The organism is Mesorhizobium sp. B2-6-4 (assembly GCF_006441495.1).
GTDB lineage: Bacteria > Pseudomonadota > Alphaproteobacteria > Rhizobiales > Rhizobiaceae > Mesorhizobium.
Genome location: NZ_VFUE01000006.1, coordinates 224,228 through 278,406, shown reverse-complemented (window position 1 = coordinate 278,406; position 54,179 = coordinate 224,228). Strand labels below are relative to the sequence as shown.

Sequence of the window (54,179 nt, the reverse complement as noted above, 5' to 3'; positions counted from 1 at the left end):
GCCATGGTCAAGCACAGGCATGCCGATGTCGGCGTTGCCGTCTCGATCCCCGGCGGCCTGATCACGCCGATCATTCGCAAGGCGGATGAAAAGACGCTGTCGGTGATCTCCAACGAGATGAAGGACCTGGCCAGCCGCGCGCGCAGTCGCAAGCTGAAGCCGGAAGAGTATCAAGGCGGCACCACGGCGGTGTCGAACCTTGGCATGTTCGGCATCAAGGATTTCGCCGCCGTCATCAACCCGCCGCATGCGACGATCCTGGCGGTGGGCGCCGGCGAGGAGCGGGCGGTGGTCAAGAACGGAGAGATCAGAATCGCCACCGTGATGTCGGTAACGCTGTCGACCGACCATCGCGCCGTCGACGGAGCGCTCGGTGCCGAACTGCTGGTCGCCTTCAAGAAGCTGATCGAGAACCCGATGGGCATGCTGGTGTAGGAAGAACAAGGCGGTGCGGAAATTCTTCACCGGCCTCTTCGCCGGCGGCTTGGAGGCGCAGGAATTCGCCGTCGTCACCAACGCCGAGGAAGAATACTCCCTCGCAAGGGCGGGTTGAGCAAGATGAAGACGGTTCTTTGCTACGGCGACTCGCTGACCTGGGGCTACAATGCCGAGGGTGGCCGTCATGCGCTCGAGGATCGCTGGCCAAGCGTGCTGCAGACCGGACTAGGTGACGGCGTGCATGTCATTGCCGAGGGGCTGAATGGCCGCACAACGGCGTTCGACGATCACCTGGCAGGCGCCGACCGCAATGGCGCAAGAACGCTGCCGACGGTGCTGACCACGCATGCGCCGATCGACGTCATCGTCATCATGCTCGGCGCCAACGACATGAAGCCCTGGATCCACGGCAATCCCGTTGCGGCCAAACAAGGCATCCAGCGCCTGATCGACATCGTGCGCGGCCACGACTATCCGTTCGACTGGCCGCCGCCGCAGATCCTCATTGTCTCGCCGCCTCTCGTCAGTCGCACCGAAGATGCCGAGTTCAAGGCGATGTTTGCCGGCGGCGACGATGCCTCCAAAGAGCTTGCGCCGCAATATTCCGCGCTTGCCGATGAGGCTGGCTGCGGCTTCTTCGATGCCGGCACTGTGGCCAAGACCACGCCGCTCGACGGCGTCCATCTCGATGCCGAAAATACGCGAAACATCGGCGAGGCGTTGACGCCGCTCGTGCGCGTCATGCTGGAATTGTGATTGAAGGAGAAAACCGTGGCTGAGAACTACGACGTCATCATCATCGGCTCCGGTCCCGGCGGCTATGTCACGGCAGTGCGTTCCGCGCAGCTCGGTTTCAAGACGGCGATCGTCGAGCGCGAGCATCTCGGCGGCATCTGCCTGAACTGGGGCTGCATTCCGACCAAGGCGTTGCTGCGTTCGGCTGAGATCATGCACTATTCGGATCATCTGAAGGACTATGGACTGAAGCTCGACGGCAAGGTCAGCGTCGACACGTCGGCCGTCGTCGACCGCTCGCGCAAGGTTTCGCTGCGGCTCAATGGCGGCGTCGCCTTCCTGATGAAGAAGAACAAGGTCGACGTCATCTGGGGCGAGGCCAAGCTGACAAAACCGGGCGAGATCGTCGTCTCCAAGACGGCCAAGAAGCCGATGGAGCCGCAGCCGCCGGTGCCGAAAGGCGTCAAGGGCGAGGGCACCTACACCGCCAAGCACATCATACTGGCGACCGGCGCCCGGCCGCGGGCGCTGCCGGGCATCGAGCCGGACGGCAAGCTGATCTGGACCTATTTCGAGGCCATGGTGCCCAAGGAAATGCCGAAGTCGCTGCTGGTGATGGGTTCGGGCGCCATCGGCATCGAATTCGCCTCGTTCTACCGCACCATGGGCGCAGACGTGACCGTCGTCGAACTGCTGCCGGCCGTGATGCCGGTCGAGGACGCCGAGGTGTCGAAATTCGCCCAGAAGCAGTTCGAGAAGCAGGGCATGAAGATCATCCTCCAAGCCAAGGTAACCAAGGTCGAGAAAGGCGCCAACTCGATCACCGCGCATGTCGAGATGAAGGACGGCAAGGTGGAGAAGATCACGGCCGACCGCATGATCTCGGCCGTCGGTGTGCAAGGCAACATCGAGGGCCTCGGCCTGGAGACCCTTGGCGTAACAACGGAGCGCGGCTGCGTCGTCGTCGACGGCTACGGCAAGACCAATGTGTCCGGCATCTACGCCATCGGCGATGTCGCCGGCCCGCCGATGCTCGCCCACAAGGCCGAGCATGAAGGCGTCGTCTGCGTCGAGAAGATCGCCAATTTCCCCGGCGTGCACGCCACCGACAAGCTGAAGATCCCTGGCTGCACCTATTGCAATCCGCAGGTCGCTTCGGTCGGCCTGACGGAAGCGAAAGCCAAGGCCGAGGGCAAGGATGTCAGGGTCGGCCGCTTCCAGTTCGCCGCCAATGGCAAGGCCATCGCGCTCGGCGAGGACCAGGGCTTCATCAAGACCATCTTCGACAAGAACACCGGCCAACTGCTTGGCGCCCACATGGTGGGCGCCGAAGTGACCGAACTGATCCAGGGTTTTGTCGTTGCGATGAACCTCGAGACGACCGAGGAAGAACTGATGCACACGATCTTCCCGCACCCGACGCTGTCGGAGATGATGAAGGAAAGCGTGCTCGACGCCTATGGCCGTGCGTTGAACGCATGATAGATTGGCCGCACGAGACTCAGACGCGAAAGCCGCAGGAGCTCGACGGCAAGTTAGTTCGTTTCCGGATGCGTTTTTTCTCAAGCAAGGAGAGGGCATATGGACGTGAATGGCGTGGGCTGGATCGCAGCCATCATCATCGGCGGCCTGGCGGGCTGGTTTGCCGAAATGGTCATGAAGAGCAATACCGGCGTCTTGATGAACATCATCTTAGGTATTGCCGGCGCAGTGGTGCTGAACGCGATCCTGCGAGCCTTGAACATCGGCGTATTTGGCGTCGGCTGGACCGCCTACCTGATCACCGGTTTCATCGGCGCCTGCCTGCTGATCTGGGCCGGGCGTCTGGTGCGCCGTTAGTCGGTATCGTTTCCGCCATGCGAAAACGGTTGTGGCGGCATGTACCGCCGCAGCCTTTTTCTTTGTGCTGAAAAGTCCTAGATGACGTGTAAGTGACGATCGCCGGCGGCGATCGCAAAGAAAACCAGGGTTCCGATGGTCACCGTCCTCGACACGATCGCCAATGCGCCGCGGCTGCGGCATCCGGAGAAGGCGCACAAGCCCGACCAGGACGTGCTGCGCAAGCCTGACTGGATCCGCGTCAAGGCGCCTGTGTCGAAAGGCTATGCCGAAACCCGCGAGATCGTGAAATCGCACAAGCTGGTGACGGTCTGCGAGGAGGCCGGCTGCCCGAACATCGGCGAGTGCTGGGACAAGAAGCACGCCACCTTCATGATCATGGGCGAGATCTGCACACGTGCCTGCGCCTTCTGCAACGTTGCCACCGGCATCCCGACCGCGCTCGACCCGGACGAGCCGGCACGGGTCGCCCACGCGGTCAAGCAGATGGGCCTCAGCCACGTCGTCATCACCTCTGTCGATCGCGACGATCTCGCCGATGGCGGCGCGCAGCATTTCGCCGAGGTCATCCGTGCGATCCGGGCGGCGACGCCTTCAACCACGATCGAGATCCTGACGCCCGACTTCCTGCGCAAGGACGGCGCACTGGAGGTCGTGGTTGCGGCAAAGCCCGATGTCTTCAACCACAATCTCGAAACGGTGCCGTCGAACTACCTGACGGTCCGGCCAGGCGCCCGCTATTTCCATTCGATCAGGCTTTTGCAGCGGGTCAAGGAGCTCGACCCTTCGATCTTTACCAAGTCCGGCATCATGGTTGGACTGGGCGAGGAGCGGAACGAAATCCTGCAGCTTATGGACGATCTGCGTTCGGCCAATGTCGACTTCATGACCATAGGCCAGTATCTGCAGCCATCGAAAAAGCACCACCCGGTGATCCGCTTCGTCACCCCGGAGGAGTTCAAGTCCTTCGAGACGATCGGCCGGACCAAGGGCTTCCTGCTGGTGGCGTCGAGCCCGCTGACCCGCTCCTCGCACCACGCCGGCGACGATTTCGCCAAGCTGCGCGCCGCGCGCCAAGCGCAGCTCGAGAAATCGCTCTGATGCATGTCGCCCAAAGTGACTTCGGGTTTGGGGAGAACGGCATGCACGAAAACAAAGACTCTAAGGTGCGTCGCATGAGTCTGTGTCGACGCGACGCGCTTTAGAGCCGGGTTCATGCCGAAATTCGAAGCCACCCGCCGCGTTTCCCACACGCCGGAACAGATGTTCGCCCTGGTCGCCGACATCGAAGCTTATCCGCAATTCCTGCCGCTTTGCGAGGCACTGACGGTGCGCTCGCGCAAGGAGCGTGACGGGCGCACGATCCTCGTCGCCGATATGAGCATCGGCTACAAGGCGATCCGCGAGACCTTCACGACGCAGGTGCTGCTGAAGCCCGACGAGCGTGCGATCAACGTCAAATACATCGACGGTCCGTTCAAATATCTGACCAATGTCTGGCGATTCGACCCTGCCGACGGCGGCTGCGCGGTCTGCTTCTTCATCGACTACGAGTTCAAGAGCCGCATTCTGGGCGCCCTGATGGGCACGATGTTCGACCGTGCCTTCCGTATGTTTTCCGAGGCCTTCGAGAAGCGTGCTGATGTCATCTACGGTGCAAAACCGGCGTGAGCATGCCCAAGCGCGTGCAATCCCAGCTTGAGTGCATGGCTGACGGTCTCCTGGCGAATGAAATCACGGCCTTCATCGGCGAACAGCACGCGCTCGGCCGTCACCGGCCGGCCGCTTAGGCCAATCCCGAACCAGACCAGGCCGACTGGCTTTTCCGGCGAGCCACCGCCCGGTCCGGCAACGCCGGTAACGGCGAGGCTGAGCCCGGCACGGGAGCGCGCCAGCGCGCCGGTTGCCATTTCGATCGCTGTCTCGCGTGAAACCGCGCCATGAGCCTCCAGCGTGGCGGCGGAAACCCCGAGCATGTCCATCTTGGCTTCATTGGAATAGGTGATGAAGCCGCGATCGACCACGGCGGAAGAGCCGGCGATATCGGTCAGCGCGGCGATGATCATGCCGCCGGTGCAGCTTTCCGCCGTCGCAAGCATGATGCCGCGCTTCTGGCAGGCTTGCAGCAATGCATTTGCCAGTTCGCTGTTGCTCATTCCGGCACCTCGCCGGGAAACACCACGCTCGCCGTGGCGATCGCCGCAATGCCTTCCTCGCGGCCGACGAAACCGAGCTTCTCGTTGGTTGTCGCCTTGATGGAGATGCGGTCGGCAGAGATGGCCAGCATCTGCGACAGGGCAGCCGTCATCGCCTCGCGATGTGGGCCGACGCGTGGTGCCTCGCAGATCAGCGTGATGTCGGCATTGGCGATGCGGCCGCCGCGCGCGCGCACCAGCTTTGCCGCATGTTCTACGAATATCCGGGAGGCAGTACCCTTCCACTGCGGGTCGGAGGGTGGGAAATGCGTGCCGATGTCGCCGGCGCCGCAGGTCGCCAGCAGCGCATCGGTAAGGGCATGGAGCCCGACATCGGCATCGGAATGGCCGGACAGTTTCTTGTCATGCGGAATGGCGATGCCGCATAGCGTGACGTGGTCGCCGGGCTCGAACGCGTGGACGTCGTAGCCATTGCCGGTTCTAATATCGGGAAAGCGCATGCGCTCGCTGGAAAGTCGTTGGTCGGCCATGGCGATGTCCCGTGCCCAGGTGAGTTTGACGTTGTCCGGTGAGCCGGGAACGAGTTTGACCGGCATCTGCATCCACTCGGCGATCGCGGCGTCGTCGGTAAAGTCGGTTTTGCCGCTGTTATAGGCTTCCTCATGCATGGCCATAATCGCCAGGAATGGGAAACCCTGCGGCGTTTGCGCCGCGTGAAGCCCGCTCCGGGAAACCGTTTCGGCGACCATCCCGGCGGCGGATTCGCGTTTCAGCGTATCGGCGACGGGCAGCGCCGGGAGCGCGCCCTCGCGCTCGCCGATGGCTGCGATCGTGCGGTCGATCAGGTCCGCGTCGACGAAGGGGCGCGCCGCGTCGTGGATGAGAACCTTGTCCGGTGCGTGGCTTCTCAACGCCTGCAGTCCGAGTCGAACCGAGTCTTGCCTGGTGGGGCCACCCGCAATTGCCGTGACGCGATTGGAGTGTGCGCCGACGGCATGTCGAAAAAGTTCGTGATCCTCGGCGTGTATTGCCACGACGAGCGGGCCGATACGCGGATGCGCCAGGAAAATATCGATGACGTGGGCGATGACGGCGCGACCGCCGATCTGCTGATATTGCTTCGGGCCATCGGCCTGTCCGGCACGCGCGCCGCGGCCGGCCGCAACAATAACCACCGCGACCTTGCCGTTCGCCTCCAAAGCCCGGTTTTCGTTTCCGTCAGTCATGCCGATTGGCTTAGCGCACGATCCCCAAAAGTGTAATCGGTTTTCGGAGAGATTGTAGGCCGAACAGGAAGCCCTAAAACGTCCATTGCGTGTTCGTGCAAGGCGCGGCGCTTTGCTCGGGACTGCAGCCGAGCTCGGCATTTCCCAATTGCGCCGTAATGTGGCGTCATTCCGCGTTGCACATTGCGGCCGATATGGCTAGAGAATGTGCAGCAAATGAACATGCTTGGTTTTTGTGCATGCTTGACCTGACCAAATTGGCCGCACCTCTCGATGTCGGCGGCGTGAGTATCCGCAATCGCGTGTTCCTCGCGCCGATGTCGGGAATTACCGACGAGCCGTTCCGGCGACGCGCCCATGCGCACGGCGCCGGCATGGTCGTGTCCGAAATGGTGGCAAGCGGCGAGCTCGCCAAAGGCAGGGCCGGCTGCGACCTGCGCATACGTCATTCGGGCCTGCCCGTCCATATGGTGCAGCTTGCCGGCCGCGAGGCGGCACATATGGCCGAAGGCGCGCGCATCGCCGCCGGCGAGGGCGCCGACATCATCGACATCAATATGGGTTGCCCCGCCAAGAAGGTGACCGGCGGCTATGCCGGTTCGGCACTGATGCAGGACCTCGATCATGCACTGTCGCTGGTACACGCCGTGGTCGGCGCGGTCGGTGTGCCGGTGACGCTGAAGATGCGGCTCGGCTGGGACGAAACGGCGCTCAACGCGCCGGACCTGGCGCGCCGTGCCGAGCAGGCGGGCGTCAAGATGGTGACGGTGCACGGCCGCACGCGCTGCCAGTTCTATCAGGGCAATGCTGATTGGCGCGCAATAGCCCGCGTCAAGGCTGCCGTGTCGATCCCGGTTGTCGCCAATGGCGATGTGTCTTCGCCTGCGCAAGCAGCCGCTGTTCTGGAGCAATCCGGCGCCGATGCCGTGATGGTGGGCCGCGCCCACTACGGCGCGCCCTGGGTCGCCGGAACCATCGCGGCCGCGGCGGCAGGCGAGCTTGCCCGGCTACCGGAAAGCGCTGCGGAACTGACCGACTACATCATTGCCCATTACGAGGACATGCTTGCGCTCTACGGCGTCGAGAGCGGCCTGCGCCAGGCGCGCAAGCACCTCGGCTGGTATCTGGACCGCCATGCCGGCGCCGTTGCCGGCGAAAGGCGCAAGGCCATTCTCACGTCTTTCGATCCCACGCGGACGATTACCTTGCTTCGCGAGGTGTTTTCGGCCGCCGAGCAAGCACCCTTGCGGAGCGCCGCATGAACGCCTCCGTCAGCCAGGGCCCGGAAATGGCGGATGCTGCCCAGATCGTGCTCAACACCATCCGCCGTCCGGTCATCATGATCAGTTCGGAGGGGTTCATCACCTTCGCCAACGCCGATGCGGAGGACTTCTTCCGCTCGAGCGCGACGATGCTCGCCCGCAACACGCTGTCAAAGCTCATTCCCTTCGGCAGCCCGTTGCTGACACTGGTCGACCAGGTGCGCGAGCGCCGGGCCCCCGTCAACGAGTACCGGGTCGACGTGTCGTCTCCGCGTCTCGGCATCGAGAAGGTGGTCGATCTCTATGTCGCCCCGGTGCCGGAGTTTCCAGGCTCCGTCGTGGTGATGTTCCAGGAACGGTCGATGGCCGACAAGATCGACCGGCAGATGACGCACCGCGGCGCGGCGCGCTCGGTGACCGGTCTGGCGGCGATGCTGGCTCACGAGATCAAGAACCCGCTCTCCGGCATCAGGGGCGCTGCCCAGCTGCTTGAACTGTCCGCTTCCGACGAGGATCGCGCGCTGACGCGGCTGATAACCGACGAGACCGATCGCATCGTGTCGCTGGTCGATCGCATGGAGGTGTTTTCCGACGAGCGGCCGATTGACCGCTACCCCGTTAACATCCATGTCGTACTCGACCATGTGAAGGCGATCGCGAAGAACGGTTTTGCTAGGAAAATCAAGATATTGGAGGATTATGATCCTTCATTGCCTCCGGTTTTCGCCAAACGCGACCAGCTCATCCAGGTGTTCCTCAACCTGGTCAAGAACGCCGCCGAGGCGATCGGCGGCGATCCCCAAGGTGAAATCGTCCTGTCGACGGCCTTCCGGCCGGGCATTCGCGTTTCGGTTCCAGGCACTCAGGATCGCGTGTCGCTGCCGCTCGAGTTCTGCGTGCGCGACAACGGTTCCGGTGTTTCGGAGGACATCCTGCCGATCCTGTTCGATCCCTTCATCACCACCAAGCCGAACGGCTCGGGACTGGGCCTCGCGCTGGTGGCCAAGATCGTCGGTGAGCATGGCGGCATCATCGAATGCGAATCGACGCCGCGCGCGACAATGTTCCGCATCCTGATGCCGGCCTGGAAGGAAACGGCGCTCGGTGCCGATGAAGACGCTGAAGGAGACCGCAAATGACCGTTCGCGGCAATATTCTCGTCGCCGACGACGATGCGGCGATCCGTACGGTCCTCAACCAGGCCCTTTCGCGTGTTGGCCATGAGGTGCGCGTGACCTCCAATGCCTCGACGCTGTGGCGCTGGGTGGCGGCGGGCGAGGGAGATCTCGTCATCACCGACGTGGTGATGCCGGACGAGAACGCATTCGACATGCTGCCGCGCATCAAGAAAGCACGGCCGGAGCTGCCCGTCATCGTCATGAGCGCCCAGAATACGTTCATGACGGCGATCCGTGCCTCCGAGACCGGCGCCTACGAATATCTGCCGAAGCCGTTCGACCTCACCGAGCTCCTCAACATCGTCAACCGGGCGCTGTCGGAGCCTCGGCGCCCCAAGATCGACGCGCGGCCGGAAGAGCAGCCCGAGACCATGCCGCTGGTCGGCCGCTCGGCCGCCATGCAGGACATCTATCGCATGCTGGCGCGCATGATGCAGACCGACCTGACGGTGATGATTTCGGGCGAATCGGGCACCGGCAAGGAGCTGGTGGCGCGTGCGCTGCACGAATATGGACGCCGCCGTGGCGGCCCTTTCGTTGCCATCAACATGGCGGCTATCCCGCGCGACCTGATCGAATCGGAACTGTTCGGCCATGAGAAGGGCGCCTTCACCGGTGCGCAGAACCGCTCAACCGGCCGCTTCGAACAGGCCGAAGGTGGTACGCTGTTCCTTGACGAGATCGGCGACATGCCGATGGAAGCGCAGACGCGCCTGCTGCGCGTCCTCCAGCAAGGCGAATACACGACGGTCGGCGGCCGCACGCCGATCAAGACCGACGTGCGCATCGTCGCCGCCACCAACAAGGATTTGCGCACGCTGATCAACCAGGGGCTCTTCCGCGAGGATCTTTTCTATCGCCTCAATGTCGTGCCCCTCAGGCTGCCGGCACTGCGCGAGCGCTCCGAGGACGTGCCGGACCTCGTCCGGCACTTCTTCAAGCTCGGCGAGATGGAGGGTCTCCAGACCAAGCGTATCTCGTCGGGCGGCATCGAATTGATGAAGCGCTATCCCTGGCCGGGCAATGTGCGCGAACTGGAAAACCTGGTCCGCAGGCTCGCCGCGCTCTATTCACAGGACGAGATTTCCGCCGAGATCATCGAGGCGGAACTCAAGACCGGCGAGCGTCCCGTGGTGCCGGGCGGCGGCAACCTCATTCCCGACGACCTGTCCATCGGCCAGGCGGTCGAGCATTTCCTGCAGCGCTATTTCACCTCGTTTGCCGGCGAATTGCCGCCTGCCGGGCTGTACCAGCGCATTCTCTCGGAGGTCGAATATCCGCTGGTGCTGGCCTCGATGACCGCGACGCGCGGCAACCAGATCAAAGCCGCGGAACTGCTGGGGCTCAACCGCAACACGCTGCGCAAGAAGATTCGCGAACTCGGCGTCAACGTCTACAAATCGTCGCGCCAAGCCTGAGCCGGGATAGAGCCGAAGCGCTTTTCCGGGGGACTGTCCGCGAAAGATTTCCGTCCAGGCCACACTTGTTGCATAATCGCCACAATGCGTTGCATAGATCCGACGCAATCACTGGCTCTAGACGGCGACATGGCTTCGCAGGCTCCGACACCGAACGAACCGCTTTTCAACGACCCCGGCACGCGTGACGGGCGCCGGCTGCTGGCGCTGCCCGGCGTGGTGGCGGTCGTCGGTGCGCTGGTCATGGCGGCCATTTCGTTCGCGATCCTGGTCGGCGCGACGCCGATTGCGCCCGATGCCAGGACAACCTGGGCGCTGATCGCGCTCAACGCCATCTTCGTCCTGTTGCTGATCGCACTGATCGGCCGGGAGGTGCATCGCATCGTCATGGCGCGCCGGCATGGCAAGGCAGCCTCGCGGCTGCATGTGCGCATCGTGGCCATGTTCGCGCTCGTCGCCGCCATCCCCGCCATCATGGTGGCCATCATCGCATCGATCACGCTCGATATCGGCCTCGACCGCTGGTTCGAGATTCGCACCAAGACGATCGTCAATTCGTCGCTTTCCATCGCCGATGCCTATGTGCAGGAAAACGCGCGCAACCTGCAGGGCACGACGCTGTCGATGGCCTATGACCTCGACGCGTCGCGCACGCTTTACGGCCTCGACCGAACTGGCTTCCTCGATCTGATGAGCAAGGAGGCGGTGGGCCGCTCGCTGGCGCATGCCGCGCTGATCAAGCCCGACGGCTCCTTCGTGATGAGCGCCAAGACCGATGCCGACTTCGCCATGCCGGAACCGCCGGAGGGAGCGGTCGCCAGCGCCACCGACGGCAAGCCGGTTCTGATCGAGCCGCGCACGCGCAACATCATGGGCGCCATCGTCAAGCTGCGTGAGATCGAGGGGCTCTACCTCTACACGATCCGGCTGGTCGATCCCGAGGTGATAAAGGCGCGCCAGATCGTCAGATCGAACACCGACGAATATCGCAATCTCGAAGACAACAGGCGCACTTCGCAGGTGGCTTTCGCGTTGCCTTATCTGTCGTTGACTTTGATTATCATCCTGTCGGCAATCTGGACCGGCATTGCCGTGGCCGACCGGCTGGTGCGGCCGATTCGTCAGCTCATCGGCGCTGCCGACGAGGTCGCGACCGGCAATCTCGACGTCGCCGTGCCGGTGCGCCCGTCCGACGGCGACGTTGCCTCGCTCGGCAATACTTTCAACAAGATGCTGCAGGAATTGAAATCGCAGCGCAACGAGATCCTGTCGGCCAAGGATCTGATCGACGAGCGACGGCGCTTTTCGGAAGCGGTGCTGGCCGGTGTCACCGCCGGCGTCATCGGCGTCGATCCTTATGGCATCGTCACCATCGTGAACCGCTCGGCCGAGTCCATGCTGGCCATTTCGGCCAGTGCGGCGCTCGGGCAGAACCTTTCCGCCATTCTGCCGCATGTCGGCCGCGTCTTCGAGATCGGCCGCCAATCGGGCAAGCCCGTCTATCGCGAGCAGGTGACGTTTTTCCGCGCCGGCACGGAGCGGACTTTCAACGTGCAGATCACCATCGAGGCCGGCGATAACGGCACGGAGGAGAAATCCTACGTCGTGACGGTCGACGACATCACCGATCTGGTCCAGGCGCAGCGCTCCTCTGCCTGGGCCGATGTGGCGCGCCGCATCGCCCATGAGATCAAGAACCCGCTGACGCCGATCCAGCTTTCAGCCGAGCGCATCAAGCGCCGCTACGGCAAGGTCATCACCGAGGACCGCGAGGTGTTCGACCAGTGCACCGACACGATCATCCGGCAGGTCGAGGATATCGGTCGCATGGTCGACGAATTCTCCGCTTTCGCGCGCATGCCGAAGCCCGAGATGAAGTCCATAGACCTGCGTGAATCCCTGCGCGAGGCCTCCTTCCTGGTCGAGGTGAGCCGTTCCGACATCACGTTCGAGCGCATATTCGGCAACGAACCGCTCAAGGGTACTTTCGACAGCCGCCTGTTGGCGCAGGCTTTCGGCAACGTGATCAAGAACGCTGCCGAAGCGATCGACGGGCTGGAACAGAAGGACGGTTCGCACGGCATAATCCGGATTCAAGCCGGACGTCAGAATGGCGCGATTCGCATCGATGTCATCGACAATGGCAAAGGCCTGCCGCGGGAGAATCGTCAGCGGCTGCTGGAGCCCTACATGACCACACGTGAGAAGGGCACGGGCCTTGGCCTCGCCATCGTCAAGAAGATCGTGGAGGACCATGGCGGCAGGCTGGAGCTCCACGATGCGCCTGCGGATTTCCACGGCGGGTGCGGCGCGATGATCAGCATCATCCTGCCACCTGCGGCCGTGGCGCCAGCGCGCGGCGAAAGCAGGACGGAACACGAAAGAGAAACTGAAAAGGTCGGTAATGGCGTCTGATATTCTGATCGTCGATGACGAGGAAGACATCCGTGAGCTCGTCGCAGGCATACTGAGCGACGAAGGTCACGAAACCCGCACGGCATCCGATGCCGACACCGCGCTGGCAGCCATCGCCGACCGAGCGCCGCGGCTGATTTTCCTCGACATCTGGTTGCAGGGTTCGCGCCTGGACGGCCTGGCTTTGCTGGACGAGATCAAGACCATGCACCCCAACCTGCCGGTGGTAATGATTTCGGGCCATGGCAACATCGAGACCGCGGTCTCCGCCATCAGACGCGGCGCCTATGACTTCATCGAGAAGCCCTTCAAGGCGGACAGGCTGATTCTGATTGCCGAGCGTGCGCTGGAAACCTCCAAGCTGAGGCGCGAGGTTTCCGATCTCAAGCTGCGCAGCGGCGAGACCTTCGACCTGATCGGCATGTCGTCGGCGATGAGCCAGTTGCGCCAGACCATCGAGCGCGTCGCGCCGACCAACAGCCGCGTCATGATCATTGGGCCCTCCGGATCTGGCAAGGAGCTGGCCGCGCGCGCCATCCACACGCTGTCGGCACGCAAGAGCGCGCCTTTCGTGACGCTGAGCGCCGCCAACATCACGCCCGAACGCATGGAGATCGAACTGTTCGGCACCGAATCGAACGGTGTCGAGCGCAAGGTCGGCGCCCTGGAGGAAGCCCATCGCGGCATCCTCTACATCGATGAGGTGGCTGACATGCCGCGCGAGACGCAGAACAAGATCCTGCGTGTGCTGGTCGAACAGCAGTTCGAGCGCGTCGGCGGCACCAAACGGGTCAAGGTCGATGTCCGCATCATCTCCTCGACGTCGCAGAACCTGGAGGCGATGATCGCCGATGGCCGTTTCCGCGAGGATCTTTATCATCGCCTTGCGGTGGTACCGGTGACGGTGCCGGGACTTGCCGAGCGGCGCGAGGACATTCCTTATCTCGTTGACAATTTCATGAAGCAGATCGCCCGTCAGGCCGGCATCAAGCCGCGCCGCATCGGCGATGACGCCATGGCGGTGCTGCAGGCGCACAATTGGCCAGGCAATGTTCGCCAATTGCGCAACAATGTCGAACGGCTGATGATCCTGGCGCGCGGCGACAATGTCGATGCGCCGATCACCGCCGACCTGTTGCCGTCCGAAATCGGCGATGTCATGCCTCGCACGCCGAACCAGTCGGACCAGCACATCATGGCGCTGCCGCTGCGCGAGGCGCGCGAACAATTCGAGAAGGACTATCTGATCGCCCAGATCAACCGGTTCGGCGGCAACATCTCGAAAACGGCCGAGTTCATCGGCATGGAGCGTTCCGCGCTGCACCGCAAGCTGAAGTCGCTCGGCGTCTGACTGATATCTTGAGCGGTTCGGCGTTTGATGCATTGCCGGCCCGGTTCGATACCTTGCTCAAGCAGTTCCGGCCGGAAAACCGTTACACGCTTTCTGGAGTTGCTTCAGTGGCCCACGCGATTATCCATCACTGTTGAGGCGGAATCGCTTAAACAAGCCGAAGCAGATCCCCCGAGGTGACAAATGCCGCGTATTGCCTATGTGAACGGGCGCTACACCGCTCATGCCGATGCCGCTGTGCATATCGAAGACCGTGGCTACCAGTTCGCCGACGGCGTTTACGAGGTCTGCGAAGTGGCGCGCGGCTTCATCGTGGACATGCCGCGTCACCTCGCCCGGCTGAACCGTTCGCTGAGCGAGCTGTCGATCGGCTGGCCCGTCACCCCAGGCGTCCTGCCGCTCATCATGCGCGAAGTGGTCAATCGCAACCATGTCGTCAACGGCCTGGTTTACGTTCAGGTCACACGCGGCGTCGCCAGCCGCGACTTCGCCTTCCCCTCGGCTGATACCAGGCCGTCGCTGGTGATCACCGCCAGGAAGCTGGATCCCGCTGCTGGAGCCAAGCGGGCCGAGACCGGTATCGCCGTCATCACCGTGCCCGAGAATCGCTGGGATCGCGTCGACATCAAGAGCACCGGCCTGCTAGCCAATGTGTTAGCCAAGCAGAAGGCCAAGGAAGCTGGCGCGCAGGAAGCCTGGTTCGTGGATACGGACGGCAACGTCAAGGAAGGCGGGTCGTCGAATGCCTGGATCGTCACCAGGGACGGCGTTCTGGTCACCAGGCCCGCCGAGCACGGTATTCTGCGCGGCATAACCCGCACCACCATGTTTGAAGTGGCGGCCAAGCTCGGACTCAAGATCGAGGAACGCGGTTTTTCCGTCGCCGAGGCCAAGGCGGCGAGGGAGGCTTTCATCAGTTCCGCGACCACGATCGCCATGCCGGTCGTGGCCATAGACGGCGACCCGATCGCCAACGGCCACCCCGGCTCGATAACACTTTCGTTGCGGCAAGCCTTTTTTGACATTGCGGAAAAAAGTCCAGCCTGATAACCGCACAGGTGGAATGAACATCAATATATCTCGTTCTGCTTGTCGTTACTGACGACAAGACGGTGTTTGCGCGCTTGACATGTGCTGGTTAATTTGGCGCATTGGCCTGCAAACCGAAGGGGATCGGCGAAAGACAAGAACAATGGCGGAACGATCGCAAAACCTTCAGGACCTGTTCCTGAACTCTGTTCGCAAGAGCAAGAACCCGCTCACCATCTTTCTCATCAACGGCGTGAAGCTGACCGGCGTCGTCACTTCATTCGACAATTTCTGCGTCCTGCTGCGCCGCGACGGCCACTCCCAGCTCGTCTACAAGCACGCCATTTCCACGATCATGCCGAGCCAGCCGGTTCAGATGTTCGATGGCGAGGAAAGCCAGGGCGCCTGATTGGCACGTGAGAAGGACCCGGACCGCAGCGTTCGCGGAAAATCAGCACATCAGCCGGGGACGGAGGCCGAGGGTCCGACCCGGGCAGTTGTCATCGTGCCGGTGCTTACCCGCCAGCCGCGCGGCGAGGACGACACCAGCCGTCCGCGGTTGACGCGCTCGGCAGAGGCCCGTCATGATGAGGCGGTCGGCCTTGCCCGCGCCATCGATCTTGATCTGATCCACACGGCCGTGGTTACCATCAACGATCCACGTCCGGCGACCTTGCTCGGCAGCGGCAAGGTCGAGGAGTTGGCGGAGATCGTTAAGGAAGGGCACGCGGAGGTGGTCATCGTCGATCATCCGCTGACGCCGGTGCAGCAACGCAACCTCGAGAAGGAATTCAACGCCAAGGTGCTGGACCGCACCGGGCTGATCCTCGAGATCTTCGGCGAGCGCGCCCGCACCAAGGAAGGCACGCTGCAGGTCGAGCTTGCCCATCTCAACTACCAGAAGGGCCGGCTGGTGCGCAGCTGGACCCACCTCGAGCGCCAGCGCGGCGGTGCCGGCTTCCTCGGCGGCCCCGGCGAAACCCAGATCGAATCGGACCGGCGCGTCCTGCAGGACAAGATCGTCAAGCTGAAGCACGAGCTGGAGACGGTGCGCCGCACCCGCGACCTGCATCGTGCCAAGCGCAAGAAGGTGCCGTTTCCGGTGGTGGCCATCGTCGGCTACACCAATGCCGGAAAATCGACGCTGTTCAACAAGCTGACCGGGGCAGGGGTGCTGGCGCAGGACATGCTGTTCGCCACGCTCGATCCGACGCTGCGCCGCGTGCGGCTGCCGCACGGCACGCCGATCATCCTCTCGGACACGGTCGGCTTCATCTCGGACCTGCCGACGCATCTCATCGCGGCTTTCCGCGCCACGCTTGAAGAGGTGGTCGAGGCGGATCTCATCATCCATTTGCGCGACATCTCCGATCCTGACACATCCGCCCAGGCCGAGGACGTCGAGCGCATCCTGGCCGATCTCGGCGTCGACGCCGGCGATACCAAGCGGGTCATCGAGGTCTGGAACAAGGTCGACCTGCTCGATGAAGGCAATCGCGCACGGCTGCTTGCCGAGAGTACGGATGCCAAGGCGCCTCCCGTCGCCATATCGGCTGTCACGGGCGAAGGCATCGACGCGCTGAACGCGATCATCGAGACACGCATGTCCGGCGAGCTTGAAGATCTGACGGTGACGATCGGGCCGGCGCAGTTCGGCCTTGTCGACTGGCTTTACCGCAATGGCGATGTCGTTTCGCGAACCGACAATGACGACGGCAGCGCCACCATCTCCCTCAAGGCCACGCAAAGTGCCCGCGAAGAGATCGAAAGCAGATTGCGTCGCAAGAATAACGGCTAACGCCAGTTATTTCGCGCTCTTCGCTTCCTGCCAGAGCGCTTCCATTTCGTCCAGATCAGCCTTTTCCAGCGAGCTGCCGGAATTCTCCAGGGCCTGCTCGACATAGTGGAAGCGCGAACGGAATTTCTCGTTGGTGCCGCTTAGCGCTGCTTCCGAATCGAGCTTCAGGTGACGGCCGAGATTCACGACGGCAAACAGCATATCGCCGAATTCATCCTTGATCTCCGCGGTTTGGCCTTTGGCCAGCGCCTCGCGCAATTCGCCGATCTCTTCCTCGATCTTGTCGAGGATGGGCGCTGCCTCGCTCCAGTCGAAACCGACGCGGGCGGCCTTCTCCTGAAGCTTCAATGCCCGCGTCAGTGCGGGCAGGGCGACCGGCACGCTGTCCAGAAACCCCTTGCCGTTGTCTTCCGGGTCGAGTCCGCGCGCGAGACGGGCGCTACGCTTCTCGGCCTTCTCTTGTGCCTTGATCTTCTCCCACATGCCCTTGGCCATGCCGGCACTGCGGGCCTGTTCGTCGCCGAAAACATGCGGATGGCGGCGGATCATCTTCGTGGTGATGGCCTGGACCACGTCTCCGAAAGCGAACTCGCCGGCCTCCTCAGCCATCCGCGCGTGGTAAACGACCTGCAACAGGAGATCGCCGAGTTCGTCGCGCAGATCGTCGAGATCGCCGCGCGCGATGGCGTCGGCCACCTCATAGGCCTCCTCGATCGTGTAAGGCGCGATGGTCGAGAAATCCTGTTCGATATCCCAGGGACAGCCGGTCTTTGGCGCACGCAGCGCCGCCATGATTTCGATCAGGCGCGAAATGTCTTTCGATGGCTTCATGCGGCGGATGCTATCGCGCGGTCCGCGCGCGGCCAATGCTGTCGGCGAGCGAAGCGGGCTTGTCCACAGTTGCGCCGAACAAGTCCGGTCAGTCGAGCACGGAAACGATCGCCTTGGCGAGCTTGTCCATGCCGTCTTCCGGCAGGCCGGCGACATTGATGCGGCTGTCGCCGACCATGTAGACGCCATATTCCGCGCGCAGCCGTTCGACCTGCGCTTCCGTGAGCCCAAGCCGGGAAAACATGCCGCGATGGCTGGCGACGAAATCGAAGCGGTCGGAATTGGACTGCCGGCGCAGCGCCTCGGCGAATTGCACCCGAAGCCTGAGCATGCGCAGGCGCATCTCCTCGAGCTCGGCTTCCCAGTCCGCGCGCAAGACCGCGTCCTCGAGCACGATGCGCACTGCCGCTGCGCCATGGTCCGGCGGCATCGAATACATGGCACGAGCCGCCGACAGCATCTGGCCCAGCGCCACGTCGGCCTGCGCGCCGTCCCTGGCCAGGATCATCGCCGCGCCGACACGGTCGCGGTAGACGGCGAAGTTCTTCGAGCAACTGGACGCGACGACCATTTCCGGAACTTTTTCGGCCAGCAGCCGCAGTCCGGCGGCATCGGCCTCGAGGCCATCGCCAAAGCCCTGATAGGCAATGTCGACAAACGGCAGCAGGCCGCGCTCGACGACGAGATCGGTGACAGCGGCCCACTGCGCGATGTCCAGATTGGCGCCGGTCGGGTTGTGGCAGCAGCCATGCAGCAGCACCACGTCGCCGCCCTTCGCGGTGCGCAGTGCTGCCAGCATGTCGTCGAAGCGAACGGCGCCCGATATCGCGTCGAAATAGGGATATTCACGGATTTGCAGCCCGGCGGCGCGCATCACTGGCATGTGGTTCGGCCAGGTGGGGTCGGACAACCAGACCGTCGCATCGGCACGGGTTCGCTTCAAAAGCTCGGCTACCAGCCGCAGCGCGCCGGAGCCGCCCGGCGCCTGCGCAGCACGGATCCGCGTCATGTCTGCATCCGCACCGAAGGCCAGCCTGGCCATCACGGTATTGAACCCGGTGTCGCCGGCGAGGCCGAGATAAGTCTTGGTGTCCTGACCCTGCAGCAGCCGCTTCTCCGCCTCGCGCACGGCCCGCATGACCGGCGTCTTGCCGTCGCGATCCTTGTAGACGCCGACACCGAGGTCGACTTTGTCGGGTCGAGGATCGGCACGATAGAGGCCGATCAGGGCAAGGATCTTGTCGGCGGCAGCCGGCTGAAGGTTTTCAAACATCTGCATGGTTCCGTTGGCGCGGCGGAGTGATACGCAAATCGACCCCCTTGCACCAGCGGTTTTAACTCGCGCCAGCCTGAATCGCATAGCCTGGCATCGCTGCGAGCTACCTCGGCGGCTGCATATCTGCGGCGTTTCGCGAAAAAATCTGCGGGGCCGGGATTAAAACCCCCACATGTTCCGTAAACAGGGCATGAAACGGTCGATGCCACGCTTCGATATCGTCGGACAACTCGGTTCGCTCAGGCGTTACGCGCGCTCGCTGACGCGCGACGGTGCCGATGCCGAGGATCTCGTGCATGACGCTCTTGTGCGCGCCTATGAGCGGCGCGGCACCTTCCGCTCGGGCGGGAACCTGCGAGCCTGGCTGCTGTCCATCGTCCACAACACGTTCATCGACCGCATGCGCTCGCGCCGCTCGGAGGCAGCGCGCCTCGAACAGGCGGGATACCTTGCGGACGGCAGCGCGCCGGCGCCGCAGGAGCATTCGGTGCGCCTGGGCCAGGTGCGCGATGCTTTTTTCAGCCTGCCCGAAGAACAGCGCTCGGCCCTGCATCTCGTCGCCATTGAGGGCCTTTCCTACAGCCAGGCGGCCGATGCCAGCGGCGTGCCACTCGGAACACTGATGTCGCGCATCGGTAGGGCGCGCGCCGCGCTTCGGGAGATGGAGGAGGGGACTCCGACGAAGGCGAAAAATCACCTCAGGATTGTTGGAGGCCCGTCATGACAGGAACTATCGACCCCGTGACGGACGCCGATCTCGACGCCTATGTCGACGATCAGCTCGACGTCTCGCGCCGTATCGAAGTCGAGGCCTTCCTCTCCGCCCGGCCGGAAGCGGCCGCGCGTGTGATGTCGGATCTCAGGATGCGGGACGAACTGCGCGTGGCGCTGGCCGGATCAGGCGGCATGGCGAGGCCGGTGACGACCGATGCCGCGCGGCGCCTGGAGAGGGGGCTTGCCCGGGGCCGCATCTTCGGCGTCTTGCAACGTGCCGCGGCGGTGGCCGCTTTCGTCGCCGCCGGCTGGCTGGCCAACGGCATCGTCGGGCCGATGTCGGTGACCAGGGTCGTCGCCTCGCCGCAGCCGCCCGCCTATGTCGACGAGGCGGTGCGCGCACACAGGACGACCCTTGTGCGCGAAAGCATGTCTTCGCAGGCCGAGGCGCCAAACTACAATGCCGGCGAAATCCGCGCGGCGACGGCCATCGTCATGCCGTCCTTGCCCAAGGACTGGAAGGTCCGCGACGTGCAGGTCTATCCATCGCGCTTCGGCCCCAGCGTCGAGATGGCGGTCGAGACCAAGGAGATGGGCTTGGTGTCGCTGTTCGCGATACGGCCGGGAACCTTCGACGTGGTCAAGCCGACCGTCGCGCCCTCGGGCGACATTTCCTCGGCCTATTTCCAGATCGGCGAGGTCGCTTATGCGGTGGTTGCGCAAAGCGAGGTCCGCGACCTCGACCGCGCCGCCGAGACGCTTGCGAGAACGCTTTACTGATCCGTTCACAAAGGAGAATGCAAATGAACACGCCCAATCTGGGATACCGCGTCGGCACCGGCGCACAAAGCGGCGCCCTCTACGACGAGGGCCTGCGCCAGCACATGCTGCGCGTCTACAACTATATGGGCCTCGGCCTCGTGGTCACCGGCCTCATCGCGTTCATGGTGTCGTCGACGCCCGCGCTCTACGTGCCAATCTTTTCCAGCCCGCTGAAATGGGTGGTGATGCTGGCGCCGCTCGCCTTCGTCCTGCTGTTCTCGTTCAAGATGCAGACGATGTCGGCGGCAAGCGCGCAGGCGATGTTCTGGGCCTTCTGTGCGGTCATGGGTCTGTCGCTGGCCTCGGTCTTCCTGGTTTTCACCGGAACCAGCATCGCACGCACCTTCTTCATCGCCGCCACCATGTTCGGCGCCACCAGCCTCTACGGCTACACGACCCGGCGTGACCTGACCCAGTTCTCGTCCTTTCTGATCATGGGCCTGATCGGCGTGGTGATCGCCAGCATCGTCAACATCTTTCTCGGCTCGACCGCTTTGCAGTTCGCCATCTCGGTGATCGGCATCGCCGTGTTCATCGGCCTGACTGCCTGGGACACGCAGTCGATCAAGGAACAGTATGCGGAGAACTTCGACGCGGAGTCGCGGCAGAAGCTGGCCGTTTTCGGCGCCTTCTCGCTCTACCTCAACTTCGTCAACATCTTCCAGCTGTTGCTGAACTTCACCGGCGAGCGGGAATAGTCCGAACTGTAGCAGGCAACACCTTGCATCTTGCCGTGGCCGGAGGGAAATCTCCGGCCACTCTTCATTTGAGACGGCGCCTTGCCCGCTTGTGCCATCGCACGTTCATCGTGACTGTGTGAAACGCAATGCAAACCGCCGCCTTGAGTTCACGCCTGGCCATTTGCTAGCCTGCCGGCCAAGCAAAGACAAACCGCGAGAACATATGGCACAGGACAGCCAGACACTTCATGGCGACGACATCTCGGCCGTTATAGTCGGGCAGGGGGCCGAACTGGTCTCGCTGCGGGATGCGGATGGGCTGGAGCTTGTGTGGCAGGCCGGACCGGCCTGGCGCCGTCATTCCCCGGTGTTGTTTCCGATCGTCGGCCGGCTGAAGGGCGACCAACTGCGCCATCGCGGCCAGACCTATCCGATGACGCAGCACGGCTTCGCCCGCGATAAGTCGTTTGCCTGGGCGGAGAGGGGTTCTCGGTCCTGCATGCTGGTGCTCACCGACGACACGGAGACCCGAACGCACTACCCCTTCGCCTTCCGTCTGGCGGTAACCTACACTCTCGACGGCCGGCAGCTTGGCGTCACGTTCGAGATCACCAACACCGGCGACGAGCCGCTACCGGCGTCGATCGGGGCGCACCCGGCATTCAACTGGCCGCTGCTGCCGGACCTGCCCAAGGAGGCCTACCGCCTGACCTTTGCAAAGCCCGAGCATGCGCCGATCCGCCGTCTCAAGGACGGGTTACTGCTGGCGGCAAGGCAGCCGACGCCCATCGAGGGCAACATTCTCGCTTTGTCGGATCGGCTGTTTGACGAGGATGCCTTGATCCTGGACCAGCCTTCCAGCACCGCTGTGCGTTACGGTGCCGATCGTGGTCCGGCGATCGAGATGCATTGGAACGGATTCCGGGAATTGGGCGTCTGGTCAAAGCCGGGCGGCGCGCCATTCCTCTGCATCGAACCCTGGCACGGCCTCGCCAGCCCGGTGGATTTCGATGGCGAATTCGCCGACAAGCCAGGAGTGATGCTGATCGAGCCGGCCGGAAGGCGCGTGCTCGGCTATCGGATCGAACTTCAGCCGCAGACGCATTAGCTGAAAGGCTGGCGTCGCGTTCATGGATGGTGGAGTTGTTCGTAAACATCCAGCTCGCTTGATTTGGAGGAATGCAGCATGGACCGATTCACCGGCGGTTGCCTGTGCGGCAACGTCCGAATTGTGGCGACTGGACGCCCATACCGGGTGGGCCTTTGTCACTGTCTCGACTGCCGCAAGCATCACGGGGCGCTTTTTCATGCTTCCGCGATTTTCCCTCAGGATGCGGTGACGATCGATGGCGAAACCCGTGACTACGCCGGGCGGTTCTTCTGTCCCCGTTGCGGCTCGACCATTTTTGGTCGCACCGCCGACGAAATCGAAGTGAACCTGGGATCCCTGGATGCCCCGGACCAACTGACGCCGACCTACGAAAGCTGGATCGTCCGTCGCGAGTCCTGGTTGCCGCCGTTTCCGCTCACGAGACGATATGAGCGCGATCGTGACGCCACGGGCCGCTTCGAGGAGTAGACAAACGGCGGGAAGGCGGCGTGGTCAGGGGACCAGCGGCGCTTCACTCCGGAAGGCCGGCCTTGCGGAAGCCATCGACGAAATGGTCGAGCATCGCCGGATCGCGGAAGGGCTCCGTCCAGACCCAGTGGCTGGTGGTGAAATGCGGATTGCCGACGAGGAACAGTTCGACTTCCGCGCGCGCCTCATCGAGCCGTCCGAGCTGCGCGAGGCTGGCCGCCAGGAAGCGGCGTGAGCTGGTGCGGTAAGTCTCGTCCCGACGCAACGTCTCGACCGCGGCCTCGTAGTCGCGCGCCGCATATTGCGCCGCGCCGAGCGTCAGATAGTACCAGCTTGCCGGAAACGGGTTGAGCCGGAACGCCTTGCGGATCTGTTCGAGTCCTTCCTCGACCCGCCCGGCCAGCACGGAGATGTCAGACAAAGTCGCCCAGGCATCGGCCTCGTTGGGGTCGAGCTCGAACGTTCTGGCGAACTCGGCATCCGCCTCGGCGAAGTTGCGTTCATAGGCAAGCAGGTTGCCGAGCACCCATCGGCAGCCGGCGTCGTTGGGATCGATCGCCACCGCCTTGCGCGCCAGCTCCAGGGCAATACGGCGGTTGGGTTCCACCGGCTCGCCCCAATGCACCCATCCCATCCAGTGGTTCATGGCAAGCCAGCGATAGGCCTCGGCATAGTCCGGATCGAGCGCGACCGCGCGCGTCAGCATCAGATGCGCCTCCCGCGCGGTCTGCGGCGAATCGTCGATCAGCTTGCGCGCCCGCACGCACAGATCGTAGGCCTCGAGAGTCTTGGGCCGATTGCGCGGCGGCGGCGCGCGCAGCCGGCCAAGCAGCGCCTCCACGATCTTGGCCGTCACCTCGTCCTGAACGGCAAAGATATCGTCCAGGCCGCGATCGAAGCGTTCCGCCCACAGGTGATCGCCGCTCGCCGCGTCGACCAGCTGGGCGTTGATGCGCACGCGCCCCGCGGCACGTCTTGCGCTGCCCTCCAGGAGGTAGCGCACGCCAAGCTCCCGGGCGATCTCGCGCACGTCCGCCGCCTTTCCCTTGTAGGCGAAGGTCGAATTGCGCGCGATGACGAACAGACCCGAGGCCCTGGACAGGTCGGTGATCAGGTCTTCGGTCAATCCGTCGGCGAAGGGCTCCTGTTCGGGGTCGTTGCTGAGATTGACGAAGGGGAGCACGGCTATCGACGGTTTGTCGGGCAGCGGCAAAGCTTTTCGGTTCGCGCCATCGAGGGGTTCGACGATCCCCGTGAAGCGGTAGCCGACGCGCGGAACAGTGGTGATCCATTCACCGCCGTCGGCGGACGGACCAAGCAGCTTGCGCAGCTGCGCGATCTGGACGGTGAGATTGCCTTCCTCGACGGCCGTACCCGGCCACGCCGCATCCATCAGCTTGGCCTTGTCGAGGATTTCGCCAGGCCGCCCGACGAGCGCCGCCAACAGCTTCAGCCCGCGGTAGCCGACGGCAACAGGATCATCGTTCCGAAGCAGCGTTCCCGCATCCGGATCAAGCACGAACGGACCGAAGGCAAAGCGCGATCCCTGCATAAGGCGCATCTATAGCCCGTTTGGAAATTTTGAGAACTATTTGGGAGAGCTTAATTACGGCACTGTTCGCATCCGGCACAATTCAACCTCTTTCAGGTCGAGGTCCCAAGTCGAGGACCCACCCTCAAACCATAGGAGGTTGCCATGAACGATACCCTTGCATCGACGCGGTGTCCGACGGTGCGGCCGAGAATGCCTGTAGTGCTGGCGGAAGCGTCGCGTCGGCACTTGGCGACCCTGCGAAGCATTGTCGCGGCCTGGCACGATCGGACCTGGCGCGAGCGGATACGCTTTCGCTGGGAGCTTGAGCGAATGTCGAAGGACAATCCCCATCTGATCGACGACATCGGACTGACGAGAGGGCAGGTCGAGGCAGAGCTCGCAAAGCCTTTTTGGGAACGGTAGGCCGAATGCTGCAACCAGAGCGAGCGGAGCTCATTGAAAGTTCTGGGGTAGGGAGGTTGCCTCGAGAAGCCGGGGGCAAACCAGCAGCGCGTCGCCAGATCCAAAGCACGAACTCGCCGAGGTCATCGACCAGGTGGATCCTTACGGCTGCATCATGGCCGGCGAAATGATCTGGTTGAGCGCAAGGACAGGAGTTCCAGACCGCGGCCTCGGCCCAGCTGGCGCCCCTCGTCAACAAAATGGTTGTGGCCCAATGTTTTCTGCGCCGCTACCGATGACTTTATCGCATTGCGAGGCTATTCGGACTTATTGCTATATGCTTGGCGTCTAAATATTCATATCCTAATAAGGCTTCGCGTTGCTCACCCACATTCTTGATTTGTTCCGGGCCACCAAACACAGGCACCGGGAAATGCTCGCTCCCTTCCCGATAAACCCACAGCCGTCCGGCAACCCGGACAAGGCCGGTGAAATCGTGGCGTTCTTTACGATCAACTCCTTCTATGAGACAGAAGCCGCTCGCATGACCGCGTCAGCGTGGCGTCTTGGCCTTTCTGTCCAAGCCCGGCCATTCGCCGACGCTGGATCCTGGGTGCGCAACGCGAGCCTGAAGCCGACATTCCTTGTCAATATGCGTAGGAGGCTTCAGGGACCGCTGCTGTATGTGGACGTCGACACGGTCTTCCATCATGATCCCTGGCCGGAGCTCGCCGGTTTTGATTGCGACATCGCGGTCTATCGCGAAAGTGGCCGGCTGATGGCTGGAACCATCCTCATCAACGATACGCCGGCTGCTCGCGAGATCCTCGCCTTGTGGAAGAAGCGCAGCGATGAAAACCCGGAAGTCTGGGATCAGGTCGTGCTGCAGGAAATCCTCGACGAAGATCAGGCCTCGGCAAGCCCGCGCTATCGCGAAGGCCAGCTCCCGGCGCCGTTCTGCTGGGTGTTCGACCGCCTTGAGAATGGGAAGCCCGATAAGGTGTATATCGAGCAGCTCCAGGCGAGCCGGGAAATCTATGAGCGGCACGCTCGCGGCAAAGCACGCAGAGGTCTCAACCGTCGGCAGGACCGAGTCCGGACCATTGAGCGCATTCTTGACGAACACAGAGAGCGGCTACGCAGGTAGCCGACGACAGCCATTGCTGCAGCTTCGATGCCCTCGCGGGCGGCGACGAAGCGGCTGCCATGTGGCCTGTGATCTGCAAAGCGTTCATTCCAATTCACCAGTTTAGCAGAACGGGCACCAAAAACCGTGTCAGGAGAGTTGAGGTGGGGAGATTGGCTGCGCACAAGCAGGAGCGACATTCCCACCTTGCCGAAAGTCGCATAAGATAGATTATGGAACTAAGCTTCCAGCTCGGGTCTCAGGATCGGCCGTCGGTTGCCGGTCGAATGCGATCTTACGTCCGCCGGTTCCGGTGTGGAGACAGGGTTCACAGACTGAACCCCGTTCAACAGAGCAGCCCGCCTTGGACGGGCTGCGTTGGCATCTTAGGCAGGTCTAGGCAGGTCTACTCGGCGGCGCCGATCGCCTTGAGCCCGGCGGCGGCGCATTTGGCGTCGATATCGCCCGAAGGAGCACCGCCGACGCCAATGCCGGCCACCAGGGCATCGCCGAACTTGACCGGCAAGCCGCCAGCCTGGATCACCATGCGACGATCCATGTCACGCATGCCGTCATTTGCCGGCTTGGAGGCTATGAATTCGGCGAGCCCCGCAGTGTCGCGACCCAAGGCTGCCGCGGTGAAGGCCTTGCCTTCGGCGCTGGATGCGGTGTGTGCGCCGGAATTATCGGCCTTGAGCAGCACTTGCGTCGCGCCGCTCCGCGCCACGATGGCGACGCTGACATTGCTGCCTTCGGCAGCGCAGGCCTCCAGCGCGGCTTGTGCTGCCTTGGTTGCCCGCTCAAGCGGCAAGTAAGGGACGGTTGGCAATTCCTGCGCTGTGGCAGCGATAGGAGCAAGAAGCGTCACTGTAAGTACGAGTTCGCGAATCATCGGGCCTCTCCTTTCCAACTAACGGGCAAAGGTTAGCGCCTCTTGCTCTCAATGTATATTTTAGGAAGCCATCACATAGACTGCCTGTCAGGCCTGCAATGCAGATCGACGAGCATCCACCGGCCTGACAATGCAATCCTCTTTTGGCATTTTGCAATCTTGAAGCGACAGCGAACTGGCGGCGGCCGTGTGGCGATCCCAGGTGCAAGATCTCGACATCGGACCTGTATCGGCGGCTCGCTGCCAGGCGATCAGTGCCATCAGCTATGAAGAGAATATTCTATCTGTCTGATCTATAACGAATTTCAAGCGCCATGCCATCAAATGCCGGCTCGACATTTGCCGGAGTCTCAGCCATCACGGTAGCGTAGTCCAGCGGCCCATGCATATGGGTCAGCACAGCCTGTTTCGGGGCCAGCCGCTCGATCCACTCAAGCGCCTCGCCAAGCGACAGATGGCTCGGGTGCGTCCTGTACTGCAGCGCGTCGATGATCAGGACATCGAGATTACGCAGCCGTTCGGCGGTGGCAGCCGGAAAATCGCTGATGTCGGGGCAATAGGCTAGTCCGCCGATGCGGAAGCCGAGCGATATGATGTCGCCATGGACCTGCGGCAGCGGCTCGAGGGTGAGGGCACCGCCCTCGCCTTCGATCACGACCGGCTTTGTGTGATCGATGATATGGGCGTCGACAATCGGTGGATAGGAACTGCCTGGCGGCGTCTCGAAACAGTAGCCGAAGGCCTGGCGCAGCCGCAGCATCGTTGGCTGGTCGGCATGGATATCGATCCGCTGCCGCTGGTCGAGCACGAAGCCGCGCAAGTCGTCGATGCCGTGGATGTGGTCGGCATGTGGATGGGTGTAGACGACGGCATCGATGCGTTTGACCGAGGCCATCAGCATCTGCTGGCGGAAATCCGGTCCTGTGTCGATGACGACGGTGGTGCGGGCGCCGCTCTCGGCAATCCGCTCGACAAGGGCTGCCGTGCGCATGCGCCGATTTTTCGGATTGTGCGGATCGCAATTGCCCCAGTCGCCGGTGATGCGCGGCGTGCCCGGTGACGAGCCGCAGCCGAGAATGGTGAGGCGCAGCCGGTCTGTCATCGTTCAGGCGCTTTGCTCGGCGGGGCGCGGCATCTTGCCGAACAGCCGGAAGAAATTATCGGTCGTCAAAGCTGCGATTTCACCTTCGCTGATGCCGATCGTCTCGGCCAGAACCCTGGCCGTGTGCGCGACATAAGCGGGTTCGTTGCGCTTGCCGCGAAATGGGATCGGCGCGAGATATGGCGCATCGGTCTCCACCAGCAGCCGGTCGTGCGGCAGGTCGGCGGCTATGGCGCGTATTTCGGCCGAATTCTTGAAGGTCAGGATGCCGGAAAACGAAACATAGCCGCCCAGCGAGACGCCGACCTCGGCCAGCCTGCGTCCCGACGAAAAACAGTGCAGGACGAACGGGAAGGCGCCCTTCCCCGTTTCTTCCTCAAGGATATGAGCCATGTCGTCGTCGGCGTCGCGCGAATGGATGACCAGCGGCAGGCCCGTCTCGCGAGCAGCGGCGATGTGGTTGCGCAAACCCTGCGCCTGCGCATCGCGGGGCGCTTTGTCATAGAAATAGTCGAGCCCGGCTTCGCCGATCGCCACCACCTTGGGATGGGCGGACCGGCGCACGAGATCCGCCGTCGTCACGTCAAGCTCTTCGGCGGCATTGTGCGGATGGGTTCCGACGGAACAGTACACTTCGTCGAAAGCGTCAGCGATTTCAAGTATTTGCTGAAATCGCTTCACGCGCGTCGAAATCGTCACCATGCGGCCGATCCCGGCGGCCAGGGCACGGGCGACGACGGCCGCCCGCTCCTCGGCGAAGTCCGGAAAATCCAGATGGCAGTGGCTGTCGACGAGCATCAGCCGTTCGCTTCCGGCTGATCGACATAACGCGGAAACACGCCTCCTGGTACAGGCAACGCTCTGCCCGGCACAAGCGCATGATCGGCGTGGAGATGCACGAAATTGCGCTCGTCTGCCGGCACGGCCAGCAGGTCAAGCAGCTTCGCGGCCGATCCTGGAATAAAGGGTTGGCACAGAATCGCCACGCGCCGGACCACCTCGGCCGTTGTCCACAGCACCGTTTGCATGCGCTCGGGGTTAGTCTTCTTCAGTGCCCAGGGTTCCTGTCCGGCGAAATACCGGTCGGCTTCGGCCACCACGCCGAAGATCGACGCCAGCGCCAGATGGATGCCCTGCTCGGCCATTGCCTTGCGCGCGGCGGCAAGAGCGGCCGCCGCCTGATCGAGGATTGCCTTGTCGGCATCCGTCAGCTCGCCGCGCGTCGGCACCACGCCGCCGCAGTTCTTGGCGATCATCGACAGCGAGCGCTGCGCCAGATTGCCGACGCCGTTGGCAAGGTCGGCATTGGTGCGGTTGACGATCGCTTCGTGGCTGTAGCTGCCGTCCTGGCCGAACGGCACCTCGCGCAGGAAGAAATAGCGAACCTGGTCGAGCCCGTAATGCTCTATCATGGTGAAGGGGTCGATGACGTTGCCGACCGATTTCGACATCTTCTCGCCGCGGTTGAACAGGAAGCCGTGGCCAAAGACGCGCTTCGGCAGCGGAATGCCTGCCGACATCAGGAAGGCCGGCCAGTAGACGGCGTGGAAACGCACGATGTCCTTGCCGATGATGTGCGCATCGGCCGGCCAGAATTTCCAATTGTCTGCGTTTTCATCGGGATAGCCGACGCCGGTAATGTAGTTTGTCAGCGCGTCGACCCAGACATACATCACGTGCTTTTCGTCGCCGGGCACCGGCACGCCCCAGTCGAACGTCGTGCGCGAGATCGACAGGTCTTTCAGTCCCGATCTGACGAAGCTCATCACTTCGTTGCGCCGCTCGGCCGGGCCGATGAAATCCGGCTGGCCCTCGTAGAGCGCCAGCAGTTTGTCCTGATAGGCCGAAAGCCGGAAGAAATAGCTTTCCTCCTCGACCCATTCGACCGGCGTTCCTTGCGGGCCATAGCGGATATTGTCGGGACGAACCTCGGTTTCCTCCTCGCCGTAATAAGCTTCGTCACGCACCGAGTACCAGCCGGCATAGCCGCCCTTGTAGATGTCTCCATTGGCAGCCATCGCCTTCCAGATCGCCTGAGAGGCCGCGTAGTGCCGCTCTTCGGTGGTGCGGATGAAATCGTCGTTGGAGGCGTTGAGCGCGGTCGCCATGCGCTTGAACTCAGCCGAATTGCGGTCGGCCAGTTCGCGCGCAGAAATGTCTTCCTTCTTCGCCGTCTGCAGCATCTTGATGCCGTGTTCGTCGGTGCCGGTGAGAAAGAAGACCTGCTTGCCGTCGAGCCGCTGAAAGCGGGCCAGCGCATCGGTGGCGATCAATTCGTAGGCATGGCCGATATGCGGCTTGCCATTGGGGTAAGAGATCGCGGTCGTGATGTAGAATGTATCGCGTGACATGAATGAACCGTCATGAATGTCTGAATGGAAGGCGTGGCGGTGGATATCGCATCGGGGTGGCGATTGCCATCCCGAGGGAACCATCACATTCGCATTGCAGACTTCAGGCGGTCGATCATGGTCAAGGCGTGCTGCTTCTTGTCGAGATTGTAGGTATCAGTCTCAGATATAGCGTCCAGCGCCTCATGCCAAGTGTCCGACAGCGTTTTGGCTCGTGCGAGATCGCCGGCCAGCGCCGCCCGGCTCGCCGCATCGGACAACAGATCGAGCGCGCGGCGGTTGAAGATATCGAACTGGATCGCCTGGTCGCGCCCGGCCACGACTTCGGCAAGGCGATAGGCGCCGGCGATGTCGCTCTTGCCGGCGCTCACCAGGGCGTCCAGCGTTTCGGCGATCTCCAACCCGCCATACTGCGTCAGGAGGATCGCATTGCGGGCGCTGCCCCCTGCCCGCGCGGCAAGGGCTGTCCGCGCGGCCGGATCGTCCGGCGGAGGCGGCTCGGCAGTTTCCAGCACCGCCATCAGCTCGTCGGCATCGAGCGGCGACAGCCGAACCAATTGGCAGCGCGAGCGGATCGTCGGCAACAGGCTGCCCGGTGCATGGACGATGAGGATGAACAGCGTTCGCGCCGGCGGCTCCTCAAGATTCTTCAGCAAGGCATTGGCTGCATTGGTGTTCATGTCGTCGGCCGGGTCCACGATCACCACCCGGTAGCTGCCGTCATGCGAAGTCATCGACAGGAAGCGATTGACCTTGCGGATCTCGTCGACGGTGACGACCGTCTTGAAGCTCTTCGTCTTGTCGTTCAGCGGCCGCGTCAGGTGCAGCACGCCGGGATGCGCGCCGGTGGCGATCTGGCGATACAGCGAGGACGCCGGATCGGGAACGGCGAGCGTCTCCGGCGCCTGCTCGAAGGCCGGATGCTTCAGGAGATGATGCGCCAGATGGAACGCGAGCGTCGCCTTGCCGATGCCGAGCGGTCCGGTGAAGATCAGCGCGTGCGGCAGCTTTCCAGCGCGATAGGCGGCGGCGAGCATGGCGGCGGCCTGCCCGTGCCCGACCAGGCGTGGCGTTTCGGACGGTTCAGGGACGCCGTCCAGCGTGTCATGCTGTTCCGGCGCGATGCGTTCGAAGATCATGCGGGTGCGGTCTGTCTGTTGCGCATGGGCGCCCTCGCCTCCAGCGCCGCGAACACCGTGGCGGTGACGACATTTTCTACCGCATCGGGAGCGGCGGATGCGTCGATCACAACGCAGCGCTCCGGCTCGGCCGCGGCGATCGCCAGGAACGCCTCGCGGCGCGCCTGGTGGATGGCAAGCGTTTCCTTTTCGAAGCGATCGGGGCCGGCGCCGGCGCCGCGACGCACTGTTGCGCGTCTCAGGCCTTCCGTGGGATCGATGTCGAAGATCAGCGTCATGTCGGGCATCATGCCATTGATGGCGACCTGCTCCAGCGTCTCCATGAACACCGGGTCGAGGCCGCCGGTGACGCCCTGGTAGACGCGCGAGGAATCCAGGAAGCGGTCGCATAGGACAATGGAGCCGCGCTCGACCGCCGGGCGGATGACCTGCTCGACATGGTCGGAGCGCGCCGCCGCGAAAAGCAGCGCTTCCATCTTCGGCCCGAACGGCTCGGCGGCGCCCGAGAGCAGCACATGCCGGACCGCTTCCGCGCCCGGCGAGCCGCCCGGTTCCCGGGTGACGAGGACGTCGTACTTCTTGGCGCGCATCTTTCCCGCCAGCCGCTCGATCTGCGTCGACTTGCCTGCTCCTTCGCCGCCTTCGAAGGTGATGAAAAATCCGCGTGCCAATCGAAAGGCCTTTGTCCCTTATTTGAATGGATTCTAGCGCTCTAGATAGTCCGCGTTCGGGGAAACGTCCATGCCGCCGGCGTTATCGCATGCCGCTCAAAAGTGACCTCGGCTGGAGAGAACGACATGCATAAACAAAGACGCCAAAGCGCATAGCGTGAATCCGGTTCAGCGCGACGCGCTTTAGCGGAGCCAGCCGACGGCCAGTTCCTTGACGGCGTCGAGGGCGCGTTGCGGCAGCGTGCCGATGCCGATCGATTCGGCGGCGAACAGCGGCGTCTCCTGGCTCAGTGTGTCGCCGATCCAGACCCGCAGCACGCCTACCGGCTGCCCCTCCTCCACGGGTGCGGCAACCGGTCCGTCATAGACGATGCTCGCCGTCAGCTTGTCGCGGTTGGCTACCGGCAGGAAGATGGCGATCGGCCCTTTCGCCTTCAGCGTCACGCCGGCTTTAATGCCGCCGAAAACCTGAGCTTGGCCCACCACCTCGTCCTTGGCGAAGATTTGCGTCTTCTCGAAGGAACGGGCACCCCATTCGAGCAGCTTGCGCGCCTCCTCGGCGCGTTCCTTGTCGCTGGCGAGCCCGCTCATCGCCGCGATCACCCGCGCGCCATTGTGGCCGACCGAGCCGACTATGCCAAAGCCGGACACCTCACTGCTGCCGACCGCCAGGCCGTCGGCGCCGATGTCCATCGCCAGCAGCGGGTTGCGATTCCTCTGCGAAATCTTGTTCCAGGTAAAATCCTTCAGGCCGTAGTAGCGATAAAGGTCCGGATACTCGCGCCACAGATGCAAAGCCAGCATTGCCAGCTCGCGCACGCTCGTCTGCTGGCCCTCCGCCGGCAGCCCGGTCGAATTGACGAAAGTCGATTTGGCCAGGCCGATCTGGCGGGCGCGTTCGGTCATCTGCGCGGCGAAATTGTCCTCGGACCCGGCCAAGCCTTCGGCCAGCACGATACAGCCGTCATTGGCCGCCTGCACCGTCACGCCCTGGATCAGGTCCTCGACCCGGACCGCCGATTTGAGCTTGGCAAACATCGTCGACGTTCCCGAAGGGGCGCCGCCCTTGCGCCAGGCGTTTTCACTCACCACGAACGTGTCGTCGAGGGTCAGGCGCCCGGACTTGATGGCGTTGAACACCACTTCCATCGTCATCAGCTTGGCCATCGAGGCCGGCTGTATCGGCTTGTCGGCGTCCTTGGAAAACAACACCGTCCCTGTGTCGGCGTCTATCATGAAGGCCTGGGCTGCCTTGGTCTCGAAAAGCTGCGCGCTGGCGGGCGCGATGCAAAACAGCAGCAGGGCCAATCCCAGAAATCCGGCCAAAGGCGGAAAGACGCGCAACTGCATGAAATCTCGACCCGTTTGCCGGTTCTGGCGCAGCCAAGCTATCAGGGTTTTTTCCGCAGGATCAACCGTGCGGGAAAAATAGATCAGTTGCGCACGGCCAGAGCGTCCGGCGCACCATGCGACCAGGCCGCCTGCAGCAGATCGTCGACGCCGCCATGGCCGTCCGGATAGAGGTTCACCGCATACCAGTCCTTGCCATTGAATTCGGAACGCTGGATCTCGATCCTGCCGAAGGGCTCGAGCGCGGCGGCCACGCGTTTTGCCTCGGTGACGTCATCGAAGGTGCCGGCCGCGACATAGGCCGGCGACGGCGCCTGCGGGTTGGCGCTCTTCCATGAGCGCAGGATGTCGGCGGGCGACATGCCGTCGTCGTCAAGTGCGGCAAAGACATCGGCGCTTCGCACGCGCTCGTCGGCATAGGAGAGCGAGGCCACCGAAAACGGCGATTGCGGCGGCAGGCCGATATCCGGACGCTCCGGCACGATCGGACCGAAGTCGGGCAGCGCCAGGTCACCCAACGCCGGCGATTGTGCCGGCACCTGCCCTGGCGGAACCATATCGGAATTCGTCAGCTGACCCGGAAATGGCACGGCGGCAGCGCCCACCGGCAGGCTGGGCGACGGTCCGTTCATGGCCACCATGACGCCGGTCGGCAGGCCGTCCGATGGATCCGGTATCCTGTTGCCTGGATGGTAGGAGGCCATCAGATACTGGTCGTCATTGCCGTCGAGCGGCGCGCGGCCAACATATTCCACCTTCACCTCGGCCGTGCCGACATTGGCATAGTCGAGCATCTGGGCGGCGCGTTCCGAGACATCGATGATGCGGCCCTGGTGGTAGGGACCGCGATCATTGACGCGCACGATGACCGAACTGCCGGTCTTGAGATTGGTGACGCGGGCGTAGCTCGGCAGGGGCATGGTCGGGTGCGCCGCCGTCAGATGGCTCATGTCGTAGACTTCGCCGTTGGCGGTCAGCCGTCCATGAAAGGCATCGCCGTACCACGACGCCAGGCCGACCTTGGCATAGTGCTTGTCTTCCTTCGGATAGTACCACTTGCCGCGAACCTGGTAGGGTTTACCAAGCTGGTCGCGGCCGCCGCCACGCCGCATGAAGGCAACGCGAGGGCTGGCCTTCACGCCATATTCGGTTTCGGCGAAATATTCCTTGGAACGGGTCTTCTTGTGGACCATCCCTTTTGGTTCAGGCTGCGACGCGCAGGCGGCAAGCAAGGCTGCCGACATGGTGAATAGCGCGAAAGCGCAAGCACGGCGTAGACGCGGGCGCGCCGTAGTTTGCATTTCCTGATGTCCCCTACAGTCTCGACCAAAACGCCGCGGCTTGAACGTCGCAGGAGCCAAAGCTTACCTGACCAAGACCAACGACGCCTCGAACCCCTGTCCTTTGTGCGCAGGAATTGTTTATCACGCTATTAATCGATTGTGGCCGGAACCGGGCAAGATTGTGACGCCACCCTGCCCGGCGTCGGCTGCCGGGAAACATGCGGTCCGCGCATGCCGGTTGACAGATCTTTGCCGGGCACACTAGAGCATCAGCAAGATGGCTCTCTTCATTCGCCGCCAGGCTCGAATATCGGATCGGGTGACGTTGGCGAAGAGATGTCGCTGGAGGGATGGCCGAGCGGTTTAAGGCACCGGTCTTGAAAACCGGCGTGGGCGCAAGTTCACCGTGGGTTCGAATCCCACTCCCTCCGCCATTTGCATAAAAATTTCCGCCGCGTGCAACGCCACCGCGTAATGGTTCAATGCGCTGTTCCTGCGCTGCTGCTCACAGATGGGCGGCCAGCTTGCGACCGCAAAAGTCCGGCTGTTGTGCGGACGTTGGCTGTGGAGGCGACGGATGTTGCTGCGGTACTCGAACAGTTCAAGCTTCGGGAAGTCGTCACAGAGCGCGCGAAAGCCGTCCGCCGTAAGGAAGCCCTTAGGGTTGCGCCACGGGAACGGCGCCCTGCTTTTTGAGGTGTCAGCGCCAAAGCAGCGCAGCAGTTCGTAGTCAATGAAAGTTTCACTCAGAGAGAACGTCTTTCCGTGATCTTCATCAGGTCTGCGAATTCACCGGTAGCACCTTGATTACGACCGTATTTCTTACCGGAGCTGCGTAGGAGCAGCAAGCACCAGTTCGGCTCGCGCTGCCAACGCCTCTGGACCAAACCGAATACCTTGATTTTGTATCAGCAATGAAATAACCGCCCAGCAGTGACTGCAAAAGCCGGGGGGCTTTTCGTGAATTCCTATGTAATTAACCTAGACCGGAGTCCGGCTAGGTCGGGACGGATGTATGAACGCTTTGCGTCGATTGGTTTGGAATTTGAAAGAATTCCGGCGGTTGATGGAAAGTTGCTTAGCGAAAAAAGGATGTCGGACGTTTACCAGCCGGTGCCCGGCGCAGTTTCGCTAACCAAAGAAGAGGTGGGCTGTTTTCTCAGCCACCGACGATGCTGGGAGGAAATTGCTTCGGGCCTCGAGCCGTTTGGCTCCGTTTTCGAGGATGATGTGATCATCTCCTCGCATTTACCTAGATTCGTTGGCAACGACACCAGTTGGATTCCCGTCGACGCCGATATCGTTAAACTAGAGACGGTCCTGGGAAGGGTGTGGCTGGACCGCGTGGTTTCTATGCTACCCGGCGATTTCCGCCTTAGCCTCCTGCGTAGCCTTCACTTCGGGACGGGTGGATACATAATCTCGAAAGCGGCGGCAGAACGGCTGTTAAAGCTGACCGAGCGATTCTCCGATCCCGTAGACCACGTGATGTTTAATCCTGCCTGTGGCGTCGCCAGAGGTCTGAAGACGTATCAAATACTACCTGCGCTCTGCATCCAGTCGTTCCATCTGTATCCGAAAGGATCTGATCTGGTCGACTCGCGCGCGCTTACACAGCACAGCGCCGTGCGATTCCCGGACAATTTGGAAAACATGCCCTGGTTGAAACGGAAAACAATATCGGCGCTCCGGCGCACTTGGCGCTTTCTGCGCCGATATTGGAGAACCGAAATTCCCTTCGCCGACGACCTAAACAGGGCGTGACCCCGACGGCCGAAACGCAAATATGGGCTGTTCGCTGCGGCAATACGGCCGGAGTCGGAATGGCATTCCATTCAAACCGACCGACGGCGAAATTGCCACTAGACGAACGAATCGGACAACGCATCGGGCGGCGTTTCATCGGTTCTAGCCTGAGCGGCCATGATTCCGTTCGGCGTCGGCCGCAACCCCGTCTGTTGCGGATAGCTCACCGCAACGCTATAGAGCCGCTGTCGGAAAAGGCAGACTTGGTTTGGTAAGCCCAAGTCCTTTCGGTAACGAAAGCTCTGGTCTTTGGCCTCCTGCAGGAGATCCCCACGACGAACATCGGACGCTTCTCTCGCGTCCAATCGTTCGTCCGTGTGGTTCTCAAATCCGAGGAACGCTCCGGTCGAACATCGACAAAGGAGCAGTTCATGCACAACCGCCATCTCGATTCCCATGATGTAGTAATCGCTGGTGCAGGCCCTGTCGGTCTGTTCCTCGCCTGTGAGTTGCGCCTCGCCGGCCTCTCGGTGCTGGTGCTGGAGCAAGCCGAAGACCCGCACTCGCCGTTGAAGCGGCTTCCGTTCGGGCTGCGCGGCCTCTCGGTGCCCACCATCGAAGCCCTCCACCGTCGCGGTCTGCTGGACGACATCGCCTCTCCAAGGGATGGAACGGGCAACGGTGGCGCTGCGACTGGTGCGCACTGGCTGAATCAACCGCGCCGTCCGGGTGGCCATTTCGCAGGTATCCAGTTCTTCCACGATGCCATCGACGCCGCGAAATGGCCCTACCGCCTGCCAGGTTCGGCCACCGCCGCAATCGCGGTCGAAATGGCGCATCTCGAATCAGTCTTGGCCGCGCGCGCAATCGCAATGGGGGTCGAGATCAGGCGCGGCTTCGGTGTCGAGGACTTCGATCAGACGGATGAAGGCGTGACCGTTCGCGCCGGCGGTGAGATTTTTCGGGGATTTTGGCTCGTCGGCTGTGACGGCGGGCGCAGCACGGTGCGCAAGGCCGGCGGCTTCGCGTTCGTCGGTACCGATCCGGAATTCACAGGCTATTCCGTTCAGATCGAAATGGCCGACCCGGACAGGCTCACGCCCGGCCGCCACTACACGCCGACCGGCATGTATACGTATCAAAGACCCGGTACTGTCGCGATGGTCGAGTTCGATGGTGGGGCTTTCCACCGAACCCAGCCAATCACCTGCGACCACGTGCAGGCGGTTTTGCGCCGAGTATCCGGCGCGGACCTCACGCTGACGGCTCTCAAACTCGCCGCCACCTGGACGGATCGCGCCCACCAGGCAACGACCTACCGCAAGGGACGAGTGCTGCTTGCCGGCGACGCCGCGCATATCCATTCTCCCTTGGGCGGCCAAGGTCTCAACCTCGGGCTCGGCGACGCGATGAACCTTGGCTGGAAGCTGGCCGCCACCATCCGCGGCGACGCGCCGGACGGTCTGCTCGACAGTTATTTCAGCGAACGCCATCCGGTCGGGGCGCAAATCCTCGACTGGTCGCGCGCCCAGGTCGCGCTCATGCGGCCAAGCCCGGCAACGCGCGCGCTCGAAACCATCATCCGCGACCTGATCGACACGCGCGACGGCGCGACATACTTCGCCGAACGGATATGGGGTATTTCTCTTCGCTACGATCCTGGCGGCGGCCACGGGCTGGTCGGGCGCAGTGTTCCCGATTTCGAGCTGATCGGAGGAAGAAAAATCGGCGAGTTCCTCCGCACGGGCAAGGGCCTGTTCCTTGACTTTGACGCTTGCCCATCGCTTGAAGCGCTTGCAGGCCGCTGGGGCGACCGGATCACCTACGTCGCCGGAAAGGCCAGGGATCAGCTTGGCTTGAGCGCCGTGCTCGTGCGCCCCGACGGCTTCGTGGCCTGGGCTGGCGAGGATGACCCCAACCCGGAGGAAGCCGCTCAAGCCGCATCACGATGGTTCGGCGAACCCCGGAAAGGCATGTAGACCTGCTCCCGAGGCTTTTCGTGCCGAATCGGCTAAGCCTTGGGCCTATGAACGAAACCTCACTCTACGCGCCGGTGAAGCGGTTTCTCGAAAGCCTGGATTTTGCCGTGAAGGGCGAGATCGGCGGCTGCGACATTGTCGCGCTGCGTGAGGGGGAGCCGCCCGTCGTCGTCATTTGCGAGTTGAAGCTGGCGTTCAATCTCGAACTGGTGCTGCAAGGCGTCGACCGCGCGACCGCCTGCGACGAGGTGTGGCTGGCCGCGCGCATGTCGGCCAGGGGCAAGGGACGCGAGAGCGACGCCCGGTTCCGCAATCTTTGCCGCCGGCTTGGCTTCGGCCTGCTCGGCGTGACGGCGAGCGACCGGGTCGAGGTGCTCCTGAGTCCGGTCACCGTCGCGCCGCGCAAGAACCCACGGCGCCGCTCGCGGCTGGTCGACGAGCACCGCCGGCGCCGCGGCGATCCTGTCGCGGGCGGGGGATCGCGCAATCCCATCATGACAGCGTACCGCCAAAGCGCCCTCGCCTGCGCCGCGGCATTGGCCGACGGGCCCAAGCGCCCGCGCGATCTCAAGGCGCTGACGCCGCTTGCGCCGAAAATCCTGCTGCACAATGTCTATGGCTGGTTCGCGCGCGTCGACCGCGGCGTATACGATCTGACCGACGCCGGCCGTGCCTCGCTGATGCGTTGGCCGCAGCCATCGCACGATGAATCCCGACACGGGATTTTGAACGCGCCGAGTGCCTGAGCGCGGGACAACGCCCGGCCCTTTGGTTGATTTTTCAGACAAAATATGCTGCTTGTCCCGCCCATGAAGACACTCTGCACGACGGTCATGGCGTTCTTGACCCTGGCTTTTCCGGCCAACGCCATGGACAGCGCCTTGCGCGCAGGCCTCCTGAAACTCGACCCGCAAACCCGCCTCGAACAGCGCTGTGATGCTGAAGTCCTCGACCGGATCACCCATGACGACCGCAAGTACAAGGCGGATCGGGTGGTCGCTTACGCCTTTGCCACGCCGGTCATGAGCGACGACGCCATTAAGAGCCCAGGAGCCGCCTTCCGCAGCAAGGGGCAATGGTACCGGCTGAAATTCAAGTGCGAGACGGCGCCGGACCATATGGAGGTTTTACAGCTCCGCTACCGCATCGGCGACGAGATTCCAGAGACCGACTGGGCAAAATACAATCTCTACGATTAGGCGCTACGACTAGGTTTTCATTGCCGTTTCGGCTCGCCTGCCCGTGATTGTCGAATCCCCTCAATGGCGCCGCTGCAACGAAAGCGGTTTTGCGGCGTTGCCCGAAGCGATGTCTTGACGGCAAGGAACCATGTCTTTAGGGCGGGCTGGGCGATCGACAACGAACACTCGGCGAACAGGCAAGGGCTTCCAGGTCGATGGAAATATTTACTGCCGCAGGCTTATCGGCTCTTTTTCAGGTTATCGCGATCGATCTTGCGCTGGCTGGGGACAACGCCATCGTCATCGGCCTTGCGGCGGCCGGCTTGCCGGCCAGTCAGCGCAAACGGGCCATTCTGGTCGGCATCATCGCGGCCACCGTCCTTCGCATTTTCTTCGCCCTGATCACGCAATGGCTGCTGACAATTGGCCCCATGCTCCTCATCGCCGGCGGCCTGCTGCTGCTTTGGGTGTGCTGGAAGATGTGGCGGGAGCTGGGTGTCAGCCACGAGCAGGAGCGCGACGCGACCGAAGCGCTGTCGAATGGCGATTTCGACAAGGATGGGACCATCGCCGGCAAGTCGCCGCGCAAGACCTTCTCGCAGGCCGCGTGGCAGATCGTCATTGCCGACGTCTCGATGTCGCTCGACAATGTCCTGGCCGTCGCGGGTGCGGCCATGAACCATCCGACGGTGCTGATCATCGGCCTCGCTCTGTCGATTGCGCTGATGGGCTTCGCCGCGTCCTTCGTCGCGCGCCTGCTGCACAAATACCGCTGGATCGCCTATATCGGCCTACTGATCATCCTTTACGTCGCCGTGAAGATGCTTCTCGACGGCGCCGTGCAGCAGTTTCCCGACCAATTCGCTTTCCTGGCGCCATGGTTCGGGTCGAGCGGCCACTGATCTGGAACCCTCGCGCCCGCCGATGTTGGTCAGTTTGAAATTGCAGCGTAGTGGTTCATTCTAATTGGGATTGAACCGGTGCCCATCGGCGCGAAGAAGCACGTCCACCTATATCGCTGGTAAGGATCAAACTTCATATGGGGAATGATCGTTCGATAAAACGTCATTAGACGCTCGCAGATGTGGTATCGATCATCGGGCGCAGCCTGGACACGTTCTCTCGGGATAAACCACTCTGCTTCTTGTGGCTCATTCAAGTAGGTAGGGTGCAGCCTGACAAAATAGCCGTCTTTGGTCATCCTGACATCGTTGGAATCGATGGGGCGGCAATCCTTGTTTCCGCAGCAGTCATAGTGAAGAACGGGATCGGTCTTGCCCGTATACCAACCGTGTGCGTCCGCATCGCCGGGCAGCACAAGCCACGCCAATGCAATATGTCCTAGCAACTGTCTCATGGGACTAGCCCCTCACCATTCTGCCTATAGCATATTAGTGAGTCCTAATCATAGCGCTGAAAGTCGCGTTGACTGGCTGCCATTACCCGGCAATTCGCTTTTTGTAAGAGCCGCGAACCAACGGCTTTCGGCTTCTTCGCTTCGATCCGCACAACGAGATCGCCGATGTCGCAGAGCTTGCCTGTTTGCCTGTTCGGGCGAGCCGTGCTATTGCGCCGCCCGAATTGAGCTCCCGCCAGAGCCGTGCAAACCGTTATATGTCGAGACTTCGAGCCGGATCAGCGTTTCCGGTTCATGTCCATTGGAACCTTGCCCATGTCCGCCCCGCGCGTCAGCTTCGTCAGTCTCGGATGCCCCAAAGCCCTGGTGGATTCCGAACGCATTATCACGCGCCTGCGCGCCGAGGGCTATGAGATCGCGCGCAAGCATGACGGTGCCGATCTCGTCGTGGTCAACACTTGCGGCTTCCTCGATTCCGCCCGTGATGAATCGCTCAACGCCATTGGTTCGGCGCTTTCGGAGAACGGCAGGGTCATCGTCACCGGCTGCCTGGGCGCCGAGCCCGATGTCATTCGCGAGAAGCATCCCAACGTTCTCGCCATCACCGGTCCGCAGGCCTATGAGAGCGTCATGGCGGCCGTGCACGAGGCTGCGCCGCCGAGCCATGATCCCTATATCGATCTGCTGCCGCCTCAAGGCGTCAAGCTCACGCCGCGCCACTATGCCTATCTCAAGATTTCGGAAGGCTGCAACAATCGCTGCACCTTCTGCATCATCCCGGCGCTGCGCGGCGACCTTGTCTCGCGGCCGGCGGCCGATGTGCTGCGTGAAGCCGAGAAACTGGCCAAGGCCGGCGTTAAGGAACTCCTCGTCATCTCGCAGGACACCAGTGCCTACGGCATCGACATCAAATACCAGGCCAGCATGTTCGGTGATCGTGAAGTGCGGGCGAAGTTCCTCGACCTGTCCGAGGAATTGGGCAAGCTCGGCATCTGGGTGCGCATGCACTATGTCTACCCCTACCCGCACGTGGCCGACGTCATCCCGCTGATGGCCGAGGGAAAAATCCTTCCCTACCTCGACATCCCCTTCCAGCATGCGTCGCCGCAGGTGTTGAAGAACATGCGCCGGCCGGCACATGGCGAAAAGACGCTCGAGCGCATTCGCGGCTGGCGCGATGTGTGTCCCGACCTCGCCATCCGCTCGACCTTCATCGTCGGATTTCCCGGCGAAACCGACGAAGATTTCGAGATGCTGCTCGACTGGCTGGATGAAGCGAAGATCGATCGCGCCGGCTGCTTCAAATATGAACCTGTACGGGGCGCGCGCTCCAACGAACTCGGCCTTGAGCAGGTGCCGCAGGAAATCAAGGAGGCGCGCTGGCATCGCTTCATGCAGCGCCAGCAGAAGATCTCGGCGACGCAATTGGCCAAGAAGGTCGGCAAGCGCCTGCCGGTGCTGATCGACGAAGCGCATGGCACATCGGCCAAGGGCCGCACCAAATACGATGCGCCTGAGATCGATGGCTCCGTCCATATCCAGTCGCGCCGCCCGCTGCGCGCCGGCGACATCGTCACCGTCAAGGTCGATCGCGCCGACGCCTATGATCTCTACGGTTCGGCCGTCTGAGGACCACGATTTACCACATTTCGCGATAGTTCCGGCCATTTACCCTGTTTGGCCGCCGCCTGCCTTATGGTTTCCGGACCGTAAACGCAGGAACTCAGGATGGACCCCAGACCTGTCCGCCAGGATTATATCGCGACGCTGGACCTGTTGAGGCTGGCGGCGGCGCTGGCCGTCGTGCTGTTTCACTATTTCTTTCGCGGCGCGGCAGCAGACGGCTTTCTCACGGCGGGCTATCCTCATGCCGCGCCACTCGCTCTGTACGGCTATCTCGGCGTCAATCTTTTCTTTCTGATCAGCGGTTTCGTCATCGCATGGTCGGCGGATGGCCGCGGCTGGGAAGAATTCGCCGTCGCGCGTTTCGTGCGTTTATATCCGGGCTTTCTGCTCTGCATGACGATAAGCTTCGCGGTTATCGCCTTTTCCGGCACGCCGCTGCTCCCAGCCTCCTTCAGCCAGTATCTCGCCAATCTCACAATGTTCGCGCCGGCCGTCGGCCAACCTTTCATGGACGGCGTCTACTGGTCGGTCGTGCTTGAAGTGGTTTTCTACGGCTGGGTGACGCTGGCTCTGATTGCCGGCGTTTTCCAGCGATGGAAATTGGGGCTGATCCTCGGCTGGCTGGCGATCTCGGCCATCAACGAACTCTTCCTCGGCAGCGGCGCGGCGCGGCTTCTGTTTCTCACCGAGTTCGGGCCGTTCTTCGCCGCCGGCATGCTGGTCCATCATCTCCACGCACACGGTCGCTCAGTGCCGGCCTTGCTGCTGCTGGCGGCCGCCTTCGTGCTCTCCAGCTATACGCTGTCGGTGACGCAACAGTGGATGATCGGGCATTACGGCATTGCGGTCTCGTCCGCCCATCTCGTGGCCGCCAACGTGGTGATGCACGCAGCGCTGATCGGCGCTGTCCTGCTGCGCGACCGGATCAGACCGTCGCCGCTCACGCTGGCTCTCGGCGGGCTGACTTACCCGCTTTATCTTCTTCACCAGAATGCCGGCTATCTCTTCATCAACGCCTTGACGCCGCTGGCCGGCAAATGGGTTGCAGCGTGGACCTGCGTGGCGCTCATGGTTTTGGTGTCGTGGGCGATCTGGCGCTATTTCGAGCGGCCGGTGCAGCGTTGGCTCAGGATCCGGCTCAGTCTCGTGGTGGACGCCGGCCTGGTGCGGTTTCGCCATGTCTCGGTGGCCGCGCAAGCCGCCGAATGAGAAAGGGCGCCGCGCGGCGCCCTTCCCTGACGAACGTACGTAGAGCTTATTGCGGCAGCTTGTCGTCGACGCCCTTGACGTAGAAATTCATGCCGAGCAGCGTGCCGTCATCGGCGACCTCGCCGTCCTTCAGCCATGGCGAGCCGTCCTGCTTGGCGATCGGTCCGGTGAAGGGATTCCAGCCGCCGGCAATTTTCTTTTCGGTCGCCTCGGCCATTGCCTTCACGTCATCGGGCATATTGGTGTAAGGCGCAAGCTTCACCGCGCCGTCCTTGATGCCGAGCCAGACATTGTCGGGCTTCCAGGTGCCGTCGATCGCTGCCTGAACCCGGCTGATGTAATAAGGTCCCCATTCGTCGGTCAGCGAGGTCAACTGCGCGTTCGGCGCGAACTTGATCATGTCGGAGGACTGGCCGAAGCCGTGCAGCTTGCGCTCCTCGGCCACCTGCAGGGCCGCGGTCGAATCCGTGTGCTGGACGATGATATCGGCTCCCTGGTCGAACAGGGCCTTGGCCGCATCGGCTTCCTTGCCCGGATCGAACCAGGAATTCACCCAGACGATCTTGGCCTTGAAATTCGGATTGATCGACTGCGCGCCGAGCATGAAGGAGTTGATGCCCATCACCACTTCCGGGATCGGGAAGGAGACGATGTAGCCGGCGACGCCGGACTTCGATTCCTTGGCCGCGATCTGACCGAGCACATAGCGGCCTTCATAGAAGCGCGCATTGTAGATGCCGAGATTGTCCGCCGTCTTGTAGCCGGTGGCGTGCTCGAACATCACCTTGGGGAACTTCTTGGCGACCTTCACTTCGGCGTCCATGAAGCCGAAGGACGTGCCGAAGATGATCTTGCAGCCTTCGCGCGCCAGCCGCTCGAAAGCACGGTCGGCATCGGGGCCTTCGGAGACGTTTTCAAGATAGGCGGTCTCGACCTTGTCGCCGAGCGCCTTTTCGACTTCGAGGCGGCCCTGGTCGTGCTGGTAGGAATAGCCGAAGTCGCCGATAGGGCCGGTATAGACCCAGCATGCCTTCAGCTTGTCGGCGGCCTCCGCGGACGCGACCAGCGAAAATGCCGCTGTCGTCGTCATCAGGGCAATAAGCAGTTTTTTCATCGTGTTACCTCTCTGAGTTAAGCCTTGGAGCTTCCCGTCTTGTTATTGTTGTCAACGATCCGGAACGAATGGCTGCCCCAAGGAAGCCGGTGTGTTCATCATCGTCAGACGCTTGTTGCGCGAGATTAGAACGAGAACCACGACCGTCGCCAGATAGGGCAACGAAGAAAGCAGTTGCGAAGGCACCGGAATGCCAAAAGCCTGTGCATGAAGCTGGCCGATCCACACCGCGCCGAAGATATAGGCGCCCGCCAGCACCCGCCACGGCCGCCAGGACGCGAACACCACCAACGCAAGCGCGATCCAGCCGCGGCCCGCGCTCATGTTCTCGACCCACTGCGGCGTGTAGACCAGCGACAGATGGCCGCCGGCAAGACCGGCGCAGGCGCCGCCGAAGATTACCGAGAGATAACGGTAGCGGATGACCTTGATGCCGAGCGCATGCGCCGAGGCGTGGCTGTCGCCGATCGAGCGCAGCGTCAGCCCGGTGCGCGTCCGGAACAGGAACCACATCACCGCCGCCGTCAGCGCTATCGAGATGTAGAACAGCGGATCCTGGCCGAACAGCAGTCTGCCCACCACCGGGATGGAGCTGAGCCCGGGAATATCGAGATTGGGCAACCTGACGCCGGGCTGGCCGACGAAACTGGTTCCCATCATGCCGGAGAGGCCGAGGCCGAGCAGTGTCAGCGACAGGCCGGTCGCCACCTGGTTGGTGGCCAGCGACAGCGTCATGACGGCAAACAGCAGCGAGAACAGCGCGCCCATGGCGATGGCCGCCAAGAGCCCGATCCAGGGCGAGCCGGTCAGATAGCCTGCGCCGAAACCGCCGACGGCGCCCATGATCATCATCCCTTCGACGCCAAGGTTGAGCACGCCGGAGCGTTCGACCACCAGTTCCCCGATCGCCGCAATGAGCAGCGGCGTCGCCGCCGTGGCGATGGTCAGGAGGATGTTGACGGTGATGTCCATCAGCGGGCTTCCTTCAACTTTGGCGCGGCCTCGAGCTTCGCGGCACTCTCCGATTTGGTCAGCGCCAGACCGATCAACCGGATGCGGTAATGGATGAGCGTGTCGCAGCCGAGCACGAAGAACAGCAGCATGCCCTGGAACACGCGCGCCACCTTGTCGGAGATGCCGAGCGCGCTTTGCACCGCCTCGCCGCCGAGATAGGTCAGGGCCAGCACCAGGCCCGCCGCGACGATGCCGAGGGGATTGAGCCGGCCAAGGAACGCCACGATGATGGCGGTGAAGCCGTAGCCGGGCGAAATGACGGGCTGAAGTTGCCCGATGGCGCCGGAAACTTCCGATATCCCGGCAAGCCCGGCCAAGGCGCCCGACAACAGGAAGGCGAAGAAGACCATGCGGTTGAGGCCGAAGCCGGCGAAGCGCCCTGCCCTCGGGCTGGAGCCGAGCACGCGAACCTCGAAACCCTTGAGCATGCGGCTCATCATCAGCCACACCAGCACCGCCGCGACCAGCGCGAACACGAAGCCCCAATTGGCGCGGCCGGCATCCGGCATCAGTTCCGGCAGGATGGCGGAATCGCCGAATTGGATGGTCTGCGGGAAGCCATGGCCCTGCGGGTCGCGCCAGGGTCCGCGCACCAGCCAGTCGAGGAAGAGCTGTGCGACGTAAACCAGCATCAGGCTGGTCAGGATCTCGTTGGTGCTGAAGCGGGTTTTCAGAAATGCGGGGATAGCCGCGTAGGCGGCACCGCCGACCATGCCCAGCAGAAGCATCAGCGGCAGCACCAATGGGCCCTCGAACCCAGGAAACAGCACCGGAACGGCCGAGCCGAAGATGGCGCCGAAGATGAACTGGCCTTCGGCGCCGATGTTCCAGATGTTGGCCTTGTAGCAGACCGACAGGCCGACCGCGATCAGGATCAGCGGCGCCGCCTTGATCGCCAGCTCGTGCAACTGCCAGACCTGGCTGACCGGCTCGATGAAATAGATGTTGAACGCGCTGAACGGATTGACCCCGAGCAGCGCGAACATGATGCCGCCCGCGATGATCGTCAGCGCGAAGGCGATGAATGGCGACAGCATGGAAAACAGCGCCGAGCGCTGCGGCCGTTTGACGAGTTCGAGGCGCATCATGCCGTCTCCAGCGTGTGTTCGGCGTGGCCTGGTTCGGCGCCGCCCATCAGCAGGCCGATTTTTTCGAAGGTCGCCTCGGCGATCGCCAGCGGCCTGGACAGTTCGCCATTGTGCATCACCGCGATCGCATCCGATATCTCGAACAGCTCGTCGAGATCCTGGCTGATGACCAACACCGCCGATCCGCTGCGGGACAGTTCGATGAGTGCCTGGCGGATATGGGCGGCTGCGCCTGCATCGACACCCCAGGTCGGCTGGTTGACCACCATGACGTCAGGCCTGCGGTCGAGTTCGCGGCCGACGATGAATTTCTGCAGATTGCCGCCGGACAGCGCTGCCGCCTCCGGATCGGGCGCGCTCTTGCGCACGTCCATCGCCTCGATGATGCGCTGGGCGGCGGCATAGACGGTGCCGCTCTTGACCATTCCGCCCGTCCCGACGAAGGTCTTGCCGTCGGTGGCATGGCGCGACAGGAGCAGGTTTTCCGAAAGCCGCATGCGCGGGGCGGCACCATGGCCGAGGCGCTCCTCCGGCACGAAGGCTGCACCCAGCAGCCGGCGCCCGGTGATGCTGAGGCTGCCCGCATCCTTGCCGCGAATGCGCACCGAGGCGGCATCCGGCTGCAGGACTTCACCGGAAACGGATTCGAAGAACTCGCCCTGGCCGTTGCCCGCGACACCGGCGATGCCGATCACCTCGCCGGCGCGGACGGTGAGATTGATATTCTTGAGCGGGATCGAAAACGGCGTCGCCGGCTTGCGGCTGAGGCCGCGGATTTCGAGCAGGGACTGTGCCGTTTCGATGCCCGCGACCGGCGCGCGCACCACGGCCTGCACTTCGTTGCCGACCATCATGCGGGCCAAGGACGCGGCGGTCTCCTCGCGCGGATTGCAGTGGCCGACCACCTTGCCGTGCCGCAGCACGGTGGCGCGGTCGCAGATGCGTTTGACCTCCTCCAGCCGGTGCGAGATGTACAGGATCGATTTGCCTTCCGAGCGCAGACGTTCGAGCGTCTCGAACAGCTTGTCGGCCTCCTGCGGCGTCAGCACCGAGGTCGGCTCGTCCAGGATGATGAGTTGCGGCGTCTGCAGCAGGCAGCGGATGATCTCGATGCGCTGGCGCTCGCCCACCGACAGGTCCCCTACCAGCGATTCAGGATCGAGCGGCAGGCCGTAGCTGTAGGAAAGCGCCCTCGCCTTGGCCGCGATGCTGCTGATCGGCGAACCGTCATCCAGGGAAAGCGCGATGTTCTCGGCCGCCGTCAGCGCCTCGAACAGCGAGAAGTGCTGGAACACCATGCCGATGCCGAGCTTTTTCGCGACGCCCGGGCTGGTAATTCTGACGGCCTGGCCATTCCAGAATATTTCGCCGGAATTGGGCTCCAGCGAGCCGAACAGCATCTTGACCAGCGTCGATTTGCCGGCGCCGTTCTCGCCGAGCAGCGCGTGGATCTCACCCTTGGCGATGTCGAGGTCGACATGATCGCACGCCGTCAGCGTGCCGAAAATCTTGGTCAGGCCGCGAACCTCAAGCAGATTCGCTCCGTTATGATTTGCACTCACAGTGCCTCCCATCCGGGTTCCCGGATATGTTCTGTGTTCCCGCAAGCATCGTATGCGCGGCCAGCTCTCATGCGAAAGCAGCACTCGACTTGAAAGAGCTTCAAGAATTTCAGCGGAAACTCAAGGGCAAAGATCAGTCTTCTTCGCGCAACCACGCGGCGGGCCGGCTTTTCGTGCAAACCTTGCCCAGACCTGCGGCAGAGAGCTGAAAACCAGGGCAGTTCCCGTCAGGGAACCAGTATGGTCGTGCCCGTGGTGCGGCGGCCTTCGAGATCCGCGTGCGCCTTGCCCGCGTCCTTCAACGCATAACGCTGGTTGATCTTGATCTCGACGGCGCCGCTGAGCACGACCTCGAACAAAGCCGCCGCCGAGGCGTCCAGATCCTCACGTTTTGCATTGTAGACGAACAACGTCGGTCTTGTGGCGAACAAGGAGCCTTTCTGCGCCAGCAGCGACATCGAGAATGGCGGGATCGGTCCCGACGATTGGCCGAAGCTGACGAACATGCCGAGCGGCTTCAGGCAGTCGAGCGAGGCCGGGAATGTGTCGTTGCCGACGGAGTCGTAGACGACGTCGCATTTTTTGCCGCCGGTTATGGCCGCGACGCCGGCGACGAAATCCTGCTCCTTGTAGTTGATGACATGGTCGAAGCCGTGTGCCTTGGCGAGTTCGATCTTGTCGTTCGAACTTGCCGTGCCGATAACGGTCGCGCCCAGATGCTTCGCCCATTGGCCGAGAATGAGCCCCACGCCGCCGGCTGCCGCATGGAACAGGATGGTGTCGCCTGCCTTGACCTTGAAGGTCCGGCGCAAGAGATATTCGGCGGTCATGCCTTTCAGCATCATTGCTGCCGCCTGCTCGTCGCTGATGCCGTCCGGCACCTTGACGACCTTGCTGGCATCGATGACGCGCTCCTGCGCATAGGCGCCTGTGGTGACGGCATAGGCGATCCGGTCGCCGGGCTTCAGCCAGTCAACGCCCTCGCCCACAGTCAGGACCAAACCGGCGGCCTCGCTGCCGGGAATAAGCGGAAACCCGCCGGGCGGCGGATAGAGACCGGAGCGATGATAGACGTCGATGAAATTGAGGCCGATTGCCGTGTGCCTGACCAGGATCTGCCCTGATCCCGGTTGGCCGGGATCGGTGTCCTCATAGGTCAGGACTTCCGGACCGCCATGGGCGTGGATGCGGACTGCTTTGGGCATGGTGGGCTTCCTTGAGAAATTTGCCGATCAGGCTTTTTTGGCACCGAGATTTGGAAAGAACTGCATGATGCCGCCGATACAGGCGAGATAGAGCCCGGTAACGGTAATGCCAATCTTTATGAAGGTGCTGACCTGCGCGCCCAGCACGCCGATCTGGTCATAGAAGGCGGCGAGTGCCGCTTGCGCAAGCGCAAGCGCGCCGAAAGCGCACCACAAAAGAGTCATTGCGAGATTGATGCGCCGCAGCCGCACCACCCTAACCGGATGGATGAAGTTGATCGGAACGAATGTCAGGATGCCCGCCACCACGACCACCGCGAACGAGACCCATTGTCCCGGCTCGATGACGAAGAGCGTGAACACCACCATGTTCCAGACAACGGGGAATCCCTTGAAGAAATTCTCCTTCGTCTTCATGCCGGTGTCTGCATAGTAGATCGCGCTGGACACCACGATGATGGCCGCCGACAGGAACGACAGGCCCTCGCCCATGAAGCCGCGCTGATAGAGCGCGAAGGCCGGGATCAGCACATAGGTGACATAGTCGATGATGTTGTCGAGGAGCTCTCCCGACCATGTTGGCAGGATCTCCTTGACCTCGAGCTTGCGCGCGATCGGCCCGTCTATGCCGTCGACGAACAGCGCCAGCCCCAGCCACCAGAACATGGCCGTCCAGCGCTCCTCGCTCGCCGCCACCAGCGACAGGAAGGCCAGGAACGAACCGGAGGCGGTCAGGAGATGCACCGAAAAGGCGCGCGCCTGCGGCCAGGTGACTTTCTTCTTCGGCCGCGGAATCCGGTCGGCGATTTTCTTGGCGGCTTTCCTGGCCGTTGTGTTCTTGCTCACGGGCCCTGCCAGTCCAGCTTGCAGATTTCGGCTGAACGGCCGCCGAAATTCCAGTTGCGACCAAAGGCTCGCATCTTGCTCTTGTCGGACTTGGCCACGATGATCTCCGGCGCGATCCAATATTCCGAATTGCTGATCACCGTGTCCTTGTCGCGGTCCTTGCCGACAATTGGCGTGACCGCCCCATCAATGATCTTCGGTATCTGGAAGATACGCGTCTTGTCGCGTGTCTCATAGGTAATCGGCACTTGTTCGACACCGAGGAATTTGCCGACGAGGATCGAAAGCAGCGACGTCGTCCCGCCCGCCTTGCCGGTGAAGATCTTCGTCAACGCCTTGACCGCATAGATCGAGGCTCTGACGTCGATGAACAGGCCGGCGGTCCAGTTGCCGCGGCTCATATAGCCGGGAATTTCCATGATCAGCCCGAGATTAAGGCCTGACAGGTCGACCTCTCCGAAATGACCGGCATCGATACGGAAACCCGCCCAGGTCTGGCAATAGCCTTCGGTCGGAGGATGGCTGCCCAGCGACAGCACGCAAGGGCAAAAAACCGTGCAATTGCAGGAGAGTACGAGCTCCCCCTTCATTGCCCAGCTCGGATCCGTCATCGAGTTTCCCCCACTCATAGCGAGACTACTAGCAGCGCGGCTGCCCAGACAAGCAGTATCGCACCGGCCAGCCGGGTTGGAAGCCTGCTCGCGGCTTGTTTTTCGATCAGGGTGAACAGGCCGATCAGCGCCATCCAGAAGACGTTCATCACGCCCACGGCGAACATCACCAGCATCAGTGCCCAGCAACAGCCAAGGCACCAGATGCCTTGCGCGACGCCGAGCCGGAAAATGGCTGCAGGCCGCGCGCTCCAGTTGGCAAACAGGATCGCGAACGGGTTCCTGCATTTCTTCAGGCAGGCCTCCTTCAGGCCGCTGAACTGGTAGAGGCCGGCGACCAGCAAGGCGACGGTACCGGCAATGCCCAGAACCGGATCGAACATCTGCCCTGACGAGGCGAACGCATCGATGGCGAGCGTCAGCGCCGCAAACCCAGCCGACGCGGCCAGCCATGTCGAGAGATAGCCGGCGACCAGCACCAGCGGATGGACGACCGGCTCATGCCTGATCCTGGCCGTATCGGCGATCTCGCAATAGGTTCGGATCATCGGTGCCGCCGAGGGCAGCATCGTCGCGGTCGCCATCAGGAACCACATTGCCGTCAGCGCACCGACGCGCGGGCCGATATCTCCGTCCAGGGGCGCGGCCGAGAGGCAGAGGGCGAAGAACCGGGCCAGCGAATCGGGCAACGGCAGCTGCGGCAGGGTTTTCAACAAGGCGTCGCCGGGCGCGCCGATACCCGCGGCGCGTCCCTCCGCGGCGCGGACCGCCATTGCGGCCAGGGACAGCCAGGCAAGCAGGATGCCGGCGCCGACAACGAGGTTCACCGTCAAACGCGGGTTGCGCGCGATATCGGCCGTCGCACGGCCTGCGCTGTCGAGATGGCTGAAGTCGTCCTGGCGGCCGGTCATGACCTTCGAATGGGCCGAATCGCCCCGTTGATCAAGCCGTATGACCTGACCTATATGCTCATCGAGTGGCGGGGCGCGTGCGCTGCCCCGCATCGCAAGCCGGAAGCCGATCTTGGAGCATCAGAAAACAGCACGGATACTCATCGCCGGCACGGGGCCGGCAGGGCTGATCGCCGCGCTCGGTTTCGCCAATGCCGGCTTTCCGGTGACGCTCGTCGGGCCGGAGGCATCCGCTCCCGATGGCCGCACGACGGCACTGATGAACCCTGCCTTGAAGGTGCTTGAGCGGCTGGGCGTCCTCGCCGACATCAAGCCGCAGGCCGCGCCCCTCAAGGTGATGCGCATCGTCGACGCGACCAACCGATTGATCCGCAGTCCGGTCGTCACCTTCCGCGCCAGCGAGATCGACGAGGATCAGTTCGGGCTCAACCTGCCCAATAGCGTCCTCATTCCCGCGCTCGCCGGCAGGGTTGCCGCGCATTCCGGGATCGCGTGGCTGACATCCATGGTCGATGCCTGGCATCTCGGCGCCGATAAGGCTCGCGCGGCCCTTGCCGACGGCAGCGTGATCGAAGCATCCCTGGCGGTTGCCGCCGACGGACGCCTGTCGCCGGCGCGCCAGGCGGCGGGCATCTCGACCGCCGCCCGGACTTATCCCCAGGCAGCGCTGGTGCTCAACTTCTCCCACGGCCGCGATCATGCCTTCACCTCGACCGAACTCCATACCGAAACGGGTCCGTTCACGCAGGTTCCGCTGCCCGGCAACCGCTCGAGCCTGGTCTGGGTGGTCAAGCCGGAAACCGCCACGGAACTTGCCGCGCTGGACGATGCGACGTTGTCGCTGCGGGTCGAACAGCGGATGCAGTCCATGCTGGGCCGGGTGACGGTCGAGCCAGGCCGGCAGGTCTATCCGCTTGCAACGGCGACGCCGCTGCGTTTTGCGCGCGACCGGGTGGCGCTTGTCGGCGAAGCCGCCCACGTATTTCCGCCGATCGGCGCGCAAGGGCTCAATCTTGGCATCAGGGATATCGACGATCTTATTGGAATCGCGAATGAAAATTATGAAGACCCAGGGGCCGCGAAAGCCCTCGCCATCTATGACTTCAAGCGCCGGCCCGATATTCTGGCGCGCAGCAGCGCGGTCAATCTACTGAACATGTCGCTGCTTTCCGACCTGCTGCCGGCGCAGATGGCGCGCGGTGCCGGGCTCGGCGTGCTTGGTGGTTTTTCACCGCTTCGCGCTTTCTTCATGCGCGAAGGGCTCCGTCCCGGCAGCGGGTTTGCGGCGCTTGGCGGTGGCTTGGGAAAGCAAGCGCGCCAGCAGTGAGCTTGCGAACACATTTGCTGCCGGCAGGCATCGATGGCCGGCAACTCGCCCACAATCTTTGCTCCGTATCACACGCAGCTTGAGGACGCTCAAAGCTTCGGGATTGAATTGATTCGGAGTCTGCGCCAAATAAAGCTAAGGAATTCAGTGGTGAGTACGATGAGAACAGCCAAATTCGCGATCGGACAGGTGGTTCGCCATCGGCTGTTTCCGTTCCGGGGCATCATTTTCGATGTCGATCCGCAATTCGCCAATACGGAGGAATGGTACGAGGCGATCCCCGTCGACGTGCGCCCGCGCAAGGACCAGCCGTTCTACCATCTGCTCGCCGAGAATTCGGAAACCGAGTACATCGCCTATGTGTCCGAGCAGAATCTGCTCGAGGACCAATCGGGAGAACCGGTCCGCCACCCGCAGATCAAGGAAATGTTCGACAAAAAGCCGGACGGACGCTACGAACCGAAACGGCAGTCCAGGCATTGATCACCTCAGGCACTGATCAGTGAGTCAGGTGCAGAAGCAAAAAGCGGGGCATGACCCCGCTTTTTTGTGGCTTTGAGAATGCCCGAACCGATCAGTTCGCGGTCTTCGCCTTGTCCTGCTCTTCCTTGAGCTTCTTGGCGAAGTCCTGGTTGTTCTTGGCGACGAAATCCTGGAGCTTCTTCTGCCGGTCCTCGATGTCCGACTGCTGCAGCGGCGGGCCGTCATAGGCGCCGCTGAAGCCCTGCAGCGCGACCTTGATCGGATTGGGCTGGTTCTGGAAATTGATCGAGGTCAAGGTGAGCGCCTGGCCCTTCTTGAAGGAG

53 protein-coding genes and 1 tRNA gene (1 of these 54 cut by a window edge) are annotated in these 54,179 nt (G+C 62.6%); 31 read left to right on the top strand and 23 right to left on the bottom strand.

Annotated elements, in window-relative coordinates; translation table 11 throughout:
- The 6 genes from FJ426_RS11070 to FJ426_RS11045 all read left to right on the top strand — a co-directional run.
- Positions 1 to 435: 2-oxo acid dehydrogenase subunit E2 (locus FJ426_RS11070; protein WP_181176937.1), on the top strand; the 435-nt coding region annotated here is incomplete at its 5' end.
- A gap of 123 nt (positions 436 to 558) precedes the next feature.
- Entirely contained in the window at positions 559 to 1,194 is a 636-nt protein-coding gene (locus FJ426_RS11065; RefSeq protein WP_140515426.1) for an SGNH/GDSL hydrolase family protein, read from the top strand.
- 15 nt (positions 1,195 to 1,209) lie between these two features.
- The gene (gene lpdA, locus FJ426_RS11060) at positions 1,210 to 2,655 is read left to right on the top strand and encodes a dihydrolipoyl dehydrogenase (RefSeq protein WP_140561163.1); all 1,446 of its coding nucleotides are present in this window, start codon (positions 1,210 to 1,212) and stop codon (positions 2,653 to 2,655) included.
- A gap of 99 nt (positions 2,656 to 2,754) precedes the next feature.
- A complete protein-coding gene (locus FJ426_RS11055; RefSeq protein WP_140498561.1) occupies positions 2,755 to 3,012 on the top strand; it encodes a GlsB/YeaQ/YmgE family stress response membrane protein in 258 nt (85 codons plus the stop codon).
- Between the two features lie 135 nt (positions 3,013 to 3,147).
- Positions 3,148 to 4,113: a lipoyl synthase gene (lipA, locus tag FJ426_RS11050; RefSeq protein WP_140515424.1), complete on the top strand. Its 966-nt coding sequence runs from the start codon at positions 3,148 to 3,150 to the stop codon at positions 4,111 to 4,113.
- Between the two features lie 114 nt (positions 4,114 to 4,227).
- Positions 4,228 to 4,683 carry a type II toxin-antitoxin system RatA family toxin gene (locus FJ426_RS11045; RefSeq protein ID WP_140561165.1) on the top strand — a complete coding sequence of 152 codons (456 nt, stop codon included), beginning with the start codon at positions 4,228 to 4,230 and terminating at the stop codon, positions 4,681 to 4,683.
- Here the strand turns inward: FJ426_RS11045 and FJ426_RS11040 are convergent.
- On the bottom strand, positions 4,662 to 5,168 hold the full coding sequence (locus tag FJ426_RS11040; protein WP_140561167.1) for a CinA family protein: 507 nt from the start codon (positions 5,166 to 5,168) through the stop codon (positions 4,662 to 4,664). The genes FJ426_RS11045 and FJ426_RS11040 overlap by 22 nt on opposite strands.
- Entirely contained in the window at positions 5,165 to 6,394 is a 1,230-nt protein-coding gene (locus tag FJ426_RS11035) for a bifunctional 2-C-methyl-D-erythritol 4-phosphate cytidylyltransferase/2-C-methyl-D-erythritol 2,4-cyclodiphosphate synthase (protein WP_140561169.1), read from the bottom strand. Before FJ426_RS11035 ends, FJ426_RS11040 begins: the two co-directional genes overlap by 4 nt.
- 239 nt (positions 6,395 to 6,633) lie before the next feature.
- Here FJ426_RS11035 and dusB point away from each other — a divergent pair, with 239 nt between their 5' ends.
- The 8 genes from dusB (at position 6,634) to hflX (ending at position 16,845) form a co-directional block, all read left to right on the top strand.
- Entirely contained in the window at positions 6,634 to 7,656 is a 1,023-nt protein-coding gene (gene dusB / locus FJ426_RS11030; protein ID WP_140561170.1) for a tRNA dihydrouridine synthase DusB, read from the top strand.
- The gene (locus FJ426_RS11025) at positions 7,653 to 8,795 is read left to right on the top strand and encodes a nitrogen regulation protein NR(II) (protein ID WP_140825207.1); all 1,143 of its coding nucleotides are present in this window, start codon (positions 7,653 to 7,655) and stop codon (positions 8,793 to 8,795) included. Before dusB ends, FJ426_RS11025 begins: the two co-directional genes overlap by 4 nt.
- Positions 8,792 to 10,252: a nitrogen regulation protein NR(I) gene (ntrC, locus tag FJ426_RS11020; RefSeq protein WP_140515418.1), complete on the top strand. Its 1,461-nt coding sequence runs from the start codon at positions 8,792 to 8,794 to the stop codon at positions 10,250 to 10,252. The genes FJ426_RS11025 and ntrC overlap by 4 nt, the downstream gene beginning before the upstream one ends.
- A 129-nt stretch (positions 10,253 to 10,381) precedes the next feature.
- Positions 10,382 to 12,667, top strand: coding sequence for a PAS domain-containing sensor histidine kinase (locus FJ426_RS11015; RefSeq protein WP_181172786.1), 2,286 nt, complete (start codon positions 10,382 to 10,384; stop codon positions 12,665 to 12,667).
- On the top strand, positions 12,657 to 14,018 hold the full coding sequence (locus FJ426_RS11010; protein WP_140498569.1) for a sigma-54 dependent transcriptional regulator: 1,362 nt from the start codon (positions 12,657 to 12,659) through the stop codon (positions 14,016 to 14,018). The genes FJ426_RS11015 and FJ426_RS11010 overlap by 11 nt, the downstream gene beginning before the upstream one ends.
- A 183-nt stretch (positions 14,019 to 14,201) precedes the next feature.
- Positions 14,202 to 15,065, top strand: coding sequence for a D-amino-acid transaminase (locus FJ426_RS11005; RefSeq protein WP_140498570.1), 864 nt, complete (start codon positions 14,202 to 14,204; stop codon positions 15,063 to 15,065).
- A gap of 145 nt (positions 15,066 to 15,210) precedes the next feature.
- Positions 15,211 to 15,456 (top strand): RNA chaperone Hfq, encoded by a 246-nt coding sequence (gene hfq, locus FJ426_RS11000; RefSeq protein ID WP_006202172.1) that lies wholly within the window; start codon positions 15,211 to 15,213, stop codon positions 15,454 to 15,456.
- On the top strand, positions 15,457 to 16,845 hold the full coding sequence (hflX, locus tag FJ426_RS10995; RefSeq protein WP_140561174.1) for a GTPase HflX: 1,389 nt from the start codon (positions 15,457 to 15,459) through the stop codon (positions 16,843 to 16,845).
- Positions 16,846 to 16,851: 6 nt separating this feature from the next.
- Here hflX and mazG read toward each other — a convergent pair whose 3' ends face one another.
- Positions 16,852 to 17,676, bottom strand: a complete 825-nt coding sequence (mazG, locus tag FJ426_RS10990; protein WP_140561176.1) for a nucleoside triphosphate pyrophosphohydrolase — start codon at positions 17,674 to 17,676, stop codon at positions 16,852 to 16,854.
- A gap of 88 nt (positions 17,677 to 17,764) precedes the next feature.
- Positions 17,765 to 18,949 carry an amino acid aminotransferase gene (locus FJ426_RS10985; protein ID WP_140561178.1) on the bottom strand — a complete coding sequence of 395 codons (1,185 nt, stop codon included), beginning with the start codon at positions 18,947 to 18,949 and terminating at the stop codon, positions 17,765 to 17,767.
- 205 nt (positions 18,950 to 19,154) lie between these two features.
- Here FJ426_RS10985 and FJ426_RS10980 point away from each other — a divergent pair, with 205 nt between their 5' ends.
- The 5 genes from FJ426_RS10980 (at position 19,155) to FJ426_RS10960 (ending at position 22,747) form a co-directional block, all read left to right on the top strand.
- A complete protein-coding gene (locus FJ426_RS10980) occupies positions 19,155 to 19,676 on the top strand; it encodes a sigma-70 family RNA polymerase sigma factor (RefSeq protein WP_246675531.1) in 522 nt (173 codons plus the stop codon).
- Complete coding sequence (locus FJ426_RS10975; RefSeq protein ID WP_140561181.1) at positions 19,673 to 20,446, top strand: anti-sigma factor; 774 nt, start codon at positions 19,673 to 19,675, stop codon at positions 20,444 to 20,446. Before FJ426_RS10980 ends, FJ426_RS10975 begins: the two co-directional genes overlap by 4 nt.
- Before the next feature lie 23 nt (positions 20,447 to 20,469).
- Positions 20,470 to 21,186, top strand: a complete 717-nt coding sequence (locus tag FJ426_RS10970; RefSeq protein WP_140525179.1) for a Bax inhibitor-1/YccA family protein — start codon at positions 20,470 to 20,472, stop codon at positions 21,184 to 21,186.
- A 205-nt stretch (positions 21,187 to 21,391) separates the two neighbouring features.
- On the top strand, positions 21,392 to 22,276 hold the full coding sequence (locus FJ426_RS10965) for an aldose 1-epimerase family protein (RefSeq protein ID WP_140561183.1): 885 nt from the start codon (positions 21,392 to 21,394) through the stop codon (positions 22,274 to 22,276).
- A 78-nt stretch (positions 22,277 to 22,354) separates the two neighbouring features.
- Complete coding sequence (locus FJ426_RS10960; protein WP_140561185.1) at positions 22,355 to 22,747, top strand: GFA family protein; 393 nt, start codon at positions 22,355 to 22,357, stop codon at positions 22,745 to 22,747.
- A gap of 43 nt (positions 22,748 to 22,790) precedes the next feature.
- On the opposite strand, the gene FJ426_RS10955 is transcribed toward FJ426_RS10960, so the two are convergent.
- Complete coding sequence (locus FJ426_RS10955) at positions 22,791 to 24,308, bottom strand: winged helix-turn-helix domain-containing tetratricopeptide repeat protein (RefSeq protein ID WP_181172787.1); 1,518 nt, start codon at positions 24,306 to 24,308, stop codon at positions 22,791 to 22,793.
- A gap of 135 nt (positions 24,309 to 24,443) precedes the next feature.
- On the opposite strand from FJ426_RS10955, the gene FJ426_RS10950 reads away from it, so the two are divergent.
- Positions 24,444 to 24,704, top strand: a complete 261-nt coding sequence (locus FJ426_RS10950; protein ID WP_181172788.1) for a DUF1127 domain-containing protein — start codon at positions 24,444 to 24,446, stop codon at positions 24,702 to 24,704.
- A 358-nt stretch (positions 24,705 to 25,062) separates the two neighbouring features.
- Positions 25,063 to 25,830: a putative nucleotide-diphospho-sugar transferase gene (locus tag FJ426_RS10945; RefSeq protein ID WP_210239466.1), complete on the top strand. Its 768-nt coding sequence runs from the start codon at positions 25,063 to 25,065 to the stop codon at positions 25,828 to 25,830.
- Positions 25,831 to 26,215: 385 nt separating this feature from the next.
- On the opposite strand, the gene FJ426_RS10940 is transcribed toward FJ426_RS10945, so the two are convergent.
- The 8 genes from FJ426_RS10940 to FJ426_RS10905 form a co-directional block, all read right to left on the bottom strand.
- Positions 26,216 to 26,701 (bottom strand): heme-binding protein, encoded by a 486-nt coding sequence (locus FJ426_RS10940; RefSeq protein ID WP_140561186.1) that lies wholly within the window; start codon positions 26,699 to 26,701, stop codon positions 26,216 to 26,218.
- A gap of 280 nt (positions 26,702 to 26,981) precedes the next feature.
- On the bottom strand, positions 26,982 to 27,803 hold the full coding sequence (locus FJ426_RS10935) for an MBL fold metallo-hydrolase (protein WP_140525182.1): 822 nt from the start codon (positions 27,801 to 27,803) through the stop codon (positions 26,982 to 26,984).
- 3 nt (positions 27,804 to 27,806) lie between these two features.
- Positions 27,807 to 28,601 (bottom strand): TatD family hydrolase, encoded by a 795-nt coding sequence (locus tag FJ426_RS10930; RefSeq protein ID WP_140525183.1) that lies wholly within the window; start codon positions 28,599 to 28,601, stop codon positions 27,807 to 27,809.
- Positions 28,601 to 30,154, bottom strand: a complete 1,554-nt coding sequence (gene metG / locus FJ426_RS10925) for a methionine--tRNA ligase (RefSeq protein WP_140561188.1) — start codon at positions 30,152 to 30,154, stop codon at positions 28,601 to 28,603. Before metG ends, FJ426_RS10930 begins: the two co-directional genes overlap by 1 nt.
- Before the next feature lie 83 nt (positions 30,155 to 30,237).
- Positions 30,238 to 31,293 carry a DNA polymerase III subunit delta' gene (locus FJ426_RS10920; protein WP_140561190.1) on the bottom strand — a complete coding sequence of 352 codons (1,056 nt, stop codon included), beginning with the start codon at positions 31,291 to 31,293 and terminating at the stop codon, positions 30,238 to 30,240.
- On the bottom strand, positions 31,290 to 31,964 hold the full coding sequence (gene tmk / locus FJ426_RS10915; protein ID WP_140561191.1) for a dTMP kinase: 675 nt from the start codon (positions 31,962 to 31,964) through the stop codon (positions 31,290 to 31,292). Before tmk ends, FJ426_RS10920 begins: the two co-directional genes overlap by 4 nt.
- 183 nt (positions 31,965 to 32,147) lie before the next feature.
- On the bottom strand, positions 32,148 to 33,314 hold the full coding sequence (locus FJ426_RS10910; protein ID WP_140561193.1) for a D-alanyl-D-alanine carboxypeptidase family protein: 1,167 nt from the start codon (positions 33,312 to 33,314) through the stop codon (positions 32,148 to 32,150).
- 83 nt (positions 33,315 to 33,397) lie between these two features.
- Positions 33,398 to 34,615 carry a septal ring lytic transglycosylase RlpA family protein gene (locus FJ426_RS10905; protein ID WP_140561195.1) on the bottom strand — a complete coding sequence of 406 codons (1,218 nt, stop codon included), beginning with the start codon at positions 34,613 to 34,615 and terminating at the stop codon, positions 33,398 to 33,400.
- Between the two features lie 326 nt (positions 34,616 to 34,941).
- On the opposite strand from FJ426_RS10905, the gene FJ426_RS10900 reads away from it, so the two are divergent.
- The 6 genes from FJ426_RS10900 (at position 34,942) to FJ426_RS10875 (ending at position 40,405) form a co-directional block, all read left to right on the top strand.
- Positions 34,942 to 35,031, top strand: a tRNA-Ser gene (locus tag FJ426_RS10900).
- 499 nt (positions 35,032 to 35,530) lie between these two features.
- Positions 35,531 to 36,361, top strand: coding sequence for a glycosyltransferase family 25 protein (locus FJ426_RS10895; RefSeq protein WP_140561196.1), 831 nt, complete (start codon positions 35,531 to 35,533; stop codon positions 36,359 to 36,361).
- Between the two features lie 413 nt (positions 36,362 to 36,774).
- On the top strand, positions 36,775 to 38,322 hold the full coding sequence (locus FJ426_RS10890; RefSeq protein WP_140561198.1) for an FAD-dependent monooxygenase: 1,548 nt from the start codon (positions 36,775 to 36,777) through the stop codon (positions 38,320 to 38,322).
- Positions 38,323 to 38,369: 47 nt separating this feature from the next.
- Positions 38,370 to 39,068, top strand: coding sequence for a DUF2161 family putative PD-(D/E)XK-type phosphodiesterase (locus FJ426_RS10885; protein ID WP_140525192.1), 699 nt, complete (start codon positions 38,370 to 38,372; stop codon positions 39,066 to 39,068).
- Between the two features lie 45 nt (positions 39,069 to 39,113).
- Positions 39,114 to 39,521, top strand: coding sequence for a DUF930 domain-containing protein (locus tag FJ426_RS10880; protein ID WP_140498595.1), 408 nt, complete (start codon positions 39,114 to 39,116; stop codon positions 39,519 to 39,521).
- 197 nt (positions 39,522 to 39,718) lie between these two features.
- Positions 39,719 to 40,405 (top strand): TerC family protein, encoded by a 687-nt coding sequence (locus FJ426_RS10875; RefSeq protein ID WP_140498596.1) that lies wholly within the window; start codon positions 39,719 to 39,721, stop codon positions 40,403 to 40,405.
- 29 nt (positions 40,406 to 40,434) lie between these two features.
- Here the strand turns inward: FJ426_RS10875 and FJ426_RS10870 are convergent, their stop codons facing one another.
- Entirely contained in the window at positions 40,435 to 40,860 is a 426-nt protein-coding gene (locus FJ426_RS10870; protein WP_140561200.1) for a hypothetical protein, read from the bottom strand.
- A 315-nt stretch (positions 40,861 to 41,175) separates the two neighbouring features.
- On the opposite strand from FJ426_RS10870, the gene rimO reads away from it, so the two are divergent.
- Together rimO and FJ426_RS10860 are read left to right on the top strand one after the other, a co-directional pair.
- Positions 41,176 to 42,489, top strand: a complete 1,314-nt coding sequence (gene rimO, locus FJ426_RS10865; protein WP_140498598.1) for a 30S ribosomal protein S12 methylthiotransferase RimO — start codon at positions 41,176 to 41,178, stop codon at positions 42,487 to 42,489.
- Between the two features lie 99 nt (positions 42,490 to 42,588).
- Positions 42,589 to 43,695, top strand: a complete 1,107-nt coding sequence (locus FJ426_RS10860) for an acyltransferase (RefSeq protein WP_140561202.1) — start codon at positions 42,589 to 42,591, stop codon at positions 43,693 to 43,695.
- 46 nt (positions 43,696 to 43,741) lie between these two features.
- Here the strand turns inward: FJ426_RS10860 and FJ426_RS10855 are convergent, their stop codons facing one another.
- The 8 genes from FJ426_RS10855 to FJ426_RS10820 all read right to left on the bottom strand — a co-directional run bounded on the left by FJ426_RS10855 (position 43,742) and on the right by FJ426_RS10820 (position 52,046).
- Positions 43,742 to 44,809 (bottom strand): BMP family ABC transporter substrate-binding protein, encoded by a 1,068-nt coding sequence (locus FJ426_RS10855; protein ID WP_140498600.1) that lies wholly within the window; start codon positions 44,807 to 44,809, stop codon positions 43,742 to 43,744.
- Between the two features lie 51 nt (positions 44,810 to 44,860).
- Complete coding sequence (locus FJ426_RS10850; RefSeq protein WP_140561203.1) at positions 44,861 to 45,781, bottom strand: ABC transporter permease; 921 nt, start codon at positions 45,779 to 45,781, stop codon at positions 44,861 to 44,863.
- Positions 45,781 to 46,911 carry an ABC transporter permease gene (locus FJ426_RS10845; RefSeq protein WP_140498602.1) on the bottom strand — a complete coding sequence of 377 codons (1,131 nt, stop codon included), beginning with the start codon at positions 46,909 to 46,911 and terminating at the stop codon, positions 45,781 to 45,783. Before FJ426_RS10845 ends, FJ426_RS10850 begins: the two co-directional genes overlap by 1 nt.
- On the bottom strand, positions 46,908 to 48,485 hold the full coding sequence (locus tag FJ426_RS10840) for an ABC transporter ATP-binding protein (RefSeq protein WP_181165345.1): 1,578 nt from the start codon (positions 48,483 to 48,485) through the stop codon (positions 46,908 to 46,910). Before FJ426_RS10840 ends, FJ426_RS10845 begins: the two co-directional genes overlap by 4 nt.
- A 215-nt stretch (positions 48,486 to 48,700) precedes the next feature.
- Positions 48,701 to 49,678, bottom strand: coding sequence for a quinone oxidoreductase (locus tag FJ426_RS10835; RefSeq protein ID WP_140498604.1), 978 nt, complete (start codon positions 49,676 to 49,678; stop codon positions 48,701 to 48,703).
- Positions 49,679 to 49,705: 27 nt separating this feature from the next.
- Positions 49,706 to 50,524, bottom strand: a complete 819-nt coding sequence (gene pcsA, locus FJ426_RS10830) for a phosphatidylcholine synthase (RefSeq protein ID WP_140498605.1) — start codon at positions 50,522 to 50,524, stop codon at positions 49,706 to 49,708.
- Positions 50,521 to 51,135 carry a DUF1326 domain-containing protein gene (locus FJ426_RS10825; RefSeq protein WP_140498606.1) on the bottom strand — a complete coding sequence of 205 codons (615 nt, stop codon included), beginning with the start codon at positions 51,133 to 51,135 and terminating at the stop codon, positions 50,521 to 50,523. The genes pcsA and FJ426_RS10825 overlap by 4 nt, the downstream gene beginning before the upstream one ends.
- Before the next feature lie 14 nt (positions 51,136 to 51,149).
- The gene (locus FJ426_RS10820; protein WP_181172789.1) at positions 51,150 to 52,046 is read right to left on the bottom strand and encodes a DUF2182 domain-containing protein; all 897 of its coding nucleotides are present in this window, start codon (positions 52,044 to 52,046) and stop codon (positions 51,150 to 51,152) included.
- A gap of 112 nt (positions 52,047 to 52,158) precedes the next feature.
- On the opposite strand from FJ426_RS10820, the gene FJ426_RS10815 reads away from it, so the two are divergent.
- Entirely contained in the window at positions 52,159 to 53,373 is a 1,215-nt protein-coding gene (locus FJ426_RS10815; protein WP_140561205.1) for a UbiH/UbiF family hydroxylase, read from the top strand.
- Positions 53,374 to 53,532: 159 nt separating this feature from the next.
- Positions 53,533 to 53,856, top strand: a complete 324-nt coding sequence (gene hspQ, locus FJ426_RS10810) for a heat shock protein HspQ (RefSeq protein ID WP_181165343.1) — start codon at positions 53,533 to 53,535, stop codon at positions 53,854 to 53,856.
- Between the two features lie 91 nt (positions 53,857 to 53,947).
- On the opposite strand, the gene FJ426_RS10805 is transcribed toward hspQ, so the two are convergent.
- Positions 53,948 to 54,179, bottom strand: partial view of an invasion associated locus B family protein gene (locus tag FJ426_RS10805; RefSeq protein WP_140498608.1) — the final stretch only. 398 nt of this gene lie beyond the right edge of the window; only the last 232 of its 630 coding nucleotides appear in the window; its start codon lies beyond the right edge, outside the window; the stop codon is at positions 53,948 to 53,950.

Excerpts from the sequence above, each read along its gene's own strand:
- FJ426_RS11065 (WP_140515426.1), top strand. The coding sequence starts at position 559 with ATGAAGACGGTTCTTTGCTACGGCGACTCGCTGACCTGGGGCTACAAT.
- FJ426_RS11055 (WP_140498561.1), top strand. The coding sequence starts at position 2,755 with ATGGACGTGAATGGCGTGGGCTGGATCGCAGCCATCATCATCGGCGGC.
- lipA (WP_140515424.1), top strand. The coding sequence starts at position 3,148 with ATGGTCACCGTCCTCGACACGATCGCCAATGCGCCGCGGCTGCGGCAT.
- FJ426_RS11045 (WP_140561165.1), top strand. The coding sequence starts at position 4,228 with ATGCCGAAATTCGAAGCCACCCGCCGCGTTTCCCACACGCCGGAACAG.
- FJ426_RS11040 (WP_140561167.1), bottom strand. The coding sequence starts at position 5,168 with ATGAGCAACAGCGAACTGGCAAATGCATTGCTGCAAGCCTGCCAGAAG.
- FJ426_RS11035 (WP_140561169.1), bottom strand. The coding sequence starts at position 6,394 with ATGACTGACGGAAACGAAAACCGGGCTTTGGAGGCGAACGGCAAGGTC.
- dusB (WP_140561170.1), top strand. The coding sequence starts at position 6,634 with ATGCTTGACCTGACCAAATTGGCCGCACCTCTCGATGTCGGCGGCGTG.
- FJ426_RS11025 (WP_140825207.1), top strand. The coding sequence starts at position 7,653 with ATGAACGCCTCCGTCAGCCAGGGCCCGGAAATGGCGGATGCTGCCCAG.
- ntrC (WP_140515418.1), top strand. The coding sequence starts at position 8,792 with ATGACCGTTCGCGGCAATATTCTCGTCGCCGACGACGATGCGGCGATC.
- FJ426_RS11015 (WP_181172786.1), top strand. The coding sequence starts at position 10,382 with ATGGCTTCGCAGGCTCCGACACCGAACGAACCGCTTTTCAACGACCCC.
- FJ426_RS11010 (WP_140498569.1), top strand. The coding sequence starts at position 12,657 with ATGGCGTCTGATATTCTGATCGTCGATGACGAGGAAGACATCCGTGAG.
- FJ426_RS11005 (WP_140498570.1), top strand. The coding sequence starts at position 14,202 with ATGCCGCGTATTGCCTATGTGAACGGGCGCTACACCGCTCATGCCGAT.
- hfq (WP_006202172.1), top strand. The coding sequence starts at position 15,211 with ATGGCGGAACGATCGCAAAACCTTCAGGACCTGTTCCTGAACTCTGTT.
- mazG (WP_140561176.1), bottom strand. The coding sequence starts at position 17,676 with ATGAAGCCATCGAAAGACATTTCGCGCCTGATCGAAATCATGGCGGCG.
- FJ426_RS10985 (WP_140561178.1), bottom strand. The coding sequence starts at position 18,949 with ATGTTTGAAAACCTTCAGCCGGCTGCCGCCGACAAGATCCTTGCCCTG.
- FJ426_RS10980 (WP_246675531.1), top strand. The coding sequence starts at position 19,155 with ATGCCACGCTTCGATATCGTCGGACAACTCGGTTCGCTCAGGCGTTAC.
- FJ426_RS10975 (WP_140561181.1), top strand. The coding sequence starts at position 19,673 with ATGACAGGAACTATCGACCCCGTGACGGACGCCGATCTCGACGCCTAT.
- FJ426_RS10970 (WP_140525179.1), top strand. The coding sequence starts at position 20,470 with ATGAACACGCCCAATCTGGGATACCGCGTCGGCACCGGCGCACAAAGC.
- FJ426_RS10965 (WP_140561183.1), top strand. The coding sequence starts at position 21,392 with ATGGCACAGGACAGCCAGACACTTCATGGCGACGACATCTCGGCCGTT.
- FJ426_RS10960 (WP_140561185.1), top strand. The coding sequence starts at position 22,355 with ATGGACCGATTCACCGGCGGTTGCCTGTGCGGCAACGTCCGAATTGTG.
- FJ426_RS10955 (WP_181172787.1), bottom strand. The coding sequence starts at position 24,308 with ATGCGCCTTATGCAGGGATCGCGCTTTGCCTTCGGTCCGTTCGTGCTT.
- FJ426_RS10950 (WP_181172788.1), top strand. The coding sequence starts at position 24,444 with ATGAACGATACCCTTGCATCGACGCGGTGTCCGACGGTGCGGCCGAGA.
- FJ426_RS10940 (WP_140561186.1), bottom strand. The coding sequence starts at position 26,701 with ATGATTCGCGAACTCGTACTTACAGTGACGCTTCTTGCTCCTATCGCT.
- FJ426_RS10935 (WP_140525182.1), bottom strand. The coding sequence starts at position 27,803 with ATGACAGACCGGCTGCGCCTCACCATTCTCGGCTGCGGCTCGTCACCG.
- FJ426_RS10930 (WP_140525183.1), bottom strand. The coding sequence starts at position 28,601 with ATGCTCGTCGACAGCCACTGCCATCTGGATTTTCCGGACTTCGCCGAG.
- metG (WP_140561188.1), bottom strand. The coding sequence starts at position 30,154 with ATGTCACGCGATACATTCTACATCACGACCGCGATCTCTTACCCCAAT.
- FJ426_RS10920 (WP_140561190.1), bottom strand. The coding sequence starts at position 31,293 with ATGATCTTCGAACGCATCGCGCCGGAACAGCATGACACGCTGGACGGC.
- FJ426_RS10910 (WP_140561193.1), bottom strand. The coding sequence starts at position 33,314 with ATGCAGTTGCGCGTCTTTCCGCCTTTGGCCGGATTTCTGGGATTGGCC.
- FJ426_RS10905 (WP_140561195.1), bottom strand. The coding sequence starts at position 34,615 with ATGCAAACTACGGCGCGCCCGCGTCTACGCCGTGCTTGCGCTTTCGCG.
- FJ426_RS10890 (WP_140561198.1), top strand. The coding sequence starts at position 36,775 with ATGCACAACCGCCATCTCGATTCCCATGATGTAGTAATCGCTGGTGCA.
- FJ426_RS10885 (WP_140525192.1), top strand. The coding sequence starts at position 38,370 with ATGAACGAAACCTCACTCTACGCGCCGGTGAAGCGGTTTCTCGAAAGC.
- FJ426_RS10880 (WP_140498595.1), top strand. The coding sequence starts at position 39,114 with ATGCTGCTTGTCCCGCCCATGAAGACACTCTGCACGACGGTCATGGCG.
- FJ426_RS10875 (WP_140498596.1), top strand. The coding sequence starts at position 39,719 with ATGGAAATATTTACTGCCGCAGGCTTATCGGCTCTTTTTCAGGTTATC.
- FJ426_RS10870 (WP_140561200.1), bottom strand. The coding sequence starts at position 40,860 with ATGAGACAGTTGCTAGGACATATTGCATTGGCGTGGCTTGTGCTGCCC.
- rimO (WP_140498598.1), top strand. The coding sequence starts at position 41,176 with ATGTCCGCCCCGCGCGTCAGCTTCGTCAGTCTCGGATGCCCCAAAGCC.
- FJ426_RS10860 (WP_140561202.1), top strand. The coding sequence starts at position 42,589 with ATGGACCCCAGACCTGTCCGCCAGGATTATATCGCGACGCTGGACCTG.
- FJ426_RS10855 (WP_140498600.1), bottom strand. The coding sequence starts at position 44,809 with ATGAAAAAACTGCTTATTGCCCTGATGACGACGACAGCGGCATTTTCG.
- FJ426_RS10850 (WP_140561203.1), bottom strand. The coding sequence starts at position 45,781 with ATGGACATCACCGTCAACATCCTCCTGACCATCGCCACGGCGGCGACG.
- FJ426_RS10845 (WP_140498602.1), bottom strand. The coding sequence starts at position 46,911 with ATGATGCGCCTCGAACTCGTCAAACGGCCGCAGCGCTCGGCGCTGTTT.
- FJ426_RS10840 (WP_181165345.1), bottom strand. The coding sequence starts at position 48,485 with ATGGGAGGCACTGTGAGTGCAAATCATAACGGAGCGAATCTGCTTGAG.
- FJ426_RS10835 (WP_140498604.1), bottom strand. The coding sequence starts at position 49,678 with ATGCCCAAAGCAGTCCGCATCCACGCCCATGGCGGTCCGGAAGTCCTG.
- FJ426_RS10825 (WP_140498606.1), bottom strand. The coding sequence starts at position 51,135 with ATGACGGATCCGAGCTGGGCAATGAAGGGGGAGCTCGTACTCTCCTGC.
- FJ426_RS10820 (WP_181172789.1), bottom strand. The coding sequence starts at position 52,046 with ATGACCGGCCGCCAGGACGACTTCAGCCATCTCGACAGCGCAGGCCGT.
- hspQ (WP_181165343.1), top strand. The coding sequence starts at position 53,533 with ATGAGAACAGCCAAATTCGCGATCGGACAGGTGGTTCGCCATCGGCTG.